The 49,550-nt window shown below is 60.1% G+C and carries 45 protein-coding genes (2 of these 45 running past the window's edge); 21 read left to right on the forward strand and 24 right to left on the reverse strand.

The window, feature by feature from the left end; all coding sequences use genetic code 11:
- From QO002_RS01825 to QO002_RS01865, 9 genes are all read left to right on the forward strand, one after another.
- A protein-coding gene (locus QO002_RS01825) for a zinc-binding alcohol dehydrogenase family protein (RefSeq protein WP_307226118.1) crosses the window boundary here: on the forward strand, positions 1 to 569 show its 3' portion. Its footprint begins 451 nt before the window's first position; 569 of the gene's 1,020 nt are visible here — the last part of the coding sequence; its start codon lies beyond the left edge, outside the window; it ends in the stop codon at positions 567 to 569.
- Positions 570 to 859: 290 nt separating this feature from the next.
- Complete coding sequence (gene phaZ, locus QO002_RS01830; RefSeq protein WP_307226119.1) at positions 860 to 2,134, forward strand: polyhydroxyalkanoate depolymerase; 1,275 nt, start codon at positions 860 to 862, stop codon at positions 2,132 to 2,134.
- A 145-nt stretch (positions 2,135 to 2,279) separates the two neighbouring features.
- The gene (locus QO002_RS01835; RefSeq protein WP_307226121.1) at positions 2,280 to 2,708 is read left to right on the forward strand and encodes a DUF2852 domain-containing protein; all 429 of its coding nucleotides are present in this window, start codon (positions 2,280 to 2,282) and stop codon (positions 2,706 to 2,708) included.
- 90 nt (positions 2,709 to 2,798) lie between these two features.
- Positions 2,799 to 3,557 carry a M48 family metallopeptidase gene (locus tag QO002_RS01840; RefSeq protein WP_307226123.1) on the forward strand — a complete coding sequence of 253 codons (759 nt, stop codon included), beginning with the start codon at positions 2,799 to 2,801 and terminating at the stop codon, positions 3,555 to 3,557.
- 76 nt (positions 3,558 to 3,633) lie between these two features.
- Positions 3,634 to 4,308, forward strand: coding sequence for a phosphoribosylanthranilate isomerase (locus tag QO002_RS01845; RefSeq protein ID WP_307226124.1), 675 nt, complete (start codon positions 3,634 to 3,636; stop codon positions 4,306 to 4,308).
- Entirely contained in the window at positions 4,305 to 5,525 is a 1,221-nt protein-coding gene (gene trpB / locus QO002_RS01850) for a tryptophan synthase subunit beta (RefSeq protein ID WP_307226127.1), read from the forward strand. Before QO002_RS01845 ends, trpB begins: the two co-directional genes overlap by 4 nt.
- A gap of 4 nt (positions 5,526 to 5,529) precedes the next feature.
- Positions 5,530 to 6,369 (forward strand): tryptophan synthase subunit alpha, encoded by an 840-nt coding sequence (gene trpA / locus QO002_RS01855; RefSeq protein WP_307226129.1) that lies wholly within the window; start codon positions 5,530 to 5,532, stop codon positions 6,367 to 6,369.
- 122 nt (positions 6,370 to 6,491) lie between these two features.
- Positions 6,492 to 7,403, forward strand: a complete 912-nt coding sequence (gene accD, locus QO002_RS01860) for an acetyl-CoA carboxylase, carboxyltransferase subunit beta (RefSeq protein WP_307226131.1) — start codon at positions 6,492 to 6,494, stop codon at positions 7,401 to 7,403.
- A 13-nt stretch (positions 7,404 to 7,416) separates the two neighbouring features.
- Complete coding sequence (locus tag QO002_RS01865; protein WP_307226133.1) at positions 7,417 to 8,760, forward strand: bifunctional folylpolyglutamate synthase/dihydrofolate synthase; 1,344 nt, start codon at positions 7,417 to 7,419, stop codon at positions 8,758 to 8,760.
- A gap of 72 nt (positions 8,761 to 8,832) precedes the next feature.
- Here the strand turns inward: QO002_RS01865 and trxA are convergent, their stop codons facing one another.
- From trxA to QO002_RS01925, 12 genes are all read right to left on the reverse strand, one after another.
- A complete protein-coding gene (trxA, locus tag QO002_RS01870) occupies positions 8,833 to 9,156 on the reverse strand; it encodes a thioredoxin (RefSeq protein WP_307226136.1) in 324 nt (107 codons plus the stop codon).
- Between the two features lie 89 nt (positions 9,157 to 9,245).
- Positions 9,246 to 12,818: a double-strand break repair helicase AddA gene (gene addA / locus QO002_RS01875; protein ID WP_442417761.1), complete on the reverse strand. Its 3,573-nt coding sequence runs from the start codon at positions 12,816 to 12,818 to the stop codon at positions 9,246 to 9,248.
- A complete protein-coding gene (addB, locus tag QO002_RS01880) occupies positions 12,808 to 15,987 on the reverse strand; it encodes a double-strand break repair protein AddB (protein ID WP_307226138.1) in 3,180 nt (1,059 codons plus the stop codon). The genes addA and addB overlap by 11 nt, the downstream gene beginning before the upstream one ends.
- A gap of 1 nt (position 15,988) precedes the next feature.
- Positions 15,989 to 16,720, reverse strand: coding sequence for a nucleotidyltransferase family protein (locus QO002_RS01885; protein WP_307226141.1), 732 nt, complete (start codon positions 16,718 to 16,720; stop codon positions 15,989 to 15,991).
- Between the two features lie 199 nt (positions 16,721 to 16,919).
- Positions 16,920 to 18,413 (reverse strand): tRNA (adenosine(37)-N6)-threonylcarbamoyltransferase complex ATPase subunit type 1 TsaE, encoded by a 1,494-nt coding sequence (gene tsaE / locus QO002_RS01890; RefSeq protein ID WP_307226144.1) that lies wholly within the window; start codon positions 18,411 to 18,413, stop codon positions 16,920 to 16,922.
- Positions 18,410 to 20,887 carry a sensor histidine kinase gene (locus tag QO002_RS01895; protein WP_307226146.1) on the reverse strand — a complete coding sequence of 826 codons (2,478 nt, stop codon included), beginning with the start codon at positions 20,885 to 20,887 and terminating at the stop codon, positions 18,410 to 18,412. The genes tsaE and QO002_RS01895 overlap by 4 nt, the downstream gene beginning before the upstream one ends.
- Before the next feature lie 372 nt (positions 20,888 to 21,259).
- On the reverse strand, positions 21,260 to 22,660 hold the full coding sequence (ahcY, locus tag QO002_RS01900; protein ID WP_307226148.1) for an adenosylhomocysteinase: 1,401 nt from the start codon (positions 22,658 to 22,660) through the stop codon (positions 21,260 to 21,262).
- Positions 22,661 to 22,826: 166 nt separating this feature from the next.
- Positions 22,827 to 23,096, reverse strand: coding sequence for an HPr family phosphocarrier protein (locus tag QO002_RS01905; RefSeq protein WP_307226150.1), 270 nt, complete (start codon positions 23,094 to 23,096; stop codon positions 22,827 to 22,829).
- A 15-nt stretch (positions 23,097 to 23,111) separates the two neighbouring features.
- Positions 23,112 to 23,513: a PTS sugar transporter subunit IIA gene (locus tag QO002_RS01910; RefSeq protein WP_307226151.1), complete on the reverse strand. Its 402-nt coding sequence runs from the start codon at positions 23,511 to 23,513 to the stop codon at positions 23,112 to 23,114.
- Positions 23,514 to 23,662: 149 nt separating this feature from the next.
- Positions 23,663 to 24,130, reverse strand: a complete 468-nt coding sequence (locus tag QO002_RS01915) for an HPr kinase/phosphorylase (RefSeq protein ID WP_307226152.1) — start codon at positions 24,128 to 24,130, stop codon at positions 23,663 to 23,665.
- Positions 24,127 to 25,884, reverse strand: a complete 1,758-nt coding sequence (locus QO002_RS01920) for a sensor histidine kinase (protein WP_370878530.1) — start codon at positions 25,882 to 25,884, stop codon at positions 24,127 to 24,129. Before QO002_RS01920 ends, QO002_RS01915 begins: the two co-directional genes overlap by 4 nt.
- A gap of 165 nt (positions 25,885 to 26,049) precedes the next feature.
- Positions 26,050 to 26,781 carry a response regulator transcription factor gene (locus tag QO002_RS01925; RefSeq protein WP_307226154.1) on the reverse strand — a complete coding sequence of 244 codons (732 nt, stop codon included), beginning with the start codon at positions 26,779 to 26,781 and terminating at the stop codon, positions 26,050 to 26,052.
- 333 nt (positions 26,782 to 27,114) lie between these two features.
- Between QO002_RS01925 and QO002_RS01930 the strand changes: the two genes are divergently transcribed.
- The 5 genes from QO002_RS01930 to QO002_RS01950 all read left to right on the forward strand — a co-directional run bounded on the left by QO002_RS01930 (position 27,115) and on the right by QO002_RS01950 (position 30,897).
- Positions 27,115 to 28,725, forward strand: coding sequence for a phosphoenolpyruvate carboxykinase (locus QO002_RS01930; protein ID WP_307226156.1), 1,611 nt, complete (start codon positions 27,115 to 27,117; stop codon positions 28,723 to 28,725).
- A 125-nt stretch (positions 28,726 to 28,850) separates the two neighbouring features.
- Positions 28,851 to 29,285 carry an alternative ribosome rescue aminoacyl-tRNA hydrolase ArfB gene (arfB, locus tag QO002_RS01935; protein WP_307226159.1) on the forward strand — a complete coding sequence of 145 codons (435 nt, stop codon included), beginning with the start codon at positions 28,851 to 28,853 and terminating at the stop codon, positions 29,283 to 29,285.
- Positions 29,286 to 29,367: 82 nt separating this feature from the next.
- Positions 29,368 to 29,841 (forward strand): peptidoglycan-binding protein LysM, encoded by a 474-nt coding sequence (gene lysM, locus QO002_RS01940; protein ID WP_307226161.1) that lies wholly within the window; start codon positions 29,368 to 29,370, stop codon positions 29,839 to 29,841.
- Positions 29,841 to 30,278, forward strand: a complete 438-nt coding sequence (locus tag QO002_RS01945) for a hypothetical protein (RefSeq protein WP_307226163.1) — start codon at positions 29,841 to 29,843, stop codon at positions 30,276 to 30,278. Before lysM ends, QO002_RS01945 begins: the two co-directional genes overlap by 1 nt.
- A gap of 7 nt (positions 30,279 to 30,285) precedes the next feature.
- A complete protein-coding gene (locus QO002_RS01950) occupies positions 30,286 to 30,897 on the forward strand; it encodes an alpha-ketoglutarate-dependent dioxygenase AlkB family protein (protein WP_307226165.1) in 612 nt (203 codons plus the stop codon).
- Positions 30,898 to 30,903: 6 nt separating this feature from the next.
- On the opposite strand, the gene coaA is transcribed toward QO002_RS01950, so the two are convergent.
- The 7 genes from coaA to hisB are packed head-to-tail and all read right to left on the reverse strand — an operon-like array spanning position 30,904 to position 35,500.
- Positions 30,904 to 31,899 carry a type I pantothenate kinase gene (gene coaA / locus QO002_RS01955; RefSeq protein ID WP_307226168.1) on the reverse strand — a complete coding sequence of 332 codons (996 nt, stop codon included), beginning with the start codon at positions 31,897 to 31,899 and terminating at the stop codon, positions 30,904 to 30,906.
- Positions 31,896 to 32,222 (reverse strand): phosphoribosyl-ATP diphosphatase, encoded by a 327-nt coding sequence (locus tag QO002_RS01960; RefSeq protein WP_307226170.1) that lies wholly within the window; start codon positions 32,220 to 32,222, stop codon positions 31,896 to 31,898. Before QO002_RS01960 ends, coaA begins: the two co-directional genes overlap by 4 nt.
- A 15-nt stretch (positions 32,223 to 32,237) precedes the next feature.
- Entirely contained in the window at positions 32,238 to 33,014 is a 777-nt protein-coding gene (hisF, locus tag QO002_RS01965) for an imidazole glycerol phosphate synthase subunit HisF (protein WP_307226171.1), read from the reverse strand.
- Positions 33,014 to 33,754: a 1-(5-phosphoribosyl)-5-[(5-phosphoribosylamino)methylideneamino]imidazole-4-carboxamide isomerase gene (gene hisA, locus QO002_RS01970; protein ID WP_307226173.1), complete on the reverse strand. Its 741-nt coding sequence runs from the start codon at positions 33,752 to 33,754 to the stop codon at positions 33,014 to 33,016. The genes hisF and hisA overlap by 1 nt, the downstream gene beginning before the upstream one ends.
- Position 33,755: 1 nt before the next feature.
- Positions 33,756 to 34,400, reverse strand: a complete 645-nt coding sequence (hisH, locus tag QO002_RS01975) for an imidazole glycerol phosphate synthase subunit HisH (protein ID WP_307226175.1) — start codon at positions 34,398 to 34,400, stop codon at positions 33,756 to 33,758.
- Positions 34,400 to 34,861, reverse strand: coding sequence for a DUF2628 domain-containing protein (locus QO002_RS01980; RefSeq protein WP_307226177.1), 462 nt, complete (start codon positions 34,859 to 34,861; stop codon positions 34,400 to 34,402). Before QO002_RS01980 ends, hisH begins: the two co-directional genes overlap by 1 nt.
- Positions 34,862 to 34,891: 30 nt before the next feature.
- Complete coding sequence (hisB, locus tag QO002_RS01985) at positions 34,892 to 35,500, reverse strand: imidazoleglycerol-phosphate dehydratase HisB (RefSeq protein ID WP_307226179.1); 609 nt, start codon at positions 35,498 to 35,500, stop codon at positions 34,892 to 34,894.
- A gap of 212 nt (positions 35,501 to 35,712) precedes the next feature.
- Between hisB and hslV the strand changes: the two genes are divergently transcribed.
- The 4 genes from hslV (at position 35,713) to QO002_RS02005 (ending at position 40,238) form a co-directional block, all read left to right on the forward strand.
- Positions 35,713 to 36,273 (forward strand): ATP-dependent protease subunit HslV, encoded by a 561-nt coding sequence (hslV, locus tag QO002_RS01990; RefSeq protein WP_307226182.1) that lies wholly within the window; start codon positions 35,713 to 35,715, stop codon positions 36,271 to 36,273.
- Positions 36,274 to 36,339: 66 nt separating this feature from the next.
- Entirely contained in the window at positions 36,340 to 37,647 is a 1,308-nt protein-coding gene (gene hslU / locus QO002_RS01995; protein ID WP_307226184.1) for an ATP-dependent protease ATPase subunit HslU, read from the forward strand.
- A 215-nt stretch (positions 37,648 to 37,862) separates the two neighbouring features.
- Complete coding sequence (locus QO002_RS02000; protein WP_370878531.1) at positions 37,863 to 38,792, forward strand: DUF1402 family protein; 930 nt, start codon at positions 37,863 to 37,865, stop codon at positions 38,790 to 38,792.
- A gap of 51 nt (positions 38,793 to 38,843) precedes the next feature.
- Positions 38,844 to 40,238, forward strand: coding sequence for a cytochrome P450 (locus QO002_RS02005; RefSeq protein ID WP_307226188.1), 1,395 nt, complete (start codon positions 38,844 to 38,846; stop codon positions 40,236 to 40,238).
- On the opposite strand, the gene QO002_RS02010 is transcribed toward QO002_RS02005, so the two are convergent.
- A complete protein-coding gene (locus QO002_RS02010; protein WP_307226190.1) occupies positions 40,201 to 40,812 on the reverse strand; it encodes a hypothetical protein in 612 nt (203 codons plus the stop codon). The genes QO002_RS02005 and QO002_RS02010 overlap by 38 nt on opposite strands.
- Positions 40,813 to 40,969: 157 nt before the next feature.
- Between QO002_RS02010 and QO002_RS02015 the strand changes: the two genes are divergently transcribed.
- Together QO002_RS02015 and QO002_RS02020 are read left to right on the forward strand one after the other, a co-directional pair.
- The gene (locus tag QO002_RS02015; protein ID WP_307226192.1) at positions 40,970 to 42,970 is read left to right on the forward strand and encodes a hydantoinase/oxoprolinase N-terminal domain-containing protein; all 2,001 of its coding nucleotides are present in this window, start codon (positions 40,970 to 40,972) and stop codon (positions 42,968 to 42,970) included.
- A 109-nt stretch (positions 42,971 to 43,079) separates the two neighbouring features.
- Positions 43,080 to 45,248 carry a malate synthase G gene (locus QO002_RS02020; RefSeq protein ID WP_307226194.1) on the forward strand — a complete coding sequence of 723 codons (2,169 nt, stop codon included), beginning with the start codon at positions 43,080 to 43,082 and terminating at the stop codon, positions 45,246 to 45,248.
- A gap of 79 nt (positions 45,249 to 45,327) precedes the next feature.
- Here the strand turns inward: QO002_RS02020 and QO002_RS02025 are convergent, their stop codons facing one another.
- Positions 45,328 to 45,990: a L,D-transpeptidase gene (locus tag QO002_RS02025; RefSeq protein ID WP_307226196.1), complete on the reverse strand. Its 663-nt coding sequence runs from the start codon at positions 45,988 to 45,990 to the stop codon at positions 45,328 to 45,330.
- 182 nt (positions 45,991 to 46,172) lie between these two features.
- Between QO002_RS02025 and QO002_RS02030 the strand changes: the two genes are divergently transcribed.
- Positions 46,173 to 46,700 (forward strand): MmcB family DNA repair protein, encoded by a 528-nt coding sequence (locus QO002_RS02030; RefSeq protein WP_307226198.1) that lies wholly within the window; start codon positions 46,173 to 46,175, stop codon positions 46,698 to 46,700.
- Between the two features lie 6 nt (positions 46,701 to 46,706).
- Here QO002_RS02030 and QO002_RS02035 read toward each other — a convergent pair whose 3' ends face one another.
- The 3 genes from QO002_RS02035 to hrpB form a co-directional block, all read right to left on the reverse strand.
- Positions 46,707 to 47,288, reverse strand: a complete 582-nt coding sequence (locus QO002_RS02035; protein ID WP_307226200.1) for an ActR/PrrA/RegA family redox response regulator transcription factor — start codon at positions 47,286 to 47,288, stop codon at positions 46,707 to 46,709.
- Positions 47,289 to 47,366: 78 nt separating this feature from the next.
- On the reverse strand, positions 47,367 to 48,665 hold the full coding sequence (locus QO002_RS02040) for an ActS/PrrB/RegB family redox-sensitive histidine kinase (protein WP_307233083.1): 1,299 nt from the start codon (positions 48,663 to 48,665) through the stop codon (positions 47,367 to 47,369).
- A gap of 27 nt (positions 48,666 to 48,692) precedes the next feature.
- On the reverse strand, positions 48,693 to 49,550 hold the 3' portion of the coding sequence (gene hrpB / locus QO002_RS02045; protein WP_307226202.1) for an ATP-dependent helicase HrpB. The gene runs 1,614 nt beyond the window's last position; only the last 858 of its 2,472 coding nucleotides appear in the window; its start codon lies beyond the right edge, outside the window; the stop codon is at positions 48,693 to 48,695.

A 49,550-nucleotide genomic window follows, 5' to 3' on the forward strand; every position in this document is an offset into this window, starting at 1 on the left:
CCGTGCGACGTTCATGCGCACCCAAAGGGTCGCGAGCGCTCGTCATCGGTGCAGGTCCGATCGGTCTCGGCACGGCCATTTTTTCAAAAATTGCCGGACATGACGTGGCGCTCATGGACACAAGCGGCGAGAGACTTGCCATGGCCGCAAGCGCCTTCGGCTTCGAAAAAGGCATTCTTGCTGACGACAGGGCAGCAGAAGCCGTCACGGCGGTAACCCAGGGCGATGGTTTCGATGTCGTTTTTGATGCCACAGGCTATGCCGGTTCGATGGAGCGCTCTTTTGCCTATGTCGCCCATGGTGGCTGCCTTGTGTTCGTCAGCGTCGTCAAGGATGACATCCGCTTCTCCGATCCCGAGTTTCACAAGAGAGAGATGATGCTGGTCGGCAGCCGGAACGCGACGAAGGAAGACTTCGTTCACGTGGCGGATGCGATCCGTTCCGGACATGTGCCCGTTGATGCCCTTATCACCCACCGCACAACCCTTGATCGTGTCGTCGATGACTTGCCGCGCTGGGCCAGGGAGAAGACCGGTCTCGTCAAGGCCGTGATCGAAATCGCGCCGTGACGCGCTAGCGCGGGGATTACTGTGAGGCGACGGGGATTCTTGACAGCTGTCAATCGCAGGGATTCCAGTCTGCTCCGCGAGTTTTGGGCAAGCAACTTCATGGATTGTAAAAGGATCGGTGAAACTCTGCTGTCTCGTGACCAGCAGAGGTCAAAGACTTGCCGGAGAGCAATTGTTGCGTTGCACAAAAGATGCTAGGCTCGACGTGCCTGTCGATGAACAAGGATCGGACGCTGCCCCCTTTGGTGGCAGCGCAGCCCGATCGGTCGCGGTAACAGGAGTGTGTTCCGTTGTTTTACCAGCTTTATGAACTCAACCATGCGATGATGGCGCCCTGGCGCGCTACGGCGGACGCCATGCGCCTTGCCTACGCCAATCCGCTCAATCCGATTTCCCATACTTATTTCGGTCGAGCGGCCGCGGCCGGCCTCGAAGTCTTCGAGCGCATGACCCGTCGTTATGGCAAGCCTGAGTTCGGTCTTCCGGAGACGGTGGTCGACGAGCAGACTGTGCAGGTGCGTGAAAAGATCGTCTGGCGCCAGCCCTTCTGCAATCTCATTCATTTCGAGCGGGCGCTACCCAAAGGTCGAAGCTCCGACCCCAAGGTTCTGATTGTTGCCCCGATGTCGGGCCACTACGCCACGCTGCTGCGCGGCACGGTCGAGGCGCTGCTGCCCCATTCGGATATCTACATCACCGACTGGATCGACGCGCGCATGGTGCCGTTGACCGAGGGTACGTTCGATCTCGATGATTACATCGATTACGTCATCGACATGCTGCATTTCCTCGGAGGCGATACGCACGTCATCGCCGTCTGTCAGCCGGCCGTTCCGGTGCTTGCCGCCGTCGCCGTCATGGAAGGCAATGACGATCCCCTGTCGCCGGCATCCATGACGCTGATGGGTGGACCGATCGATACGCGCATCAACCCGACGGCTGTCAATCAGCTGGCCAAGGACAAGCCGATCAAATGGTTCCAGGACAACGTGGTCATGCAGGTGCCTTTCCCGCAGCCCGGCTTCCTGCGGCCGGTCTATCCGGGCTTCCTGCAGCTTTCCGGCTTCATGTCGATGAACCTCGACCGTCACCTCACGGCGACCAAGGATTTCTTCGAGCATCTGGTGAAGAACGATGGTGACGCCGCCGAGAAGCATCGCGACTTCTACGATGAATACATGGCCGTCATGGATCTGACGGCAGAATTCTACCTGCAGACGGTCGAAGTCGTGTTCATGCGCCATGCTCTGCCGAAGGGCGAGATGATGCATCGCAACCAGCGCGTCGATACTACGGCGATCCGCAAGGTCGCCCTGCTGACGGTGGAAGGCGAAAACGACGATATTTCCGGCGTCGGCCAGACCAAGGCGGCGCAGACGATCTGCACCAATATCCCCGAAGACATGCGCATGCATTACATGCAGCCGGATGTTGGCCACTACGGTGTTTTCAACGGCTCGCGGTTCCGCCGCGAGATCGCGCCGCGCATCGTTGCCTTCCAGCGACAGCATTCGCGCCGGGCAAAGCCAGTCGGCCGTGTGATCAAGGGTGGGAAGCCGGGCTGAAGAACGCGCCTTTTCCGATTTTAGACATGTCGATCAGGTGCTTGTTCGATTTTGCAAGCACCTGGCTTGCGGCAGGGTTCGGCTGTTCCCACATCGTAAAGAGCAGGCCCACAGGGGGCCTACTTTTGAGTGAGGACTTCTGAACATGAATCAATCCGCATTGATCCGTCCGGACTGGACTCCCGCAACCATTGCGCTGATGGTGCTTGGCTTCGTGGTCTTCTGGCCACTCGGTCTGGCCATGCTTGCCTATATCCTCTTCGGTGAACGGCTGAAATCGTTCAAGAAGGATGCCAATTCCACGGTGGACGGCGTGTTTTCTTCGTTCAAGCGTGGTGGCCGTGGCTATTGCCGTCCGCAGTTCCGCACCGGCAACGTCGCTTTCGACGATTGGCGCGACGCCGAGCTGACCCGCCTCGACGAGGAACGCCGCAAGCTCGATGAAATGCGTGAGCAGTTTGACGAATATGTCCGCGAGTTGCGCCGGGCCAAGGATCAGGAAGAGTTCGACCGCTTCATGCGCGAACGCAATTCCGGTGGACCGGGTTCGGTGCCGGGCTTTCCCGCCCATTGAGGACAAAAACCTGAAAGCCGGCGCTTCCATGAGGCGCCGGCTTTTCAATTGCCCATGCGCAAACCTGCCGAATCGGTTATCACGGATTTCATGTTTTCCCTGCTTCGCAAGACATCCGGGGTCAAGAAAAGCCCGCAGCCGACGACGCGCATGATCGACGTCGCCGGTCGGCCGATGCCGCTGACCATCCGACAGAATGCGCGCGCCACCCGCATGACGCTCAGGATCGAGCCCGGTGGCCGTGAGCTCAAGATGACGATCCCGACCGGCCTTCCCGAGCGCGAAATCAAAGCCTTTCTCGACCGTCACCAGGCCTGGCTGATGACCAAGCTTGCCCGTTTTTCCGGTGAAAGCGTCCTGGAGGAGGGCGGCACAATCCTCATTCGCGGCATTGCTCACCGTATCGAGCGCACCGGAAAGCTTCGCGGCTTGACGGAGATGGTCATGGTCGGCGAAGACGCCGTCCTGCGGGTCAGCGGTGGGCCGGAGCATCTGCGCCGCCGCATTGCCGATTTTCTGAAAAAGGAAGCGCGCAAGGATCTGGAACACCTGGTCGGTATCCACGCCCGTATCGTCGGGCGCAAGGTGAAGTCGATCAGCTTCAAGGATACGCGCAGCCGCTGGGGTTCCTGCGCTGCCGATGGCGCCTTGAGTTTTTCCTGGCGCATCGTCATGGCGCCGCCGAAGGTGATCGACTACCTCGCCGCCCACGAGGTTGCCCACCTGCGCGAGATGAACCATGGGCCGGATTTCTGGGCGCTTTGCGAAGAGTTATGCCCCGCAACGTCAGATGCCCGCCGATGGCTGAAGCGCAACGGCACGATGCTCCACGCAATCGATTTCGATTGAGCGCAAAGCCCTGAATACGGGCATTCAGGCACTTTTTGGCTCGACTCACGCAACTTTTCATGCGACGTCCCCTGCTATGACGACGGAAGTAAAAATTTGTGGTTTGAAGACGGTCGGGGCCGTCGAGCGCGCAGTCGAATTGGGTGCCACCCATACCGGCTTCATCTTCTTTGAAAAAAGTCCCCGCAACATCGAACCTGACGATGCTGGACGCCTTGCAGAGCACGCGCGCGGCAAGGCGAAGATCGTGGCCGTCACGGTTGATGCCGATAACGACTTTCTCGATGAAATCGTATCGGCACTCTCGCCCGATATGCTACAATTGCACGGTAGCGAGAGCCCCGAGCGGGTCCTGAACGTCAAGGCGGTCTATGGGCTGCCGGTGATCAAGGCGTTATCGATCCGTGATGCTGACGATCTGAAGAGGATCGAGCCCTATATCGGCATTGCCGACCGTTTCCTTTTTGATGCGAAGCCACCCAAGGGATCGGAGTTGCCCGGCGGCAATGGCGTCTCTTTCGATTGGCAGTTGCTTGGTGCGCTTGACGAAAGCGTCGATTACATGCTTTCCGGTGGATTGAATGCGGAGAATATCGGTGAAGCCCTTGCGCTGACAGGTGCGCAGGCTGTCGATACCTCCTCCGGGGTGGAAAGCGCACCCGGGGTCAAGGACCTGAAGCGCATGCAGGAATTTTTCGAGGCGGTGGCCCGCGGGCCGTTGCAGAGGATAGCGCCAGGGAGCGGGACGTGAATCAGACGCCAAAATTGAACTCCTTCAAGGCAGGGCCTGACGAAGACGGCCGCTTTGGCATCTTCGGTGGGCGTTTCGTTGCCGAAACGCTAATGCCGCTGATCCTCGATCTTCAGGATGAGTGGAACAAGGCGAAGACCGATCCGGAATTTCAAGCCCAATTGAAGGATCTCGGCGCCCATTATATCGGCCGCCCGAGCCCGCTTTATTTTGCCGAACGCCTGACGGCCAAGCTCGGCGGCGCCAAGATCTATTTCAAGCGCGAAGAGCTGAACCACACCGGCTCGCACAAGATCAACAATTGCATCGGCCAGATCTTGCTTGCCAAGCGCATGGGCAAGACCCGGATCATCGCCGAGACCGGTGCCGGCCAGCACGGCGTTGCCTCGGCCACTGTCGCCGCCCGCTTCGGCCTGCCCTGCGTGGTCTACATGGGTGCCACCGACGTTGAACGCCAGGCACCGAATGTTTTCCGCATGAAACTGCTCGGCGCCGAAGTGAAGCCGGTGACGGCTGGCAGCGGCACGCTCAAGGACGCGATGAACGAGGCGCTGCGCGACTGGGTCACCAATGTCGACGACACCTATTATCTGATTGGCACGGCCGCCGGCCCGCATCCGTATCCCGAGATGGTTCGCGATTTCCAGGCCGTGATCGGCCAGGAAGCCCGTGCCCAGATGCTCGAAGCCGAAGGCCGGTTGCCTGATCTGGTGATCGCTGCCGTCGGTGGTGGCTCCAACGCGATCGGTATCTTCCATCCGTTCCTCGATGACGAGAGCGTCAAGATCGTCGGCGTCGAAGCTGGTGGCAAGGGCCTTGAGGGTGACGAGCACTGCGCTTCGATCACAGCCGGCTCGCCGGGCGTGCTGCATGGCAACCGCACTTATCTGCTGCAGGATCGTGACGGCCAGATCAAGGAAGGCCACTCGATCTCCGCCGGTCTCGACTATCCGGGCATCGGTCCGGAGCACTCCTGGCTGAACGATGTCGGCCGCGTCGAATATGTGCCGATCATGGACCACGAGGCGCTGGAAGCTTTCCAGATGCTGACGCGCCTCGAAGGCATCATTCCAGCGCTTGAGCCGAGCCATGCGATCGCTGAAGTGATCAAGCGCGCGCCGAAAATGGGCAAGGACGAGATCATCCTGATGAACCTCTCCGGCCGCGGCGACAAGGACATCTTCACCGTCGGCAAGATACTGGGTATGGGGCTGTAGGAGCATGACCGCACGCATGGACAAACGCTTCGCCGATCTGGCGGCCGAGGGCCGGCCGGCCCTGGTTACCTATTTCATGGGTGGCGATCCCGACTTCGAAACGTCGCTGGCGATCATGAAGGCGCTGCCGTCTGCTGGCTCCGACGTCATCGAGCTTGGCATGCCCTTTTCCGATCCCATGGCGGATGGTCCTGCTATCCAGCTTGCTGGACAGCGCGCCCTTAAGGCCGGGCAGACGCTTGAAAAAACATTGGAACTTGCCCGTCGCTTCCGCGCAGATGACAAGGACACGCCTATCGTTCTGATGGGGTATTACAACCCGATCTACATCCACGGCGTCGATCGCTTTGTGGTCGATGCGCTGGAAGCCGGCGTCGATGGCTTGATCGTCGTTGACCTGCCGCCGGAGATGGACGATGAACTCTGCCTGCCGGCACTCGCCAAGGGCCTGAACTTTATCCGTCTGGCGACGCCGACTACCGATGACAAGCGGCTGCCCAAGGTTCTCCAAAACACCTCGGGTTTTGTCTATTATGTCTCGATGAACGGCATCACCGGCTCGGCGCTGCCGGACCCGTCGCTGATCGGCGGCGCGGTACAGCGGATCAAAAGCCATACGAACCTTCCTGTCTGCGTCGGTTTCGGCGTCAAGACAGCGGAGCATGCCAGAGCAATCGGCGCGTCCGCCGATGGGGTCGTTGTCGGTACGGCGATCGTCAATCAGGTGGCGTCCAGCCTGACCGGTGACGGACAGTCGACAGGTGCAACGGTACCGGGGGTCGAGGCCCTTGTTCGTGGCCTTTCGGCAGGCGTTCGCGGCTCAAGGCTTGCAGCGGCCGAATAAATGCCCACATTCTGGGGCATTCCGCTGTCAAGATCAGCGAATGCGCTGGATGAAGTGAATAAATGCGTCCCTGGCCCGGCGGATAAGTGCAGGGGCCGGATGCAACCATTCAGGAGTTTGCAGTGAACTGGATCACAAATTACGTCCGCCCGAAGATCAACTCGATGCTCGGCCGCCGCGAGGTTCCGGATAATCTCTGGATCAAGTGCCCCGAAACGGGCGAGATGGTGTTCCACCGCGATCTCGAAGAGAACAAATGGGTTATCCCGGCATCCGGCTATCACATGAAGATGCCGGCAAAGGCCCGTTTGAAGGATCTCTTCGATGACGGCGTCTACGAAGCCTTGGCCCAGCCGAAGGTGGCGCAGGATCCGCTGAAGTTCCGCGATTCGAAGAAATATACCGACCGGTTGCGCGACAGCCGCGTCAAGACCGATCTCGAAGACACGATTGTTGCCGGTATTGGCCGCATGAAGGGTGTAAAGCTTGTTGGTGTGGTTCACGAGTTCGCTTTCATGGGCGGTTCGCTCGGCATTGCTGCGGGTGAGGCGATCATCAAGGCCTTTGAACGCGCGATTGCGGAAAAGTGCCCGCTGGTCATCTTCCCGGCTTCCGGCGGTGCGCGCATGCAGGAAGGTATCCTGTCGCTGATGCAGCTGCCGCGCACGACGGTTGCCGTGCAGATGCTGAAGGAAGCCGGTCTTCCCTATATCGTCGTCCTCACCAACCCGACCACGGGCGGCGTCACCGCATCCTACGCGATGCTGGGCGACCTTCATATTGCCGAGCCGGGTGCGGAAATCTGCTTCGCCGGCAAGCGCGTCATCGAGCAGACGATCCGCGAGAAGCTGCCGGAAGGTTTCCAGACGTCGGAATATCTGATGGAGCATGGCATGGTCGATATGGTCGTCAAGCGCCATGATATTCCCGATACGCTTGCCCGCACCCTGAAAATCCTCATGAAAAAGCCGGTCGATGCTGCCAAGCTGAACGGTAGCGGCGTGGCCGTCGTGCCGATCGCTGCAAGCGCCTGATCGGAAGACGACCATGATGACGGTTGACGTCAGCGAGGCCGGGCAGGAAATCGAAAAACTGCTCGCCCTCCATCCCAAGGGTTTCGACCTGTCCCTCGACCGCATCACCCGGCTTCTCGACAGGCTGGGAAATCCACAGGATCGCCTGCCGCCGGTCGTCCATGTGGCAGGCACCAACGGCAAGGGTTCCGTGACCGCCTTTTCGCGAGCGATTCTGGAAGCCGCGGGTCTCAGCGTCCACGTCCATACCTCGCCGCATCTTGTCAACTGGCATGAACGCTACCGGCTGGGCCGCAAGGGCGGGCGCGGCGAGCTGGTGTCCGATCCGGTTCTGGCCGACGCCATCCGCCGCGTTGCGGACGCCAATGCCGGCGAGAAGATCACCGTCTTCGAAATCCTCACAGCCGTCACCTTCGTCCTGTTCTCAGAGCACCCGGCCGACGTCGTGATCATCGAGGTCGGGCTTGGTGGCCGTTTCGATGCAACCAATGTCATTTCCTCGCCCGCCGTTTCCGTCATCATGCCCATTTCACTGGATCATCAGGCCTATCTCGGTGATCGGGTTGAGCTGATTGCGGCGGAAAAGGCGGGTATCATGAAACGCGGCCGGCCGGTGGTGATCGGCCATCAGGAAGAGGACGGTGCGCGCAGCGTGCTTGTCTCCATCGCTGAGCGGCTGGGCTGCCCGCTTTCCGTCTACGGCCAGGATTTCATGGCGCATGAAGAATATGGCCGGCTGATCTACCAGGACGAGGATGGTCTTGCTGACCTTCCGCTGCCGCGCCTGCCGGGCCGCCATCAATATGCCAATTCCGCGGCCGCGATCCGCGCCGTCAAGGCTGCCGGCTTTTCGCCAACGGATATGGAAATCGAAAAAGGCCTGACATCAGTCGAGTGGCCCGGCCGCCTGCAAAGGCTGACAGACGGGCGGCTTGCTGCAATTGCTCCGAAAGGCGCTGAAATCTGGGTCGATGGCGGACACAATCCAGGCGCAGGACAGGTCATTGCCGAAACCATGGCCAATCTGGAGGATCGCGATCCGCGTCCGCTGTTCCTGATCATCGGCATGATCAACACGAAGGATCCCGTCGGCTATTTCAACGCGTTCAAGGGCTTGGCGGAACATGTTTTCACGGTGCCGATCCGTGGTTCCGATGCGGGCATCGACGCGGTTGCACTTGCGGATGACGCGGCCTCAGCCGGCTTCAAGACCTCGCCCGCATCATCAGTCTCCGAAGCGTTGACTGAAATCGGCGATATCTTCGCTACTGGACAACAGGTGCCGCGCATCCTGATCGGTGGATCGCTTTATCTGGTAGGCGATGTGCTTGCGGACAACGGCACCGTTCCAGCCTGAAGATTCTGAGCTACAGATACGAAAAAAGCCCGGTTTCCCAGGCTTTTCGTGAGATGACGAGACGAAATGGTCTCAGACGGTAGCGTTCGAAATCCACGAGGACAAAGCCGTCTTCGGTGCGGCGCCAACCTTGATGTCGGCGACTTCGCCGGCCTTGAACATGGCGAGCGTCGGGATCGAGCGCACGCCATACTGGGCGGCGAGTTCCGGGTTCTCGTCGATGTTGAGCTTGACGACCTTTACCTTGCCGGCGAGTTCGTTGGAGATTTCTTCCAGGCTCGGCGCGATCATCTTGCACGGGCCGCACCACTCGGCCCAGAAATCGACGATCACCGGCTCGGCGGCGTTCAGCACTTCATCCTGGAAATTCGAGGTGTCGACTTTTACGGTAGCCATAGGCTGCTCCTTGAGTTTCGATTCTGGCGTTCTTTGAACGGTTGTTCCTGATGTGATGACTGAACGCCCGGTTTTCAATATTTTCTATCTCACTTTGTCGCGAGCTCGACAAGACACCGGTCAAGCATTGCTTCGCTGAGCGTGATGCATACCGGCCCTTCCGTGAAGATCAGAACGCATTCGAAGCGGTGGTTCGGATAAAGCGGCTGCAGGATCGCCCGGTAGATTGCGAGCTGCGCGCGGTAGACGAAGGGCACGTCTTCGGCCGAATTGGGAATCTCCCTGTTCGTCTTGAAGTCGGCGATAACAACAGTGTCGTCGGAAACGGCAAGCCGATCGATGCGCCCTGAGACGGCATGCTCCCGTTTGCCGAGCGTCAGGGTCCCCATGATCGAGACTTCCGCCCGGCTTCCCTGCGAAAACAGCAGCTCCAGGCCGGCATCGTCGATGACGCGCAGCACCGACTGCGTCAATTTCTGCCGTTCATTCTCCGGCCAATCGGGTACCGACCTTTCGAGATACCGGTTTGCGGCAATCTCCCGCTCGTGCTGAGCCATCGCTGGCAGCATCTGCAGGAAACGGTGCAGGATCGCACCGCGCAACAATGAGGTTTGCGGCAAGGTTTTCGGAGAAAACAGCGCCGATCCGTTCGAAGGTACAGCGTCCTCCTCGATCGTCGCGCCGGCGCCTGAGGGGCTGAGAGGACGTGGCAGCCGGCGTTGAGGCGGCAAGGGCTTGGAAAGGGCAGGGGGAGGGCCCGAGGGGATATGTCGTTCGACGTCCGCCTGCGGGAGTTGGGTTGCAAGGGGCTGCGCCGTCTTCGAAACTTGCCAGCGGTAGCCTGACCACTCCTGCTCGCCAGTCTGGTAAATCTGCGGCGTGCTTCGCCCTTTGTGGTCGGCCGACAGGCTCGCGCTCACCATCGCGTGCCAGCTGTCGGGGTTGGCGCGTTTGCCCTGATAACCGCAGATCACCAGCCTGTCAGCGGCGCGGGTCATGCCCACGTAAAGAAGCCGGCGATATTCCTCCTCGGCAGCCTGCTTCAACCGTTCCGTATCCGCGTCGATCAGGCTGTTGGAGACGGTTCCCGGCGCACGCCAGACCGGAACGTTCGACGTGCCATGGCTTTCGACGACCGGGCGGATGGTGCGCAGGCCGGATATGTGCTGGGTATTGAAGGCTTTACCGCCGCCATCGACAAGAAACACGACGGGCGCCTCCAGCCCCTTGGCGGCGTGCACGGTCATGATCCGCACCTCGTTGCGATCCTTGTCCTGCTCGCGCTTGACGGTGGGGGCCTCCATCTCAAGACCGGAAACGAAACTCTGGAGACCGGGCAGGCCGTTCTTTTCGTGATCGAGCGCAAAGGTCAGGAATTCATCGATGATATCGCCAACCTCGCTGCCGAGCCTGCCGAGAAAGGCAGCGCGGCCACCATCCTGACCGAGAATCCGCGCATAGAAATCATAGACCGGAAGTTCGCGGGAAAGGGCGATGTAACGCTCAAGCCGCTGAACGACGGCCTGGAAAGGCGACTGTTCGCTGAGGGATTGCAGATATTGCCAGACGCTGGCGCCGGAAGGCCGTTCGGCCACGCGTGCAACATCGTCTTCGCAGAGGTTGAAGAGCGGGCTTTTCAGGATTGCCGCAAGCGAAAGATCGTCTTCGGGCAGAAGCACGAAATGGCCGAACGCCATCAGGTCCTGCACGGCGATATGGCTTGTCAAAACCAGCCGATCGGCACCGGCGACAGGAATATCGCGCCGGGTTTTCAGCGCGCGCGTCAGGGCATTGACGAAGGCATCCCGCTTGCGAACGAGGACGATCACGTCGCCCGGCTGCATCGGGCGGGGAACACCTTTTTCGACGATCGTTTCCCGGCCGATCCAGTCGGCAAGCGTTGCGGCGATGCGCTGAGCGAGGATATTGGGCGGCGCATCCTCCGGCGTGGCGTCGAAGGCCGCCGTCCATTCCTCGTCCTGAATGCTTTCGACCGGCGCGATCGTTTCCCAGACATCGACGACACCGGGATGCCCGATGCGGTTGGAAGCATGGACAACCGGCTCGCTGCGGGCGCTGAGACCCTTCGCATGGGCCGGATTATCGAACACGGCATCGACGGCCGACAACACGTCTTCGGTCGAGCGGAAGGAAAGCTGGAGCCGGATGGGGCTGAAGGTACTTCCGCTTTCCCGCACCCGCCGCTCCGTCGCGATGCTTTCGTCGGAGAAGCGTTCAGGTCTCGCGCCCTGGAAGGAATAGATCGACTGCTTCTCATCGCCCACGGCAAACATGGTGCGATGGTTGCCACGGGCTGTCTCGCCGGAAAAGAAATCCTCGGCCAGCGACTGGATGATCGTCCATTGCACCGGACTGGTATCCTGTGCCTCATCGACGAGGATATGGTCGATGCCCTGATCGAGCTTGAAATGGACCCAGGCGCCGACATCGCTGCGCGAAAGCAGAGCGGCAGTTCTGTTGATGAGGTCGTCGAAATCAAGCTGGCTGCGGGTTTTCTTGATATCTTCGTAATCGCGATTGAGCCTGTCGGCGAGGATCAGGGCCGCAAGTGTGGCCTCGAACATCGCGATGAGATTGAGCCGGTCGATACGCGCAACAAACTGATCACGCGCATTGAGAACGACCGTTTCCAGATCCGGCACCGTTTTGCGCATGGCAGCCGAAAAGAACGCGGAATCCGCCTTGGGCTTTCCGGCCTGGGTAAAGAACAAGCCACGCAACTGTTCAAGACGCTGCAATGGCTCGAAAAGCCGTGACGCGCTGCGCAGACCATCCGCAAATTCGAGCACTTTCGCGCCACCAGAGGCCGCGGCCGCGGAGATATAGCGTTCCAGCGAAACTCCGTTCAAGGCACTAAGCGGCCACATGCCGGCAACCAATGCATCCGACGTCTCGTTGGCTGCCAGCCCGAGCGCCTCCCGCAGTTCCAGTTCAATACCGCCACTCGCCTCCGCTTGCGAAAGAAACGATTGAAGCGCCGTCCGGTTGGCGACGATCGCCGAAAGCAGCTTTTCAAGGCCGGTATCATCAGCGAGATCGAGAACGGTTGCGAAGGCCTGGGTGAGTTGCGGGTCATCCTCGCTTGCCGTTGCCGTCAACAGCGCCCGCCGGGCGTCCGCCAGAAGCGTCGCCGAGGCCCGGTCGTCGAGTACGGAAAAATGCCCGGCGACATTGGCTTCCAGGGGAAACTGATGCAGCAGCGCCTCGCAGAAGGCGTGGATCGTCTGGATCTTCAGGCCGCCAGGTGTTTCCAGCGCGCGCGCAAAGAGGCGGCGGGCCTCCTGTCGCTTGATCAGATCAGGCTTTTCGCCCTCAATGGCTTCGATACGGGCGTCGAGCGTCTCATCGTCCAGCGTCACCCATTCCGCAAGCCGCTGGAAGACACGGTTCGACATTTCAGATGCCGCGGCCTTCGTGTAGGTCAGGCAGAGAATTGCCGATGGGCGGCAGCCGGCGAGAAGCAGGCGGATGACGCGTTGCGTCAGCACATGCGTCTTGCCCGATCCGGCATTTGCGGACACCCAGGCCGAACGGTCGGGATCGGAGGCCAGGGCCTGCTTGGCGGATGTCCAGTCGAGCCAACCTTTTGGGGAGAGATCGGTGGGGGAGAGATCGGCGGAGCCGGGCATGTCATCCATCATTGCCATCCTCCTCGCCTTCGGCGGTCGCCCATTCGGCGACACGGGCAAGGTGATCGTACTCGCCGCCATAATCGCGCTCTTTCTGAACAATCACACGCGAGGCAAATCCGTGTTTACCGCTTCGCAGCGCCAGAAGCAGGCCGACGAGTTCCCGCAGCGATTCTTCCGCAAGCTGATCGGCGGATTTCGTCTCGATGCCCGATCGGCTCTTTGAATTCTCGTTGTTGACCTCTTCCTCGGCAAATCGTTCGCCCGGTTTCAGCCGCACATAGACCAGCGACTGTGCGGTCTGTCGCCCGGCCTTGGGGAAAGCGCCGGCCTTCAGGGCGGCCGCTTCCAGGGCGAGCTGCGGATCGAGCAGCGTGCGTGCTTCCTTGGTGGAAGGGCTCGATCCCGTCTTGTAGTCGATGATGGTTGCGGTGCCGTTCGTCTGGATATCGATCCGGTCGGCAATGCCGGTGAGCTTGATATCGCCGACACCGAGCGGCATTGTTGCGTAGAGTTCCAGGAAAGATTGCCGGATCCCACCTTTGCGCTTTGCCTCCCAGGCGATGAAGGCCCGGCCGACAGCAGCAAAGCGCGGTCGCCAGACCACATCGATATGCGGCGGAAGCGCCCGTTCGTCGAAGGCTTCCTTAAGAATGCGGTCCATGACTTTAGCAGCGTGCGGGCTTGCCGAATCCAGATCTTCCGCCACGAAGCGTTCGACGATCTTGTGGTAAAGCGTGCCGCGCTCGGAGGCGCCGGGATCGCGATTGAACGGATCAAGCGGCTGGACGCGCAGAATGCGACGGGCATAGATCGCGTAAGGGTCGCGGCGAAGCCGGCTAACCTCACTGAAGGAATAGCTTTGCGGTTGCCGCTCAACCGGTGGCTTCGGTTCCGGGCGTTTTGCCAGATCCTGATCGACACCCTCATCCAACATGCCGGCCCATGCGACATAATCGCGCCCGTTGGCACGCAACTGCGCTGACAGCGCATTCCCGCCGACAGCCAGCAGTCGCTGCAGCCAGCGCGAGGCGACGGTTGGTGTCGCGCCCTTGCGCATGGCGCGCGTCATGACAAGCTTGCGCGTGCCGCAGGCCATCTGGAAATCGTGGGCGAGCTGGCCAATCCGCCGTTCCGGGGGCTCCAGCCCCATGGATGTCTTCATGGTTCGCGAGAGAAACGGATCGTTGGCCGTCTGGCCGGGCCACGTGCCTTCGTTGAGCCCGCCGAGAACGACGAGATCGACGCTCTGCAGGCGTGATTCCATCGCTCCGAAGATGAAGACGCGGGGATGGCGCATGGAGCGCGGCTTGATGGCCTCACTGGCCATCAGCGCCTCCATGACGTCGCACCATTGCGGCCCGTCCGCACTCAGCTGTCCCTCCGTCTCGATGATGCCCCGCAACAGCGCCGCCAAGGCTTCCCCGCTTTCACCGGACCAGAGCGCGGCAAGGCTGTGATTGTCATCAATGCAGACAGCTTCCAGCGCCTCGCCGGTCTTTTTCGCCCAGTCGGCAAGCGTCAGCGTTGTCGTAAGGCCCTTTCCGCTTCGATGGCGCCCAACGAGGGTGCTGGCCAGGGGTTCCACGGCACGCGCGATCGCGCGTGCAAAATGCCGGGCAACCTCGATGTCCTCCTCCGTGACGGCGCGTGCCCATTCCGGGGAATGGCGATCGGTTGCCCTGCGCGCTATTGCCTGGTCGAGAAGCCCTTCCAGCTCTGTCAGATCGACGGTTCCTGTGCCCCCACGAAATGCCAGCCGCTCCAGAACACTTGTGGCCTGACGTACCGTCGCGACCGGCAGACCGAAGCGGGTGAGCGGATGTTTGAGCAAGGCGGCCACGGCGACAGGGTCGCCGGGTCTTAAGGTCGCCTCGAGCAACAGCCGCGTTACGCTTCCGGGCGCTGTCGCTGACAAGGGCGTACCGGCGGAATCGTCCGCTTCGATGCCAAACCGCAGAAGCTCGGCGGCAACACGCCGAGCAAGATCGCGGTCCGGCGTGATGAGGGCCGCCTGGCTGTCTTCGTCGTCCTCAAGGGCGAGGCGCAATGCAATCGCAATCGCGGTTGCCTCCTCACGCTCGTTGGCGGTTTCGATCAGGGCCGCATCGGCAAAGGCCTGCAGCAATTGGTCTGTGTCCGTTTCGCGTTGCCGTTCCATCCACACGCTTGTCGCCTGAACCGGCAGCAGGGCGTGGGACAGGATCTCGCTGCGGTAGGTGAGGTCGTCCTCGGCGCTGGCCAGGCTTGGTATCTCATTCCGATCGATGCCCATGCGCCTCAGGAGGCGAAAGAAGCCGTATTGTGGATGGCTGCGGCTGGACGGATCAGGCCGCGCCACCGCCGCATCGGGGGCGATCTGGTTCCATTCGGCGTCGCTCATGGTCTGGTCTAGACCTGGCAGGACAATGGTGCCATTGGGCAGCTTCTGCACGGTGGCGATCAGCGCTGAGGTCGCCGGGATGGAGCCCGTCGAGCCGGCGATCACGATCGGCCCCGTCACCTTGCCGGCAGCGATCCGCTGCGTTTCCGCATCCAGGATCGCGTTGCGATGACGCGCCGGCGAGGATTGATGCAGTTCCTCAAGTCGAGCCGGCCAGTAGGTCCGGGCGATCTTCAGGAATTCGAGGGTCAGCTGCCACCACAGAGCATGATCGGCATCCTGAAGCTGGTCGAGCGCCTCCCATTCCAGCTCCTCCGTTTCCATCGCATCGATGATGTCGGCAAGATTGCGGGCAAGCCAGATGGCATCTGCCGGGCTTGCCGGCGCGATCAGCGGGCTTTCCGAATGAATATCGAGCACGATCTTCGGCAACTGGTTACGCCAGGCGAGAATGAGCCGCCCCAGTTCGATCAGTCGCGCAGTTCCGGGAAGCGGCGGTGCGAGATCGAGGATTGCCGGCACTTCCGCATCGAAAAAGCCGCTATCGTCGTCAGTTTCACCAAGGGCACGAATGACCGGGAGGATAGCGGAGCGCCCTCCCAGATAATCGACCAGCTCGGAGCGCAAGACACGGGCGGAGCGTCGTGTCGGCACGAAAATGGTGACGCCGGAAAGGGCCAGGGGGTCGGTCGGATCATATTTGTAGCCGGCAACAAGATCGCCGCCGCACAGCGCCTGGACGAGCGTTTTCAGAAACGGCCGTCCAGGCGGAATGGTGAAGACATTGCCGCCCGCCATCTCAGGCTCCGCCGCCGACGCGTCGGATTGCCTCTTCGGCAAGGCCGATCGCGTCCGGGGTGCCGACCGTCAGCCAGTGGCCTTCAAGCACAATACCGAATAGACGTCCGCGCTCGATTGCCCTGTCGAAATAGAGATTGAGATTGAAGGCATCGGTCGGTGCATCGTCAAAAAGACGGGAGTGCAGGGCGATCGCGCCGGCATAGACCACCGGCTGTGGCATGCCGTCACGATAGCGGGATAGAGCCCCGTCAGGCGCCAGCGAAAAGTCGAGCTTGCCGTTGTGCCCCGTGGTGTCTTCGTTGCGCACGCAGAGCAACGCCATGTCCATCCGCTCCGGGTCGAAGAATGAAACGAGACGATCGAGATTGGCAGGCTTTTCGAGGTTTTCACCCACCCAGAAGAGGTCGGCGTTCATGACAAGAACCGGACCTTCTTCCAGAAGCGCCAGTCCTTTGACGAGACCGCCGCCGGAATTCATCAGCGCATCGCGCTCGTCCGAGATCACGATGGCGGGCTGCTCGCGGTCCCTGAGATGCGTTTCCATCTGATCGGCAAAGTGATGCACATTGACCGCGGCCGTCGAGATGCCGGCCGCCTGGAGCAGATCGAGCACATAGTCGATCATCGGTTTGCCCGCGACCTTCACCAGAGGTTTCGGCGTCGTATCGGTGATCGGGCGCAGTCGCGTGCCAAGCCCTGCGGCCAGCACCATGGCATTGTGAATGGGCATGAAAAGCCTTCGTCCGAAATTGCATCATCAAGCGGTGTAAGCCTGATTCGGACTCTATAGCATCGAACCTGGATTTCGAGTCTGCCGGCTTTTTGGTTCTGGAGGATGTCTGGTTCAGATTGAACCAGACATCCTCCAGATTCTTTTGTTTCCGTTTGTCTTTTCGGGAGAACCGGTTTCCACTTTTCCCTGACAAACTCTAAAGTATTGCGCTTCTCACGCACCAGTCGCGAAGGGGAAAAAGTGCGGGATGCGCCAATGCGGCGTCGAGATAGGCAAGGGTGCGGGGCATATGTTTCATATAGCCGGGCTTGCCGTCTCTTTGCATTAGCCGCACCCAGATACCGACGAGCTTGCAGTTGCGTTGGGCCGACATCAGGTGCCAATCCCGTACGAACATATCCTGATCGAACGAACCTGACGCCTTTCGGTCGCTGATATAGACATTCAGCATGCGGGACGCGAGCGATCGATCGATCGTGACACGGGCATCCTGGGTGATCGAAGCGACATCATAGGCGGTCGGCCCGATCATCGCGTCCTGGAAATCGATCAGGCCGATACGTTTCGAGCCGGTCTCGCCCTCACGCCAGATGATATTGGGCGAGTGGAAATCGCGCAGCAGAAGGTTGGTCTCTGACGACGCGAGAAGATCGATCAAGCCATCCCAGATTTGTACATATTCCTCACGCCCTTCGGCAGAGGCCTGTGTTCCGCGCTTCCACGGGAGATACCAGTCGAGCAGCAGGCGGGTCTCGATCTTCATCGCACGCCGGTCGAAATCGGGAATGGAATGAATGCATCCCGTGGAGACTTCGATCTCCGGCGTTACTTTTTGCGCATGCAACGCCGCCAGCATTCTGACGCTCTCGATATAGCGGGCTTCGACAGGCTTGCCGTCCTCATCCAGAATACCCTCGCGACCGAGATCCTCAATCAGCAAAATGCCGGCGTCGAGGTCGCTCTGGTAGATTTCGGGTGCGCTAAAACCCTTGGCCCGCAAATCCTGATCGATAGCGACGAACGGGATGCAGTCTTCGGCGATGTGGGCAAGCTGCTGATAGTATTTTCCATCTTCAAGGATGGGGCCGGGCTTGTGCCGCGCCGAATCCATGAGGATCATCGGCATGCGATCATCGGCAAGGATCGTCTCATAGGCGCGAGCCGAAGCGTCGCCGCTCAAATGACGCCGATGGGCATCGCCATAGCCGGAGCGTTTCAGGAACTCCCGGATCGAAAGACTCCGGGCGATTCGAGCCAGCGGGGCGTCCGGTCCTGAGACGATAACGCGCCTGCCGTCACCTTCATGAGAAAAGGCCAGCGTGATCGTGGTGTTGGGCAAGACGCCTTCGGCACGCTCCGGCCATTCGACAAGGGCGATACCATCCGAAATGGCTTCGTCGAAGCCGAGCTCGTCCAGCTCGGAGACATCGGCGAGCCGGTAGAGATCGAAATGGGCGGCGGGAATACGCAGTTCGTAGCTTTGCACAAGTGTGAAAGTGGGGCTTGGAACCTCCAGCGCGTCGTCATCGGCCAGCGCGCGCAGCAGGGCGCGGGCAAGCGTCGACTTTCCAGCGCCGAGGTCGCCCGACAGCGCCAGGCAATCGCCTGCGCGCACGGCCAGTGCAAGATCTTCACCGAGTTCTTTCGTTGCGGCCTCGTCGTTTAGCTGAAGCTCAATCCGATGGCTCATTCGGCGGCGGCAACCTTTGGCAGTTCGGCGGACGGGATGCGGCAGGTTACTTCCGTTCCCTCGCCCTCGCGGCTGCGGATGGAAACGCTTCCATGATGCAGGCTGACAAAGCTCTCGACGATGGAAAGACCAAGCCCGGCGCCACCACGTGAACCGTGACTTTCGAAGCGGTTGAACACCGTTTCAAGGATTTCCTGAGGGATTCCGACGCCGTTGTCGGTCACCGTGAAGACAAAATCGAGGCCTTCCCGCTGACATTTCAGGCCGATCCTGCTGCCATCCGGCGCAAAATTGGCAGCGTTTGTCAGAAGCTTGATGAAGATCTGCTTCAGCCGCTGGTGATCGGCGACGAAGCTACCGAGCATGTCCGGAGCTTCTATGCGTAGCGTGACCGCACTTTCCTGCAGCCGGTCGGCCATCTGATTGGAAACCTCATCGAGGAAATCGGTGAGATTGATCTCTGAGAGATCCAGCTCGACGATGCCGGCATCGACCGTCGCAAGATCGAGAATATCGTTGACGATCGTCAACAGCAGCGACGACGACGTTGAAATATGGTCGACATATTCCGCCTGACGTTCGTTCAGCGAACCGAAAGTCGGCGTCTTCAGAAGGTCGGCGAAGCCGATGATGTTGGTCAGTGGCGACCGGAGTTCATAGGACACGTGCTGGACGAAGTCGTTCTTTAGGGAATCGGCCTTGCGCAGTGCTTCGTTCTTCTCTGTCAGCGCGCGCTCGACCCGGACGCTGTCGGTGATGTTGACGAAAGTCAGCATCGTCTGGGCGTTGGGAAGCGGGATAACAGCGAAATCCAGAATCAGGCCCGTCCTGAGCTCGAGGATGCCCTGGCAGGAGCTGCGCTCGTCGTCGAAGCTTGTGATCAGATGGGCAAAGCGCTTCCAGCCATCCTGTTGATCGTAAGAGACAGCACAGGCTTGCTCGATGGCACGAATGTGCGTGCCGGGCTGCGCCTGCGGTTCACTGATGCCCCAGAGCGCGCGGAAGGCAGGATTGGAAAGCTTGATCCGGCCATCAGGACCGAAAACGGCGACGCCTTCGGAAAGATGATCAATCGTCTCGCCCTGCACCTGAACAAGAGTATTGTAGCGCGTTTCGAGATCGACCTTCTCGGTCAGGTTTTCAAACACCCATGTCGCGCCACCCTGCGGTCGCGCGGTCGCAAAGACCCGCAATGTCTGACCATTGGGCAGATGCCAGAGGTCGGATTGGGTGTCGATCGCCTGATAGACAGCAAGCGCATTGTCCTTCCACTGTTTCCAGTTGAGCTGTTCCGGCAGCTTTCCGCCGGCACGAAGCCGGTCGAGAATCTCGCCATTGCCGGGTTTGCGTTCGAGGAAGCCCATATCGAGCGCCCAAAGGGCCTGGAAAGCCTGATTATAAAATTGCAGCCGCTGGGCGCCGTCGAAGATCGCTACCGGGGTTGCCAAATGGTCAAGTGTTTCGGCGTGGCTCTTGAGCGTACGGTTCAACTCTTCGCGCACGGCTTCAACGGCGGAAATATTGGCCGCCATGCCCGCGGAGCCGCTGACGCTGCGCGTATCCACGACATCGAAGAAGGTACGGTTGCCGCGCACGACGGTCGATACCTTGTCACGAAAGGGAACATCATACGTGCTGATGGCGCGGATTTTCTCCCGGGCGATCGTGGCAAGCAGTTCCTTGCCCTCCTTGATCGCTTCGGCAGGATTGGAAGCCTCGACGGCATAACTGTACGCCTCGTTTACCCAGGTGATCGCCCCATCCGGCCCGCGAAGCCAAACCGGCAGATCAGTTGCATCCAGGAGTGTGTGGAACGAGGTCAGCGAGGCCTGCAGACGGTCCCGCTCCAGCTTCAGTTCCGCCAGCTCGGCCCGCATATTGTTGAGAGCGACAAAACGAACGAAGGCACGGCCACCGGAAACGCGTCCCTGTGCCTCGAGAATTTCGTTGCGGTGGGTCTCGATGATAAGATCGAAGCTCTGTGCCTGGGAGCGCAGCCGTTCGATCGCCTTTTCCAGGTCCAGGGCCGACATCGCCTTGACCCAGCGTCCAAACGCCAGGAACTCGCGATCGTCCTGCGGCACGCCGGTTTCTGCTGGCAGGTGCCCAAGGAATTCCGGTTTGTCGGAAAGACCGTCCCAAACAACGATGCGCCGGTTCTTGTCGGCGATCAGCGCCTGAAAACGCGAAATGCGCTGATTTGCATCGGCCAGCGCAGCATTCAGCTCGCGGTTTTCACCCTCGATGTTGCCGCGCTGGCGAATAAGCCAGATCGCCGAGATCATGGCGGCGGAAATCACGCCGATCAAAACCGAGAATGTGATGACTTCGGAAGAACGAAAAACGGATGCTGCAAGACCTTGGGTCTGTGCGGTCGCGGGCGAGGAAAGAGCCGCGAGCATCGAGCCGGCGGCCAATCGCTGCCACAGGCGTTTCACTCGTCCGCCCACGCATTTTGGTGACCCGTTTTCCATGGCTGCATCCCCGCTTGTACTGCACGTCATCGACGCCGGATTCGTTCGAATCAGCGCGTTCACGTCCTTTTAGACACCCTGGAACGTGCCCCGACCTTTCGGCGGCGCACGGAGCGCAATTCCGTGCGGCAACTGCCACACACGCAAAACCACTCGTTCCCAAGGCGGGAGCGTGCCGGTTGCATTATGCCGTCCACACGCACAGGCGGCGGGTGCTTCAATTCGCGACACGTCATGTTCCGCATCGGTGTCGCGAATCGATACAAAAACAATACCGCTTCGGGGAATCCGCGGGAAGGGCGGGCACAAAAAAGAAGCCGCACCCTTTGTCAAGGGCGCGGCATCTATATGTTGTGGATTGTTGGCTCGCTATTAATAGCGGTAGTGTTCAGCCTTGAATGGGCCCTGCGGCGTAACGCCGATATAATTTGCCTGTTCTTGCGAAAGTTCGGTCAGCTTCGCGCCCAGCTTGGCCAAGTGCAGGCGTGCGACCTTCTCATCGAGGTGCTTCGGCAGGATGTGAACCTGCTTGGCGTAATCGCTAGAGCGGACGAAAAGTTCCATCTGGGCCAGCACCTGGTTGGTGAAGGAGGCCGACATCACGAAGGACGGGTGTCCGGTTGCATTGCCGAGGTTGAGCAGGCGACCTTCCGACAGAAGGATCATGCGGTTGCCCTTCGGGAACTCGATCAGATCGACCTGCGGCTTGATGTTGGTCCACTTGAGATTGCGAAGCGATGCAACCTGGATCTCGTTGTCGAAGTGGCCGATATTGCCGACGATCGCCATGTCCTTCATCGCGCGCATGTGGTCCATGCGGATGACGTCCTTGTTGCCGGTCGTCGTGATGAAGATATCGGCTGACGAAACGACGTCTTCGAGCTGGACGACTTCGAAACCGTCCATGGCAGCTTGCAGCGCGCAGATCGGATCGACTTCCGTAACCTTGACGCGAGCGCCGGCTCCGGAGAGCGAAGCGGCCGAACCCTTGCCAACGTCACCGTAACCGCAGACGACGGCAACCTTGCCGGCCATCATGACGTCGGTGCCGCGACGGATACCATCGACCAGGGATTCCTTGCAGCCATACTTGTTGTCGAACTTCGACTTGGTGACGGAATCGTTGACGTTGATTGCCGGGAAGGGCAGGAGGCCCTTGGCATGCAGCTGGTAGAGACGATTGACGCCGGTGGTGGTTTCTTCGGTCACGCCCTTGATGGCGTCGCGCTGTTTTGTGAACCAGCCCGGTGACGCGGCAAGGCGCTTCTTGATCTGGGCGACGAGGATTTCCTCTTCTTCCGATTCAGGCTTCGACAGAACGTCTTCACCGGCCTCGGCGCGGGCGCCAAGCAGGATGTACATGGTAGCGTCGCCACCATCATCGAGGATCATGTTGGAGAGGCCGCCATCGGCCCACTGGAAGATCTGGTCAGTGTAGGTCCAGTATTCCTCCAGCGTCTCGCCCTTCACGGCGTAGACCGGAATGCCGCTGGCGGCGATGGCCGCGGCCGCATGGTCCTGCGTCGAAAAGATGTTGCACGATGCCCAGCGAACCTCGGCACCGAGCGCAACGAGGGTTTCGATCAGAACGGCGGTCTGGATCGTCATATGGAGCGAACCGGTGATGCGCGCGCCCTTCAGGGGCTTTGCCGCGCCAAACTCTTCGCGGCAGGCCATCAGGCCCGGCATTTCGGTTTCGGCGATGGTGATTTCCTTGCGACCGAAATCGGCAAGGCCGATATCGGCAACCAGATAATCGTTGGTGCTGCTCATGAAAGTCTCCGCGCTGGTGCGCCGCAGGGGCCGGATCGCCCGCTTTCGAGGCGGCGCATGAAAGGTTTTCCTTCCGCCGATTGAGCGAAAGGCTTGCCCTTCCCTAGCAGGAAAACTGTTAACGAGCAATGATGATATAAAGAAGTCTTTATATCTTTATATCGGACTACATCTCTTCGCCGAACTTGTCTCGGACAAGTGCATCAAGTGCATCCATCGCCTCGGTCGCGTCGGCGCCGCTGGCCGTCACCGAAATCGTGCAACCGGTGCTGGCAGCGAGCATCATCAAGCCCATGATCGACGTGCCGCCCACTGTCATGCCATCCTTCGAGACCTTGATATCGGCGTCGAAGCCTTCGACCGTCTGGACGAATTTGGCAGAAGCGCGGGCATGAAGCCCTCTTTTGTTGACGATGAGCAGTTCGCGCGACAGCATGAAACCGAAATCCGCTTATTTCCCGCTCAGCACACGGCTGGCGACGTTGATATATTTGCGGCCGGCATCCGATGCTTCCTGCAGCGCCTTGTCCATATCGCTTTCCGAGCGAACGCCCGCAAGCTTGATGAGCATCGGCAGGTTGACACCGGCGATGACCTCGACGGTCCCGCTTTGCATGACGGAAATCGCCAGATTGGACGGCGTACCGCCGAACATGTCGGTGAGAATAATGACGCCATTTCCCTGATCGGCGGAGAAAACCGCTTCGAGAATATCCTGTCGCCGCTGATCCATATCGTCTTCGGGGCCGATGCAGACCGTCTCGATCGCCTTTTGCGGTCCTACGACATGCTCAAGGGCATGCCTGAACTCCTCAGCCAGCTTGCCGTGTGTGACAAGCACAAGTCCGATCATGATGTCTTTGCTCCAACTGCATCTGCAAATCTTCGATGGTCCACTTATCGCAATGCAGCAATTCCGTCCACCTTTTGGGGTGGCCATCTTGGCCATGAAAAGTCGAAGTGCAAGTCAAAAATCCCAAAAGCTTTTGCGCTTAAGCATTTTCATCGTTCAAACACGACGTTTCGAGGCAAAACCAACCGTAAAATATCGAAGGGGCGAAGTCCTGGCAGAAGAGGAAGGCGGTAGAGGGGAAGGGAATTGCCGTCAGGCAAGGTATAGACCTCTTCCTTCTGCGGTAGGCGCTCCGCGATTGGCCCCTGCAGCGGGAGGACGGTATAGTCGATCACTGCCGCCTCTACCGAATCGACCGCCACGATGCCGCTGCCCCGGATCTCAGCGAGACCGGCAATCGACGCGGGCCGATTGGCGATCACGCGGCCGTTCATTGTGGAAATAAGAACCTGATCGTCGGCGATCAGGGTGGCAAACAATCCTTGCGCATTGGCGGCGGCAAGGCAGGCAAGAGCGATCGATGATTTGCCGCTTCCAGATGGACCGACGAAGAGAAAACCGTGGGTGCCCAGCACGATCGCCGTTGCGTGGACGTTTTGTCCTCCGCTCTGCCTCACGTGTTCTGCTCGACAGGCAGGGAAAGGATGAAGCGCGCGCCTTCAATATTGCCGGTCTCGGCATTGACGATGTTTTCGGCGCGAAGCGTGCCGCCGTGCGCTTCGGCGATCTGCCGCGAAATGGAGAGCCCGAGGCCGGAATTCTGTCCGAAAGCTTCGCTGGCAGGGCGGTCGGTATAGAAGCGTTCGAAGATCCGGTCGATATCCTCTGCCACGATGCCGGGACCATTGTCCTCTATCACCACAACGCAACGGTTGCGTAGCCGCGTCAGCCGCACGATGATGCGACCACCTTCCTGATGGACAAAAGAGCGAGCGTTTTCAATGAGATTGGTGATGATCTGGCCGATGCGCAGTTCGTAGCCGTTGACGCGGAACCGCATTTTCGGGTTATCGCGCCGGTCGACGACGAAGCTCATCAACACTGTCTTCTTGCTGGCATGAATCTGTCGCGAGATATCGACGAGATCGCCGAGCAGCTTTTCAAGGTCGATCGACTTGGCGTCACTGCGTGCCAGTTCAGCATCCAGCCGCGAGGCATCGGAAATATCTGATATCAGGCGATCGAGACGCCGCACGTCGTGCTGGATCACGTCCATCAGCCGCTTCTTGGAATCTTCGTTGCGCGCCAGCGGCAGTGTCTCTACGGCGCTGCGCAGCGAGGTGAGGGGGTTCTTCAGCTCGTGGCTGACATCGGCGGCAAAACTCTCGATCGCGTCGATCCGATCGTAGAGCGCCGTCGTCATTTCGCGCAGCGCCACGGAGAGGTTGCCTATTTCATCCTGGCGGATGGAGAAATCCGGAATTTCCTCACGCTCCTTGGCGCCCCCGCGGCGAACGCGGATGGCTGCGGCCGAAAGCCGGCGCAGTGGATTTGCAATCGTGCTGGAGAGGAGAAGCGACAGGATGACGTTGACGAGGGCAGCAACACCGAACACCCGGATGATGGCGAGCCGCTCGGCATGAACGATCTTGTCGATATCACCGGCCTGGGTTGAGAGCAGCAGGACACCCAGAACCGCACGAAAACGCTGGACGGGCACCGCCACCGAGACGATCAGCTCGCCCTTTTCTGTCACGCGCACGACCGCACCGCGCACACCAGTCAGGGCGTTCATCACTTCCGGATAGATCGAACCATTGCCGCCGGGGGGTTCCTTGTAGAGCGGCAGGTTGCCGGGCTGCAGAATGCGGTTGAACCAGGAGTTCAGATATTCGGAGATGCTGGTCGATTCCGGCTCGATCGGTGGAAGGTCGAAACGCAGCACCTGGCCACCCGTATAGAGGTGGCGGGAATCCAGCAACAGATCGGCATCGGCGTCAAACAGCCGCGCGCGGGTGCGCGTCGGCGAGATCAGTCTTCGCAGGACCGGCGCCACGCGCTCCTGATTGATCGGGAATTCCAGGTCTTCGTCGCTCGGCAGCGGTGTGATGCTCTGGCCGGCCTGCAGCTCCAGGAGCTTTTCCGGATCGATGGTGATCGAATTGGTATCCACCGACGCGGATGCCGCAATGGCGCCGGCGATGATTTCACCCTGGGTCAGAAGACTTTCGACACGGGCATCGATCAGTCCCTCGCGAAACTGATTGAGATACATGATGCCGCCGACGAGAACGACGAGCGCGACGAGGTTGAAGAACAGGATGCGGCGGGTCAGGCTGGAGAAGACGGCATTGCCAAACAGGCGTCGGATCAGCGTGAAGGGGTGCGCCCAGCGCCTTCCGGGGGCCAGCTTCGCCTCCGAATCCTCCATTTCTCTGCTCTGCAAGACTTCGACCAAGCCTCTCAACTCCCGCTCGCGCGGCCTTTTCTGATTTTGATCGATGGATCGCAAGCCTGCCGATCCATCGGCGCGCGGAGCCCTATCATACAGCCGCGGCCGGCGCCATGCCAGCCGCAGTCACAATGTAGCGCTGGCTCAAGCGGATTCGCGGAACCGGTAGCCCACGCCGTAGAGTGTTTCGATCATGTCGAAGTCATTGTCGACCATCTTGAACTTCTTGCGCAGGCGCTTGATGTGGCTGTCGATGGTGCGGTCGTCGACATAGACCTGCTCGTCGTAGGCGGCGTCCATCAGGGAGTCACGGCTCTTGACGACACCGGGGCGCTGGGCAAGCGAATGCAGGATGAGGAACTCGGTCACCGTCAGGGTGACAGGCTCGTTCTTCCAGGTGCAGGTATGCCGTTCCTGGTCCATCGACAACTGTCCGCGTTCAAGTGAGCGGGCCTGAATGTCGGCGGCTGTTTTCGGGTTGCTGGCAGCGCCGCTAGCGGCAGCGGCTTCGCGATTGGCCGAACGGCGCAGGATGGCCTTGACGCGTTCAACAAGGAGGCGCTGCGAGAAAGGCTTGGTGATGAAATCGTCGGCCCCCATCTTAAGGCCGAACAACTCATCAATCTCCTCGTCCTTGGATGTCAGGAAGATTACCGGGATATCGGATTTCTGGCGCAGCCGACGAAGAAGCTCCATGCCATCCATGCGCGGCATCTTGATATCGAAGATGGCAAGCTGCGGCGGACGTGCCAGCAGACCGTCAAGGGCGGACGCACCGTCGGTATAGGTCTCGACCTTGTAGCCTTCGTTTTCCAGGGCAATGGAAACCGAAGTCAGAATATTCCGGTCATCGTCGACCAGTGCAATCGTCTGCATCGCATTTCGCTCCGTCGTGTCTCGCGCCGGTTTTACGGGCGCCTGGGTTCAAGCGTCTTCACGATCGCTTCATGAGTATAAAGGTGGAACAAATTGTGGCGAAGGCAAAGGGAGGTTGCAGCCTTATTCGCAAATGGTCCTTCCAGGCCAATTTATTTTGCCCTCTGAAATGGCCGATTCAACCGATTAAAAAAACGATATTTTTCTTTAAATCGATTAATATACTGAAATTATTATATTTTTTACGACAGCAAACTTGCCATTTCACTGCAAAAAAACTATTGTCCTGATCAATCACCCCGCCAATGGCCAAATATAGAGGAAAGCTGGACCATGGACGAACTCGGTATCCGCAACCCGTCAATCGGGCTGGAAGCAATTGGTTTCAAGGATCTGGACGTCGTCCGGTTTAACTTCGGCACCTCTGCACTTTATGAAGAGGCGCTGCGTCGCCAGGAGGCCCAGCTGACCGCTGACGGCGCTCTTAGGGCCCTGACCGGCCAGCACACTGGCCGCTCGCCGAAGGACAAGTTCGTCGTGCGCGACGCGACCACGACCGACCAGATCTGGTGGGACAACAACAAGGAAATGTCGCCTGAACATTTCGCCATCCTGCATGCTGACATGCTCGAGCATGCCCGCGGCAAGTCTCTCTACGTGCAGGACCTGATCGGTGGCGCCGATACGGACAATGCGCTTGCCACCCGCGTCATCACCGAGTTCGCCTGGCATTCGCTGTTCATCCGCAACCTGCTGATCCGCCCGGAAAAGAGCGCTCTCGAGACCTTCGTTCCACGCCTGACGATCATCGACCTGCCGGATTTCAAGGGCGATCCGGCACGCCACGGCTGCCGCACGGAAACGGTAATCGCCTGCGATCTGGTCAACGGCCTCATCCTGATCGGTGGAACCTCCTATGCCGGCGAGATGAAGAAGTCGGTGTTCACGGCGCTCAACTATCTGCTTCCGGCCAAGGGCGTCATGCCGATGCACTGCTCGGCCAATGTCGGGCCGGATGGTGATGCGGCCGTGTTCTTCGGGCTTTCGGGCACCGGCAAGACGACGCTTTCGGCCGATCCGAAGCGTACGCTGATCGGCGATGATGAACACGGCTGGGGCGAAGACGGTATCTTCAATTTCGAAGGTGGCTGCTACGCCAAGACCATTCGCCTTTCGGCCGAAGCCGAGCCGGAAATCTTCGCAACGACCCGCCGCTTCGGCACGGTTCTCGAAAACGTCGTTCTCGACGCGGATCGCAAGCCCGACTTCAACGACGGCTCGTTGACGGAAAACACGCGCTGCGCCTATCCGCTGGATTTCATTCCGAACGCCAGCGAAACCGGCACGACAGGTCATCCGCGCACGATCATCATGCTGACCGCGGATGCCTTCGGCGTCATGCCGCCGATCGCCAAGCTGACGCCCGAACAGGCCATGTACCACTTCCTCTCGGGCTACACCGCCAAGGTTGCCGGCACGGAAAAGGGCGTGACCGAGCCGGAAGCGACCTTCTCGACCTGCTTCGGCGCACCGTTCATGCCGCGGCATCCCTCTGAATACGGCAATCTGCTCCGCGACCTGATCGCCCGTCACGACGTTACCTGCTGGCTGGTCAACACCGGCTGGACCGGTGGCGCCCACGGTACCGGCCATCGCATGCCGATCAAGCCGACGCGCGCGCTTCTCTGTGCCGCGCTGGATGGTTCGCTGGCCGGTGCCGAGTTCCGCACGGATGCCAACTTCGGCTTCGCCGTTCCGGTTGCGGTCGAAGGTGTCGATACGACCATCCTCGATCCACGTTCGACCTGGAGCGACGGCAACGCCTATGACGCCCAGGCACGCAAGCTGGTGGATATGTTCATCACCAACTTCGCGAAGTTCGAAGACCATGTCGATGGCAGTGTGCGGGATGCGGCTCCCGGAGTTGTTCTCGCTGCCGAGTAAATTTTATTCGATTGCAGGCCATGATTCACGTGGAACCCGGCTCCTGAGCCGGGTTTTGCCGTTTCAGAAACCGGATTTGCAAATCTCGGAAACCGTGAGATAGACGGTGCCGGAGGCAGAAAACCATGGCCAGCGAACCACTTTACATCAACGACCGTATCGTTATCGCCGGCTGGGAGCTGACGGAGCAATTCGTGCTGGCCGGCGGCCCGGGCGGACAGAACGTCAACAAGGTTTCGACCGCGGTTCAGCTTTTCTACGGGATAGCATCGTCCCCAGCGCTGCCAGAGCGGGTGCGCGAAAACGCTATCAAGCTTGCGGGGCGAAAGGTTTCCAAGGACGGCGTGCTGATGATCGAGGCCAGCCGGTTTCGCAGCCAGGAGCGCAATCGGGAGGACGCGCGCGAGCGGCTGAAGGAGCTTATCCTCAAAGCGGCCGAGCCGCCACCACCGCCGCGCCGCAAGACCCGCCCGACCAAGGGTTCGATCGAGCGGCGGCTAAAGGAAAAGTCCGGCCGTGGCGAAATCAAGAAGATGCGCGGCCGCCCCGACGGAGATTGATGACAGATTGTGTGCCATGTCTTGTTTTTATCGGGAACAGCGCTCTCTTTAGGCCTGTAGAATAGTTCTTGGGAGAAATGCCATGGGTCTTTTCAGCTTTATAAAAAATGCCGGCAAGAAGCTCGGCATCGGCGGCGAGGACGATGCGCCCGACGCCGAAGCCGTGAAAAAGGAACTGTCGTCGCACGATCTCGGTACGGAAAAGGTCGATGTATCCGTGGTCAACGACAAGATCGTGCTGTCAGGTGTCGTCAAGGATCAGAGCGTCTTCGAGAAGGCCGTTGTCGCCGTCGGAAACACCCTTGGTGTCTCGCAGGTCGAAGCCTCGGACCTGAAGGTTGCGGAGGCCGGATCAGAACCCGCCCCTGCAAAGACGCCGGTACTCTACACGGTCAAGAAGGGCGACAATCTCTGGAAGATCGCCGAAAGCCAGTACGGCAAAGGCAAGGGCGCCAAGAACACGGCAATCTTCGATGCCAATCGCCCGATGCTGAGCCATCCTGACAAGATTTATCCCGGCCAGGTTCTGCGTATCCCGGATTTAAGCGAGGTTTGATGCCGGTCGGCAAGCGCGCGATCTTCGCTCTGGCAGCCTCCTGCCTTCTTTTGGCTGGCCCCGCATCGTCGCGGATGCTGCGGGAGCCGGCAAAAGGATCGCCGGAGCGAGCGGCTATTCTCGATGCACTTCGTCCGGCGGTTGAAGCCGAAATGCGTGGCTCCGTTGAATTCGTGATCACCAGCATGCGTGTCTCGCCCGGCTGGGCTTTCGTCCAGGCGGAACCGCAGCGGCCCGGAGGCGGTACGATCGATCCGCAGCGCACCGGCTTTCGTGGAGAGGCGGACATGATGGATGGATTGACCGTTTTTGCCCTGCTCACCTTCCAGCTTGGCCGTTGGAACCTCGTGGACCACGTCGTCGGGCCAACGGATGTCTACTACGCCGGCTGGCCGAAGCGCTATGGCGTGCCGCCAGCGCTTCTTGGCCTGGAGTAGGTGTCCAATGCGTGCTTTACCGGAAGGGATTCGCTATCTTCCCGGCTACTTCGAGCGCGACAGGCAGCAGGCCTTGCTTGACAACATTCGTCAGGTCGTCGTCGATGCACCGCTCTTTCAGCCCCGCATGCCGAAGACCGGAAAACCCATGTCGGTCCGCATGACCAATTGCGGCTCGCTCGGTTGGGTCACGGACAAGGAGCGCGGCTATCGCTATCAGGCGCAGCATCCTGAAACCGGCGAGCCATGGCCTGCAATACCGGATCAGCTGCTCGATCTATGGCGGGATGTGGCCGGTTGCGAAAAGATGCCGGAAGCTTGTCTTGTCAATTTTTATACCGACAGCGCCAGGATGGGCCTGCATCAGGATAAGGACGAACAGGATCTGCAATCGCCCGTCGTTTCGGTATCGTTGGGAGACACCTGCCTGTTTCGTGTCGGCGGTTGCGAGCGGAGCGATCCAACGACCTCCTTCAAGCTTTCCAGCGGCGATGTCGTCGTGCTGGGCGGCGAGGGCAGGCTTGCCTATCACGGTGTCGATCGCATCTATCCGGCGACTTCGACGCTTTTCAAGAATGGTGGCCGCATCAATCTGACCCTTCGCCGGGTCACGATCTGATAAGCGTCAGAGCTTGCGCAGCGCCACCTTCTCCGTCAGGTGGTTGGGACCCTTCTGAAGAATGATATCAGCGCGCGGCCGAGTCGGCAGGATATTCTGGCGCAAGTTCTTCAGGTTGATGTTGGCCCAGAGCCCCTCGGCGATAGCAAGCGCCGCTTCTTCACTGATTTCAGCGTAGCGCTTGAAGAAGGATTCCGGGTTGCGGAAGGCTGTCTGGCGTAGCCGCATGAAGCGATTCACATACCAGCTATGGATAAGCTCTTCCTCGGCGTCGATATAAATCGAGAAATCGAAGAAGTCGGACACCATCGGCACGATGCGTCCATCTGCCGGCAGGTTGCGCGACTGCAGAACATTGATGCCTTCGAAAATGAGGATGTCCGGTCTGTCGATGATCTTGAACGTGTCGGGCAGCACGTCATAGGTCAGGTGCGAATAGCTGGGCGCCTTGACGTTTGGCTGGCCGGCCTTGATGGCTGACAGAAAGCGCAGGAGCGCGCCGATGTCATAGCTTTCCGGAAAGCCCTTGCGCTCCATCATGTTTTCGCGTTGCAGCACGGCGTTCGGATAGAGAAAGCCGTCCGTGGTCACGAGATCGACCTTGGGGCTCGATGGCCAGCGCGACAAAAGCTCGGCGAGGATGCGGGCCGTGGTCGACTTGCCGACAGCAACGGAGCCGGCAATGCCGATGACGAAGGGGGTCTTTGCCTCGCCCGACATGCTGAGGAAGCGCTTGCGCTGCTCGAACAGCATCTGCGATGATTCCACATGCGCCGACAGAAGGCGCGAGAGTGAAAGGTAGATGCGTCGTACCTCGTCGAGATCGACGGGGTCATTCAGCGAGCGCAGGCGATGAACTTCATCCGCCGTGAGGGTGAGGGGCGTATCCGCGCGAAACTTGGACCATTCTTCCGCGGTATAGAACCGGTAGGGCGAATAGTCCTTGTTATCGAAATGATCGGGAACGTCCGCAGGGGCGAAGTCTTTTGCCGCGATGGTCATGGTGTCTGCCGGCTCGCCTTTTCCTGAAGGCCGGATTGCGCCGTTCGCCGTCCGAGCTCTTCCATGATATCCTGCAACGGAATGCCTGCGATTTTCAATACGACCATCAGGTGATAGAGGAGGTCGGCGCTTTCCGCGACAAGATTATCCCTGTCGTTGGAAATCGCTGCTATCACCGTTTCGACAGCCTCTTCCCCGAGCTTCTTGGCCGCCTTCGCCTGACCATGGGCCACGAGCTTGGCCGTCCAGGACTGGTCGGGCGAAGCTTTCGCCCGCTCGGCCACGATCTCTTCGAGGTCGGAAAGATCAAACTGCTTACCCATCGTTTCCTTCTCCGCTCAGTCGAGCCGCATGGGAATGCCATGCTCAGACATATAGCGCTTGGCTTCACCGATGCTATAGGTGCCGAAATGGAATATCGAGGCGGCGAGCACGGCGGTCGCGTGCCCGTCGCGGATGCCCTCCACCATGTGATCGAGATTGCCGACCCCGCCCGACGCAATGACCGGCACCGACACGCGATCGGCAATCGTGCGTGTCAGGCCGATGTCATAGCCGGTCTTCTGGCCGTCGCGGTCCATGGAGGTGAGGAGCAGCTCGCCGGCGCCGCGGGCCACCATCTTCTCCGCGAAGTCCACCGCATCGATACCGGTTGCCTGACGGCCGCCATGGGTGAAGATTTCCCAACGATCCTCCTCGCCGGGTTTCGAAACCTTTTTCGAATCGATTGAGACGACGATGCACTGGTTGCCGAACTTGTCGGCGGCTTCGGCGACGAAATCGGGGTTCTTCACGGCTGCCGAATTGATCGACACCTTGTCTGCGCCCGCGAGCAGGAGCTTGCGGATATCGGCCACCGTGCGCACGCCGCCGCCGACAGTGAGCGGCATGAAGCAGTGATCGGCCGTGCGCGCCACGACGTCGAAGATCGTGTCGCGATTGTCGGAAGAGGCGGTGATGTCGAGGAAGCAGAGCTCGTCGGCACCGGCAAGGTCATAGGCCTTGGCCGATTCCACCGGGTCGCCGGCATCGATGAGATCGACGAAGCTCACGCCCTTGACGACACGGCCGTCCTTCACGTCCAGGCAGGGAATGACACGCGCTTTGAGGGTCATCAGGCTTTTCCTTTCGCTACGCGGATGAGGCTCAACGCTTCAGCCGGGTCGATACGGCCGTCATAGAGCGCCCGGCCCGAGATCGCACCTTCAAGCTTGGCGGCGTCCGGCTCGAGCATGCGACGGATATCGTCGATCGACGCAAGACCGCCAGAAGCTATGACGGGGATTGAAACGGCTTCCGCCAGCTCCAGCGTCGAGGCCCAGTTGATGCCGGTCAGGATGCCGTCGCGGTCAATGTCGGTGTAAATGATCGCGGAAACGCCGGCTCCTTCAAACTTCTTGGCAAGCTCGATGATGCCGAGCTCTGAAGCTTCCGCCCAGCCCTCGACTGCCACCTTGCCGCCCTTGGCATCGATGCCAACAGCGACCTTGCCGGGGAATTTCTTGCAGGCTTCGATGACAAGAGCCGGATCACGCACGGCGACGGTACCGAGAATGACGCGGGCAAGGCCACGCGACAGCCAATTTTCGATATGATCGAGCGTGCGGATGCCGCCGCCCAGCTGCACCGGGTTCCTGGTTGCCGTGAGGATGGCATCGACAGCGGCGCCATTGACCGTTTCGCCGGCAAAGGCGCCGTTCAAGTCGACGACGTGAAGCCATTCGAAGCCCTGGTCTTCGAAAGCCTTGGCCTGGGCGCCGGGATCGGGATTGTAGACGGTCGCCTGCTCCATGTCGCCGAGCTTGAGGCGCACGCACTGGCCGTCTTTGAGGTCGATGGCGGGAAAGAGGATCATGTCAGGGCTTCCAGCGCAGGAAATTGGAAATCAAGGCGAGGCCGAGCGTCTGGCTTTTTTCTGGGTGGAATTGCGAGCCGGCCTTGTTGCCATTGGCGACGAAAGCCGTGACCGGACCACCGTAACCGGTGGTGGCGACGAGGTCGTCGGCGTTTTCAGCGGCAAGGTGGTAGGAATGCACGAAATAGGCGTGCAATCCATCGGAGCCCGTCGGGATACCTTCAAAAAGCGCGTGCGGACGGGCAAGCGTCAGCGTATTCCAGCCGATCTGCGGGATCTTCAGGGTCGGCGGCGTCATCTCGACGACATCGCCCTTGATCCAGCCAAAGCCTTTGGTCGTCTTCTTTTCAAGACCGCGCGAAGACATCAGCTGCATACCGACACAGATGCCGAGGAACGGCCGGCCGTGTTTTTCAACAACCTCTTCGATTGCCTGCTGCATGCCGTCGACGGCATCAAGGCCGGCGCGACAATCGGCATAGGCGCCGACCCCCGGTAGTACGATCCGGTCGGCAGTCGCCACCCGGTCGGCCTTGTCGGTCAGTTCGACCTGGGTATCCAGACCGCCTTCGCGCACGGCCCGTTCGAAGGCCTTTGTGGCCGAACGAAGGTTGCCCGAGCCGTAGTCGATAATGGCGACGCGCATCAGCGTTCTCCATAGGTTTCGAAGAGTCCGAAGGCCGGCGTGCCGGCCTTGCCATTGTCGGCGCTCTTCAATGCGATTGAGGATGTGGGGGCGACGGGGGCTTCCATCAAGCTGTCTGAGATCGCCTCCGCGGTCGCAAGGTCCGGCGCCAGGATGATCGAATGCAGCGTCCATCCGGAAGCTTCCAGACGGGCAGCGAGGAAGCGCGGACCTTCCAGTGCAACCAGAAGCTTCACCGCCAGCCCGGCAAGCAATCCTGGCAGCAGAGCCCTGGGCTCAACACTCGCGGCCGCAATAGCACCCTGGACAATGAAGACGGCAATCCCCGCCAGCCATTGACGCTTGAACAGCAGCCAGAAGGCCGGAAACACGAAGGCAGGCCAGGAAAATCGGTCCGCGATGAACCGGATATCGTCGGCCGGCTTATCGCCGGGAGAAGTAAAGACCAGATAGGACGTCATGAGCGGCTGCTCACTTTCGCTGGTTGCCGGTCAGACCAGAGTTCCCTTGGTGGAGGGGACACGGCCTGCCTGGCGTGGATCAATCTCTGTCGCCACGCGCAGAACGCGAGCGACGGCCTTGAAGCAGGTTTCGGAGATATGATGGTTGTTGGCGCCGTAAATGTTCTGCACATGCAGCGTGATGCCGGCGTGCTGGGCGAGCGCGTTGAAGAATTCGCGCACCAGCTCGGTGTCGAAGGTGCCGATCTTCGGTGCGGAAAAGTCGACATTCCAGACGAGGAACGGCCGTCCGGAGAGATCCACGGCGGCCTTGGTCATCGTTTCGTCCATCGCAAGATCGAGGGAGGCATAACGAGTGATGCCGCGACGATCGCCAAGTGCCTTGGAGATCGCCTGGCCGATGGCGATACCGGTGTCTTCTACGGTGTGGTGGTCGTCGACATGCAGGTCACCCTCGGCAACGATGTCCATGTCGATCAGAGAATGGCGGGAAAGCTGGTCCAGCATATGGTCAAAGAAGCCGACTCCCGTGGATATCCGGGACGTCCCCGTACCGTCGATATTGACGGATACGGTCACCGACGTCTCGTTCGTCTTGCGCGAAACGCTGCCGGTGCGGCTGGTCTTTTCCTCTGCCATCAGGCTCTCTCCGTGGGAAACAGAGCCGCTCCATATCAGGCCGCACACCAAATATCCAGAAGCCCGGCGGTGATTCTGAAGCGGTGAAAGCTGTTACGCCACAAGTGGTTTGTTCCGGAGGGCGCTCCCTATTTGCAATCGGAAAAACCGCTCTTACATAGAACGCAACAATCCCCCTCAACGCCCGGTTCTCCGGGCCAAAAGGTACCCACATGAGTGAACAAAATCCTTACGGAACCATGCATGCGACCACGATCATCACCGTGCGCAAGGGCGGGCAGGTGGTCATGGCCGGCGACGGCCAGGTCAGTCTCGGCCAGACCGTGATGAAGGGCAACGCCCGCAAGGTGCGCCGTCTTGGCAAGGGTGATGTCATCGCCGGATTTGCCGGCGCCACCGCCGATGCCTTTACCCTCCTCGAACGCCTCGAAGCCAAGCTGGAGCAATATCCCGACCAGCTGATGCGCGCCGCCGTCGAGCTCGCCAAGGACTGGCGCACCAACAAATATCTGCGCAATCTCGAGGCGATGATGCTTGTTGCCGACAAGTCGATCACGCTCGCCATCACCGGCAATGGTGATGTTCTGGAACCGGAACATGGCACGATCGCCATCGGCTCGGGCGGCAACTATGCCTATGCCGCAGCCCGCGCCCTGATGGATACTGACAAGACGGCGGAAGAAATTGCCCGCCGGGCGATGGAGATCGCCGGTGACATCTGCGTCTATACCAACGGCAATATCGTCGTGGAGACGCTGGATGCCAGCGCTTGAGCGTCTGGCGCGCAGAATCTGAACCAATTCCAGCCAGAACGGCTGTCCCAAGGAACTGAACATCCCATGACAACATTTTCCCCCCGCGAAATCGTGTCGGAGCTCGACCGGTTCATCATCGGCCAGCATGATGCCAAGCGCGCCGTCGCGATCGCGCTGCGCAACCGCTGGCGTCGCCAGCAGCTTTCAGACGAGCTGCGCGACGAAGTCATGCCGAAGAACATCCTGATGATCGGCCCGACCGGCGTCGGCAAGACGGAAATCTCCCGCCGCCTCGCCAAGCTCGCTGGCGCGCCTTTCATCAAGGTCGAAGCGACGAAATTCACCGAGGTCGGTTATGTCGGCCGCGATGTCGAGCAGATCGTGCGCGATCTGGTCGAGGTCGGCATCGGCCTGGTGCGCGAGAAGAAGCGTGCCGAGGTGAAGGCCAAGGCGCATCAGAATGCGGAAGAGCGTGTGCTGGATGCGCTGGTCGGCGCAACGGCTTCACCCGCCACCCGCGACAGTTTCCGCAAGAAGCTGCGTGCCAACGAGATCGACGACAAGGAAATCGATATCGAAGTGGCCGATGCCGGGACGCCCGGAGGCGGCTTCGAGATCCCCGGCATGCCCGGTGCCAATATCGGCGTGCTCAACCTGTCGGAAATGTTCGGCAAGGCCATGGGCGGCCGTACCAAAAAGGTGCGCACAACCGTCAAGGACAGCTATAATGTGCTGATCAACGACGAATCCGACAAGCTGCTCGACAACGAGCAGATCCAGCGCGAAGCGATCCGCTCCGCCGAGAACGACGGCATCGTCTTCCTTGACGAGATCGACAAGATTGCCGCCCGCGATGGAGGCATGGGTGCCGGCGTTTCACGCGAAGGCGTGCAGCGAGACCTGTTGCCGCTGGTCGAAGGCACCACGGTTGCCACCAAATACGGGCCGGTGAAGACGGATCACATCCTCTTCATCGCGTCCGGTGCGTTCCATGTGTCGAAGCCATCGGATCTGCTGCCGGAACTGCAGGGCCGCCTGCCGATCCGGGTTGAACTCAAGGCCCTCACCAAGGAAGATTTTCGCCGCATCCTGACGGAAACCGAAGCGAGCCTGATCCGCCAGTACATCGCACTTCTTGACACCGAAGGCGTTGAGCTGACCTTCACCGACGACGCGCTCGATGCGCTCGCCGACGTCGCGGTCAAGCTCAACTCCAGTGTCGAGAACATCGGTGCACGGCGTCTGCAGACGGTAATGGAGCGCGTGCTAGACGACATTTCCTTCGTCGCGCCCGACAAATCCGGGGAAAAGCTGACCATCGATGCGGAATATGTTCAAAAGCATGTCGGCGACCTCGCGGCCAATACCGACCTGTCGCGTTATATATTGTGACATTTCCGGCACCGGGCGGATCAGATGCCCGGTCCGATTTTTGAAGAAGGCGCTTGTCATCCGGCAGGCGCCTTCTTTATTCATAGCTCATGCTATGAGGGACGTGGGCGATGTCGGCATGATTCCGACATGATTTTGCCGCATGCGTCCAACGCCTGCCGGGGCGGTCCAGGGCAGGGGATCAGAGGAAGATGATCGTGCGTTCCATTCTCGCAATGCTTCTCGTTTCAGTTCTGGCGCTGGCAAGTGTCGAGGCGCATGCCGATGTCCGTCGCATGCGGGAGGGAAACCGCAACGTCGAGCAGCCGACTGTGCCGGGCGCTTCCGTGCGCCGCACCAAGGCGGGCAAAACCTCTTTCGATGCGAAATACGAGAAGGTGCATCGGCTGCTCGCGAGCGACCGCAAGCTAATGAGCAAGATCAAATCGACAGCGGCTGCCTATGGCATTGATCCGATCCACATGATCGGCGCGATCGTCGGCGAGCATACTTATAATGTCGATGCCTACGACCGGCTGCAGTCCTATTATGTCAAGGCGGCTGCCTATGCCGGCAATAGTTTCCGCTTTGGCTACCAGGACGAGACCGTTGCCCAGTTCGTGGCGCGGCCGCAATTTGCCGAATGCCAGGGCAAGAAAAGCTCCTATGCGCTCTGGAGCTGCCGCGAAAATGTTTGGGAACAGGATTTCCGCGGCAAGAATGTCGGCGGCATCTCTTATCCTAACAATCGTTTCAGCGCCGTGTTCTTCCAGCCCTTTTTCGCCGGCCAGACCTTTGGTCTCGGCCAGATCAATCCGCTGACGGCGCTGATGCTGACCGACATGGTTTCGCGCGTTTCGGGTTACCCGCGGCTGGACGAGAATGATGCGGCCGGTGTTTACCAGGCAATTATGGACCCCGACCAGTCGCTTGCCTATATGGCAGCGTCGATCCGCCATTCGATCGATGCCTACAAGTCGATCGCCGGCGTCGATATATCAGACAATCCAGGCATCACCTCGACACTGTATAATGTCGGAAACCCGGATCAGCGGGCTGCGACCTTTGCAGCAAAGCGCAAGAGCGGCGGTGCCGACTGGCCGGAAGAAAATTATTACGGCTGGCTGGTCAACGACAAGCTCGCGGAACTGCGCGCACTGCTCTAGCGTTTTTGGAGATCCAACTCCTGACAGGGCGCTGGGGCACGCGGAGATAAGATGGACAAGCGACCTGATCCCTTTGAACCGCCGGCTCCTGCAATGCGGGCAAGGTTGCTGACGCGGCTGGAAGTCATCCGCACCGTGCTGCGCAATCCGTTGGAGCTCTGGGGCGAGCCGTCCTACACGCTGCCCTGGATCGAGACGAAGTTCTTCAACCAGCGCACCCTGATCGTCAACGATCCCGATCTCATCCGCTATATCCTCGTCGAGAATGCCTCGAATTACGAGATGTCACAGGTTCGCCGGCTTATCCTGAGGCCGATCCTGCGCGATGGCTTGCTGACGGCCGAGGGTGAAGTCTGGAAGCGATCCCGCAAGGCGATGGCGCCGGTGTTCACGCCGCGCCACGCTCACGGTTTTGCAGCCCAGATGCTGGCGAAAACCGAGGAGTATGCCACGCGCTATGAGGAGCCGGCGCGCGACGGGGGCGTCGTCAATATCGCGACCGATATGACCGAACTTACCTTCGAAGTTCTCTCCGAAACCCTGTTTTCCGGCCAGATCGCCACCGAGACGGAAGGGTTTGCCGATAGCGTCGATCAGCTGTTGCACCGCATGGGCCGGGTCGATCCCATGGACATCATGCTTGCGCCAACATGGGTGCCGCGGCTGACCCGGATCGGAGGGCGCAAGGTCATGGCGCGCTTCTACGGCATCGTCTACGACACGATGGATCGGCGTCGCACGTTGATGAAGACGGAGCCTGAAAGTGTTCCGCGGGACTTCCTCACCTTGCTTCTGGAGCTTGAAGGTCCCGGCGGCCTTTCGACGGAAGAGATCGCCGACAATATCCTGACCTTCATCGGCGCCGGCCACGAGACGACGGCACGGGCACTCGCCTGGACATTCTATTGCGTCGCCAATGCCCCGCATGTGCGACAAGCGATGGAGGATGAAATCGATACCGTGCTCGCAGAGGGTGCCGAGCCGGTCGAGTGGCTGGAGCGGATGCCGAACGTTCGTGCCGCCTTCGAGGAGGCGATGCGGCTTTATCCGCCGGCGCCCTCCATTAACCGTGCAGCCATAGAAGACGATCAATGGACGTCGAAATCGGGCGAAACCGTCGTCATTCCCAAAGGCATCTCCGTTCTCGTGATGCCGTGGACGCTGCACCGGCACACGCTCTATTGGGATCGTCCGCGCGCGTTCATGCCGGAGCGTTTCCTGCCTGGCAATCGCGAGAAGCTGCATCGTTTCCAGTATCTGCCCTTCGGTGCCGGCCCGCGTATCTGTATCGGCGCAACCTTCGCCCTGCAGGAAGCGGTGATTGCGCTGGCCGTCCTGATGAAGCGCTATCGTTTCGATAGGACGCCGGAGACCAATCCCTGGCCGATCCAGCGGCTGACGACCCAGCCTAGGGGCGGCCTGCCGCTGCGGGTGACGGCTCGCTGAAGCTCTTGCCCGGCGCCTGTTCCTGTACAGCCTTGACGGGACTGTCGGCCGGCTGTGGCTGCGGCAGGATCTTGCTCGGTTTCTTGATCGTCTTGATCTGGGCGCAGGTTGCATCGCCGACATTGTCGCACGGCTTGTAGACGACGATCTCGCTGCCGGCACCATCGTCCCAGACGACCTGGATGGTGAGGGTTTTCGCCTCGCCGCCGGGCAGGGAGATATAGATGTATTTGTTTGTCGGGTCGTCCGGCAGGTTGAAGGGGACCTGCGGATTGCATTCGCCGAGCGGCATGCGCTGGTCGAGCAGGTCTGAATTCACGGAGTAGCGGATTTCCGATAGCCGGCAGTGCATCGTCTGTAGCGTGGTGAAATAGATCAGCTGCTTGCCATCATAATTACGAAACTGCACCCAGCCCGTCGGCTTGTTGGCGTCGAGCATCGCCTTGTAGATGGAAACATCGGGTAGGACCGGCTTGTACTCGTCCTCGTCGCTTTCCTGCGCCAGACCTGTGGATGTGAGGAGAAGAACACCGAAGAAGGCTGCAAAGGGCGCTGGCATTGGGAAACGACGCATGCGGCAACTCCTGGTTCAGGAACAGCTTTTCAGTGTTGTGGTGCGCCTTGGCTGTGTCGCCTGCACGATAGCCTTGACCCCCAATATGTCCTATCACCTTCGGGACTTTGTTTGAAGCGGTGCCGCGCGCCGCGCTTCCTGACGGAATGGGCGTTTCTTGAGCGATCATCTTCTTCTCGGCATCGATACTGGCGGAACCTATACCGACGCCGTTCTCTTCACCGAAACCCATGGCGTCGTTGCGAAAGCCAAGTCGCTGACCACGCGCCATGATCTGGCCGTCGGCATTTCCGGCGCTGTCGAAGCGGTGCTGCGGGCGTCTGGAACGGATGTGGGGGCGATCAGTCTCGTCTCCCTCTCGACCACGCTTGCCACCAATGCACTGGTCGAAGGGCAGGGCGGACGGGCCGGCCTTGTGATGATCGGCTTCGGGCCGGACGACCTGAAGCGTGATGGACTGCAGGAAGCGCTTGGCAGTGATCCCGTAATCTTCCTGCCCGGCGGCCACAACGTGCATGGCGGCGAAACCCTGCTCGATATGAGCGCTCTGGACGGGGCGTTACCGCAATTGGCAAACGAGGTTTCCTCTTTTGCCATTGCCGGCTACTTTGCGGTCCGCAATCCCTCCCACGAGCAGAGGGTGCGCGACCGCATTCGCGAGGTCTCGCATCTGCCGGTGACCTGCAGCCATGAACTGACCTCCAAACTCGGCGGGCCGCGACGCGCGTTGACGACGCTGCTCAATGCCCGCCTCGTCTCGATGATCGACCGGCTGATCGGCTCCTGCGAGGATTTCCTTAAAGAGCGTGGCATCGAAGCGCCAATGATGGTGGTGCGTGGCGATGGCGCATTGATTTCGGCAGCGGAAGCGCGATTGCGGCCGATCGAGACGATTCTTTCAGGCCCGGCCGCAAGCCTCGTGGGAGCGCGTTATCTGACAGGTCTCGATGATGCCGTCGTCTCCGACATCGGCGGCACGACGACCGATGTCGCGACGCTTGCCGAAGGAAGGCCGCGGCTGGATGAGGAAGGCGCCGTCGTCGGCGGTTTCCGCACGATGGTCGAGGCGGTCGCTATGCGCACCTTCGGGCTTGGCGGCGATTCAGAGGTCCGTATCGACGATCGCGGTCTTGTCGCCGGTATCACGCTTGGTCCCCGTCGATTCCTGCCGCTCAGCCTCGCGGCGGTGGAACACGAGGCGGCGGTGATCGGCGTCCTCGAAAAGCAGCTTCGGTCGCCCCATGTCGGCCGCCACGATGGCAAACTTGCCGTGCGCACCGGCTTGCCGGATCATCTGGCAACAGGGCTGATGTCGCAGCAGCAGGCGCTCTACGAGCGGATCGGCTCCATCCCCGTCGCGCTGGAAAGCCTGCTGACGAGTACGCCGCAGCGGGCGACGCTCGACAGGCTCGTCGAACGTGGTCTCGTCCATATCTGTGGCCTGACGCCGTCCGATGCCATGCATGTACTCGGCCGCCAGAGCCAATGGAACGGCGAAGCAGCCCGGCTCGGCGCTGAGCTTGCCGCCCGCATCAAGGATGGGCAGGGGCGGCCGGTTGCGGCGTCCGCAGAGGATATGGCCGAAAAGATCGCCGCCCGGCTGACGCGACAGTCTGCTGAAGTCATTCTGTCGAGCTGTCTTGCCGAGGATGGCGCCGCGGTAGATCCTGCCGTTTCACTCGCGGTCGATCGGGCATTGAAACGAACCCCGGGCATTGTGCGCTTCTCCCTGGAACTCGATCGCCCGCTGGTCGGTCTCGGTGCCTCGGCGCCGGTTTATTATCCTGATATAGCAGAGATGCTTGGCGCTCAGTCCATCATTCCCGCCGATGCCGGCGTTGCCAATGCGGTTGGTGCCGTCGTCGGCCAGATCCGCGCATCGGCCGCCGCCTTCGTCACGGTGCAGGAAGAGGGGATTTTTGTGGTCAACGGTGCCGGCGAAATGGCGCGCTTCCTGGATGAGGAAAAGGCTTTCGCGGAAGCGCGGCGGCGGGTGGAGGCGGCAGCTCTGGATGCGGCGCAGCGCAACGGCGCCGAAAGCCCCGCTGTCATGGTGACGGAAGACATCGCCGCGCCCGAGATCGAAGGTAGCCGGAAACTTATCGAGGCTCGGTTCGTCGCCGTCGCCAGCGGCCGGCCGCGAATTGCCCACCACTGATTTATTCCCTCAGGGAAATAATTCTTCGCATTTTCGCGGAATTGACAGCTTGGCAAAGCATGAGAGACTGCGGCCTCATATTTTTCAGAAGACTAGCAGGGAGAAGGCCATGAGCCGGATTGAGCGCAACGGGTTGAAAATCGATCAGGGTCTGGACGATTTCATCGTCAGCGAGGCTTTGGCAGGCTCTGGTATCGATCAGGACCGTTTCTTTGCGGCTTTCTCCTCGATCGTTCACGATCTGGCGCCGAAGAACCGTGCGCTGCTCGAAAAGCGCGATGCCCTGCAGGCACAGATCGATGGCTGGTATCGTGACAATGGCGTGCCCTCGGATATGGATGCCTATCAGGCCTTCCTGAAGGACATCGGCTATATCGTGCCGGAAGGCCCGGATTTCACGATCTCGACCGATCATGTCGATCCGGAGATTGCCGTCATCGCCGGCCCGCAGCTCGTCGTTCCCGTCATGAACGCCCGCTATGCGCTGAATGCGGCGAATGCTCGTTGGGGCTCCCTCTATGACGCGCTCTATGGCACCGATGCCATTTCGGATGCTGATGGCGCCGAAAAGGGCAAGGGCTACAATCCCGTCCGTGGTGAGAAGGTCATCGCCTGGGCGCGTGCCTTCCTGGATGACAGCGCGCCGCTGAGCGCGGGCAGCTGGAATGACGTCACCGGATTGTCGATTGCGGAGGGAGCGCTTTCAATCGGCACCAAAGCCGGCCCGACGACACTTTCCGACCCGAAGCAGTTCGCCGGTTACAAGGGTGATGCCGCTTCGCCATCCCATGTCGTTCTGGTCAAGAACAAGCTGCATATCGATATCGTCATCGATGCCGGAACACCGATCGGCAAGAGCGATCCGGCTCATATCTCCGACGTCATTCTCGAATCGGCGATCACTGCGATCATGGATTGCGAGGATTCGATTGCTGCCGTCGATGCCGAAGACAAGGTTGTCGTCTACCGCAACTGGCTCGGCCTGATGAAGGGCGATCTCACCGAAAAGGTCAGCAAGGGGGACCGGACATTTATCCGCAAGCTCAACCCCGATCTCGAATTTGACGGTGCCGATGGCAAGCCACTGGTGCTGAAGGGCCGGGCGCTGATGCTGGTGCGCAATGTCGGGCATCTCATGACCAATCCCGCGATCCTCGACCGCGAAGGCAACGAGGTGCCGGAAGGCATCATGGATGCAATGGTTACAGCCTTGATCGCTCTGCGCGACATCGGCCCCGATGGCCGTCTCATGAATTCGCGCGAAGGCTCGATGTATGTCGTCAAGCCGAAGATGCATGGCCCGGAAGAAGTAGCTTTCGCCTGCGAAATCTTCTCGCGGGTCGAAGAAGCGCTCGGCATGGCGCCGAACACGATGAAGATGGGCATCATGGACGAGGAGCGTCGCACGACGGTCAACCTCAAGGAATGCATCCGCGTTGCCCGCGAGCGTGTTGTCTTCATCAACACCGGTTTTCTCGATCGTACCGGCGATGAGATGCATACCTCGATGGAAGCCGGTCCGATGATCCGCAAGGGCGACATGAAGCAGGCGCCGTGGATTTCGGCTTACGAAAACTGGAACGTCGATATCGGCCTCGAATGCGGCCTTTCCGGCCATGCGCAGATCGGCAAGGGCATGTGGGCGATGCCCGACCTTATGGCAGCCATGCTGGAGCAGAAGATCGCCCACCCCAAGGCCGGCGCCAACACCGCCTGGGTGCCGTCGCCGACGGCCGCGACCCTGCATGCCACGCATTATCACAAGGTCGATGTTGCCGAGGTCCAGAAGAGCCTGCAATCGCGCTCACGCGCCAAGCTCTCGGACATCCTCTCCATCCCCGTCGCGACACGTCCGAACTGGACGCCGGAGGAAATTCAGCGCGAGCTTGATAACAATGCGCAGGGCATCCTCGGCTATGTCGTGCGCTGGATCGACCAGGGCGTCGGCTGCTCCAAGGTGCCGGACATCAACAACATCGGCCTGATGGAAGACCGGGCGACGCTGCGCATTTCTGCGCAGCATATGGCCAACTGGCTGCATCACGGCGTCGTCACGGAAGCGCAGATCGTCGAGACGATGAAGCGCATGGCCGCCGTGGTCGATGGGCAGAATGCCGACGATTCCGCCTATACGCCGATGGCCGGAAACTTCGAGGGCTCGATCGCCTTCCAGGCGGCGCTGGAACTCGTCCTCAAGGGACGCGAGCAGCCGAATGGCTATACCGAGCCGGTCCTGCATCGCCGCCGGCTTGAACTAAAGGCAAGCCGCGCCGCTTAAAGGCGCCATAGCACAGGACAAACAAAAACCCCGAAGCTGGCCAGCTCCGGGGTTTTTCATTTCAGAAAACGAAGACGACTTACTGCTGCACGATGACGCGGGTATTTTTGCCGGGGCGAACGCGCGAATAGAGATCGATGATGTCCTGGTTGATCATGCGGATGCAGCCGGAGGACGCAGCCGTGCCGATCGAAGCCCATTCCGGCGAGCCATGGATGCGGAACAGGGTGTCCTTGTTATCATCGTTGAAGAGATACATGGCGCGCGCGCCGAGCGGGTTGCGCAGGCCGGGGCCCATGCCGTTTTCGACATATTGCGCGACATCCGGCTTGCGGACCGCCATTTCCTTTGGCGGATGCCAGGTCGGCCATTCCTGCTTCCAGGCGATATAGGCGCGGCCTTCCCATGCGAAGCCGGCCTTGCCGACGCCGATGCCGTAGCGAACAGCCTTGCCACCCGGCAGCACGTAATAGAGGAAGCGGCTGGGCGTATTGACGATGATCGTGCCCGGACGCTCGTTGGTCGAATAATCGACGATCTGACGATGAAAGCGCTGATCGACTTTCGAGATCGGGATCGCCGGCAACGCATAGCCATGATCCTCTACGGCGCCGTAGCCGTCCGAGAAAATCTGGTTCGTTGCGATTTTTTCGCCAATGGGAGAGACGGGAGTTGTCGAGCAACCGGCAAGGGCAAGGATTGCCGCGAGGCTGCACAGCAGAAGGGCATTGCGGAGGCGCATGGGGATCTCTTAAAAAGATATGAAGAATATCTGGGTCTTCTCGACCATCAGTGATTATGGTTTATTTTCGATTAACATCCGGCGTGCAAGTGAATGCGCTGCAGCATTCTTGGCGGCGCGTTCCAAAATCACCACGGCTTGCTTTTTTGCAACAAAACGCTCGCTGTGCCAGAGTTTAGGCCATGGCGATTCTCTCTATCCACAACGATAATCCACTGATCGACGGCCGCCAGTCGCAAAGGGCGCTGATGGTGCGTCGCGGAATCCAGCGATTCCTTTATGATATGCGCCACGCCGTGCTGCCGGAGCTGACACTGGCAAGTGGTCGGCGGGCCGATCTGATCACGATTTCCCCCAAGGGCGAGATCTGGATCATCGAAATCAAGACCTCGATCGAGGACTTCAAGGTGGACCGCAAATGGCCGGATTATCGACTGCATTGCGACCGCCTGTTCTTTGCGACCCACAGCGGTGTGCCGCTGGAGATTTTTCCGGAAGAATGCGGCCTGTTCGTTTCTGACGGTTACGACGCGGAAATGATTCGCGAGGCGCCGGAGCATCGTGTTTCCGCTGCGACGCGCAAGAGTGTGACGTCCAGTTTCGCCCGGGTTTCTGCCCAGCGATTGATGCTCGCCGAATGGACGACGGATCGCAGCGATGATCCGGCGATGAAAGACATCATCTCCGGCGCCCGCGATACATTCAAATAGGGAAGCCTATTTCGGCGCCCGCTTGGCAAGAATGCGCTGGAGCGTGCGACGATGCATGTTGAGCCGCCGCGCGGTCTCGGACACGTTGCGCTCGCACATTTCATAAACGCGCTGGATATGCTCCCAGCGGACGCGATCGGCCGACATCGGATTTTCCGGAAGCTCGGCCCGCTCACCGCTCTTCTGCACCAGGGCGGAAAAGATCTCATCCGCATCGGCGGGCTTCGCAAGATAATCGATCGCGCCGAGCTTCACCGCGTTGACTGCGGTTGCGATATTGCCATAGCCGGTGAGCATGATGATGCGGGTGTCGTCGCGTCGCGCCCGGATTGCTTCGATCACGTCGAGCCCGCTACCGTCGCCAAGTCTCAGATCGATGACGGCATGTTTCGGTGGCTTGGTCTTGGCGCGCGCAATGCCTTCGGCGACCGATTCGGCGATTTCGACAACAAACCCGCGCGTCTCCATGGCTCTCGCCAGACGACGCAGAAAAGGACCATCGTCATCGACGATCAGCAGCGAAGGATCGGGTCCGATCGATGCGGTGTCGTTGCTGTCGATAACCGGTTCGGTGATCTTTTCCGTCATCTTCGCTGTTTCCTCGGCGAATTCTCGTTCTCTGTCATATAATGCGGCTTTATTCCCGCTTCAAAGCAAGCGGTAAAGTCAATTCGGCGTCTTTGTATCCATCAATCCACGCGGCCATTCGACACGCACCCGGGCGCCCGGCTTTTCCGATCCGCCATTCTCGAAGGAAAGCTTTGCGCCGGAACGCTCCAGAAGCGTCTTTGCAATAAAGAGGCCAAGACCCAGGCCGCCGGCACTATCCTGCCTCTGACGCTGCGTCACATAGGGTTCGCCGATCCGGCTCAATATGTCCGGCGCGTAACCATCCCCGTCATCCTCGATAACGACACTGACGACGTCGGGCGTGTGGGCCACGGTAACGGTGACTTCCTTCTTGGCGTAGTCGACAGCATTCTCCAGGAGGTTGCCGAGACCATACAGAATGCCGGCATTGCGGTTCCCGACCGGTTCATGGGCACGGTCACCAATTTCAACGAGGTTGATTTGAATGCCGAACTCGCGGTGCGGCGCCATGACCTCCTCGATCAATGACGACAGCGGCAGCCGTCGCATATGCGCTTCATCCTCGGAAGAGAGGGTCGTCAGTCGCCGGAGAATATCGCGGCATCGTTCGCTCTGGCTGCGCAGGAGATGCACATCCTCGCCGAAGCGCGGATCATCCCCAAGCTCGCGCTCCATTTCCTTGGCAACTACCGTGATCGTGGCCAGGGGCGTGCCGAGCTCGTGGGCTGCTGCCGCAGCAAGTCCATCAAGCTGCGACAGATGTTTCTCCCGTTGAAGCACGAGCTCCGTTGCCGCCAAGGCATCCGAAAGCTGGCTCGCTTCGAGGGAAACGCGATAGGTATAGAAGGCGGCAAAGGCGGTGGTCGAAACGATCGCGAACCAGAAGCCTGCCGTCAGCAGCGACGGAACCCTCAGGACGACGCCCGGATACCAGGGAAGCGGGAAGGGCGTGAAGGCAAGCGCCGTAATTCCGAGAACGGCCATGCAGGCGAGTGCGATGCTCTGTGCCTTGGGCTGCGAGGCCGAGGAGATGATGACCGGAACGCAGACCAATGGTGCGAAGGGATTTGAAAGACCCCCGGTCATGAAAAGCAGCGCGGTCAGCTGAGCAAGATCGAGGCCGAGCAGCGCAAAGGCGGCCAGTGGCTGCAGCCGGTGCGCTGCCGGATAGCGCACGGTGAGATAGGCGTTGACCCAGGCGAGAAAGGCAATCAGCCCGCAGCACGCGGTGAGCGGCAAGGGAAACCGAAGCCAGAAAGCAATAATGAGCACCGTGATCGTCTGTCCGCCGACGGCAAGCCAGCGCAGGCGGACGATCGTCTGGAGCCGCAAGGTGCGGATCGTCGTCACTTCGTAGGGGTGGTGGGCCGGCATTGCCATGAAGGGATCCTTACGCTTGTCTCAGATGCCGCGCGGTTTCGCGCGGGTTGTCGGGGTGGCATTGGCCGGATCCTCCGGCCACGGATGCTTGGGATAACGCCCGCGCATGTCCGAACGCACGTCCTTCCAGGAGCCGGACCAGAAACCCGGCAGATCACGCGTCGTCTGTATTGGCTTATGCCCCGGCGATATCAGCTCGAGAACCAGCGGCAAACGTCCCCCTCCGATGGCGGGATGATTTTTCAAGCCGAACAGCTCCTGAACCCGAATGGAAAGAAGCGGTTCGTCTCCATCGTAGTGGATCGGATGGCGCTGACCAGTCGGCGCTTCGAAATGGGTAGGCGCCAGTTTTGGCAGATCGCGAACAACGTCATGCGGAACAAGCGAAAGCAACCCTTCCGATAGTGAGCCGGACTTAATATCGTCGATCCCGCGGGTTTCCTCGTGGAATGGGACAAACCACAGATCCAGCGTGTTAAGCAGCCCATCATCCGACATATCCGGCCAGGGCTCGCCAATCGTGCGGTTGAGAAAACCGATCCGGTCCCGCAATTGTGCGGCTTCTTTGGAAAAGGGCAGCGCCGCAAGACCAAGCTGGCGGATGCCTTCTGCAAGCGCCCTTGCGTTGCGAAGGTCTTTCGGGCGGGCAATCGGAGCCTCTTCAAGAAGTATGGCTCCCAACCGCGTGACGCGGCGCGCGCGCACCTGGCGGCTTTGCCGGTCGAAGAAGGTCTGGTCCTCGCGGATAATGGCGTCCGGCATATGGGCCTCGACGTCCGCCCGGCTGATCTCGGCCGCGGCCAGAATACGCTGGCCGCCGGCGCGACCCGTCAGATCGGCGATAACCAGCATGCTCGCTCCTGCCAGCCGCTCCGTCTC

Origin of the sequence: Pararhizobium capsulatum DSM 1112 (assembly GCF_030814475.1) — a bacterium.
GTDB classification, from domain to species: Bacteria; Pseudomonadota; Alphaproteobacteria; order Rhizobiales; family Rhizobiaceae; genus Pararhizobium; species Pararhizobium capsulatum.

What these genes read in the sequence shown, in the direction of transcription:
- QO002_RS01950 (WP_307226165.1), top strand. Translation starts at nt 30,286, where the DNA reads ATGCGTGCTTTACCGGAAGGGATTCGCTATCTTCCCGGCTACTTCGAG.
- hslV (WP_307226182.1), top strand. Translation starts at nt 35,713, where the DNA reads ATGAGTGAACAAAATCCTTACGGAACCATGCATGCGACCACGATCATC.
- coaA (WP_307226168.1), bottom strand. Translation starts at nt 31,899, where the DNA reads ATGACCATCGCGGCAAAAGACTTCGCCCCTGCGGACGTTCCCGATCAT.
- tsaE (WP_307226144.1), bottom strand. Translation starts at nt 18,413, where the DNA reads ATGAGCCATCGGATTGAGCTTCAGCTAAACGACGAGGCCGCAACGAAA.
- hslU (WP_307226184.1), top strand. Translation starts at nt 36,340, where the DNA reads ATGACAACATTTTCCCCCCGCGAAATCGTGTCGGAGCTCGACCGGTTC.
- addB (WP_307226138.1), bottom strand. Translation starts at nt 15,987, where the DNA reads ATGGCGGGCGGCAATGTCTTCACCATTCCGCCTGGACGGCCGTTTCTG.
- hisF (WP_307226171.1), bottom strand. Translation starts at nt 33,014, where the DNA reads ATGACCCTCAAAGCGCGTGTCATTCCCTGCCTGGACGTGAAGGACGGC.
- QO002_RS01930 (WP_307226156.1), top strand. Translation starts at nt 27,115, where the DNA reads ATGGACGAACTCGGTATCCGCAACCCGTCAATCGGGCTGGAAGCAATT.
- hisA (WP_307226173.1), bottom strand. Translation starts at nt 33,754, where the DNA reads ATGATCCTCTTTCCCGCCATCGACCTCAAAGACGGCCAGTGCGTGCGC.
- QO002_RS01945 (WP_307226163.1), top strand. Translation starts at nt 29,841, where the DNA reads ATGCCGGTCGGCAAGCGCGCGATCTTCGCTCTGGCAGCCTCCTGCCTT.
- hisB (WP_307226179.1), bottom strand. Translation starts at nt 35,500, where the DNA reads ATGGCAGAGGAAAAGACCAGCCGCACCGGCAGCGTTTCGCGCAAGACG.
- QO002_RS02035 (WP_307226200.1), bottom strand. Translation starts at nt 47,288, where the DNA reads ATGACGGAAAAGATCACCGAACCGGTTATCGACAGCAACGACACCGCA.
- QO002_RS01910 (WP_307226151.1), bottom strand. Translation starts at nt 23,513, where the DNA reads ATGATCGGACTTGTGCTTGTCACACACGGCAAGCTGGCTGAGGAGTTC.
- QO002_RS01895 (WP_307226146.1), bottom strand. Translation starts at nt 20,887, where the DNA reads ATGGAAAACGGGTCACCAAAATGCGTGGGCGGACGAGTGAAACGCCTG.
- arfB (WP_307226159.1), top strand. Translation starts at nt 28,851, where the DNA reads ATGGCCAGCGAACCACTTTACATCAACGACCGTATCGTTATCGCCGGC.
- lysM (WP_307226161.1), top strand. Translation starts at nt 29,368, where the DNA reads ATGGGTCTTTTCAGCTTTATAAAAAATGCCGGCAAGAAGCTCGGCATC.
- QO002_RS01845 (WP_307226124.1), top strand. Translation starts at nt 3,634, where the DNA reads ATGACGACGGAAGTAAAAATTTGTGGTTTGAAGACGGTCGGGGCCGTC.
- QO002_RS01905 (WP_307226150.1), bottom strand. Translation starts at nt 23,096, where the DNA reads ATGCTGTCGCGCGAACTGCTCATCGTCAACAAAAGAGGGCTTCATGCC.
- QO002_RS01980 (WP_307226177.1), bottom strand. Translation starts at nt 34,861, where the DNA reads ATGACGTCCTATCTGGTCTTTACTTCTCCCGGCGATAAGCCGGCCGAC.
- QO002_RS01865 (WP_307226133.1), top strand. Translation starts at nt 7,417, where the DNA reads ATGATGACGGTTGACGTCAGCGAGGCCGGGCAGGAAATCGAAAAACTG.
- QO002_RS02010 (WP_307226190.1), bottom strand. Translation starts at nt 40,812, where the DNA reads ATGCGTCGTTTCCCAATGCCAGCGCCCTTTGCAGCCTTCTTCGGTGTT.
- addA (WP_442417761.1), bottom strand. Translation starts at nt 12,818, where the DNA reads ATGATGGATGACATGCCCGGCTCCGCCGATCTCTCCCCCACCGATCTC.
- trpA (WP_307226129.1), top strand. Translation starts at nt 5,530, where the DNA reads ATGACCGCACGCATGGACAAACGCTTCGCCGATCTGGCGGCCGAGGGC.
- QO002_RS02030 (WP_307226198.1), top strand. Translation starts at nt 46,173, where the DNA reads ATGGCGATTCTCTCTATCCACAACGATAATCCACTGATCGACGGCCGC.
- QO002_RS01885 (WP_307226141.1), bottom strand. Translation starts at nt 16,720, where the DNA reads ATGCCCATTCACAATGCCATGGTGCTGGCCGCAGGGCTTGGCACGCGA.
- QO002_RS01920 (WP_370878530.1), bottom strand. Translation starts at nt 25,884, where the DNA reads ATGGAGGATTCGGAGGCGAAGCTGGCCCCCGGAAGGCGCTGGGCGCAC.
- ahcY (WP_307226148.1), bottom strand. Translation starts at nt 22,660, where the DNA reads ATGAGCAGCACCAACGATTATCTGGTTGCCGATATCGGCCTTGCCGAT.
- QO002_RS02000 (WP_370878531.1), top strand. Translation starts at nt 37,863, where the DNA reads ATGCTTCTCGTTTCAGTTCTGGCGCTGGCAAGTGTCGAGGCGCATGCC.
- trxA (WP_307226136.1), bottom strand. Translation starts at nt 9,156, where the DNA reads ATGGCTACCGTAAAAGTCGACACCTCGAATTTCCAGGATGAAGTGCTG.
- QO002_RS01925 (WP_307226154.1), bottom strand. Translation starts at nt 26,781, where the DNA reads ATGCAGACGATTGCACTGGTCGACGATGACCGGAATATTCTGACTTCG.
- QO002_RS02020 (WP_307226194.1), top strand. Translation starts at nt 43,080, where the DNA reads ATGAGCCGGATTGAGCGCAACGGGTTGAAAATCGATCAGGGTCTGGAC.
- QO002_RS01840 (WP_307226123.1), top strand. Translation starts at nt 2,799, where the DNA reads ATGTTTTCCCTGCTTCGCAAGACATCCGGGGTCAAGAAAAGCCCGCAG.
- QO002_RS01960 (WP_307226170.1), bottom strand. Translation starts at nt 32,222, where the DNA reads ATGGGTAAGCAGTTTGATCTTTCCGACCTCGAAGAGATCGTGGCCGAG.
- QO002_RS02005 (WP_307226188.1), top strand. Translation starts at nt 38,844, where the DNA reads ATGGACAAGCGACCTGATCCCTTTGAACCGCCGGCTCCTGCAATGCGG.
- hisH (WP_307226175.1), bottom strand. Translation starts at nt 34,400, where the DNA reads ATGCGCGTCGCCATTATCGACTACGGCTCGGGCAACCTTCGTTCGGCC.
- QO002_RS02040 (WP_307233083.1), bottom strand. Translation starts at nt 48,665, where the DNA reads ATGCCGGCCCACCACCCCTACGAAGTGACGACGATCCGCACCTTGCGG.
- QO002_RS02025 (WP_307226196.1), bottom strand. Translation starts at nt 45,990, where the DNA reads ATGCGCCTCCGCAATGCCCTTCTGCTGTGCAGCCTCGCGGCAATCCTT.
- QO002_RS01835 (WP_307226121.1), top strand. Translation starts at nt 2,280, where the DNA reads ATGAATCAATCCGCATTGATCCGTCCGGACTGGACTCCCGCAACCATT.